Annotated in this window: 55 protein-coding genes and 1 tRNA gene (1 of these 56 running past the window's edge); 30 read left to right on the forward strand and 26 right to left on the reverse strand. The window is 69.2% G+C overall.

The annotated features are described in order from the left end of the window. Window positions 1-467 precede the first annotated feature (467 nt). Window positions 468-917, forward strand: coding sequence for a hypothetical protein (locus tag KIK05_RS24475; RefSeq protein ID WP_214413164.1), 450 nt, complete (start codon window positions 468-470; stop codon window positions 915-917). A 242-nt stretch (window positions 918-1,159) separates the two neighbouring features. Here the strand turns inward: KIK05_RS24475 and KIK05_RS24480 are convergent, their stop codons facing one another. The 3 genes from KIK05_RS24480 to KIK05_RS24490 form a co-directional block, all read right to left on the reverse strand. Then, on the reverse strand, window positions 1,160-1,753 hold the full coding sequence (locus tag KIK05_RS24480) for a TetR/AcrR family transcriptional regulator (RefSeq protein WP_250563374.1): 594 nt from the start codon (window positions 1,751-1,753) through the stop codon (window positions 1,160-1,162). After that, window positions 1,750-3,054: a phenylacetate--CoA ligase family protein gene (locus KIK05_RS24485; RefSeq protein WP_214413165.1), complete on the reverse strand. Its 1,305-nt coding sequence runs from the start codon at window positions 3,052-3,054 to the stop codon at window positions 1,750-1,752. The genes KIK05_RS24480 and KIK05_RS24485 overlap by 4 nt, the downstream gene beginning before the upstream one ends. Window positions 3,055-3,213: 159 nt before the next feature. Continuing rightward, complete coding sequence (locus KIK05_RS24490) at window positions 3,214-3,438, reverse strand: hypothetical protein (RefSeq protein ID WP_214413166.1); 225 nt, start codon at window positions 3,436-3,438, stop codon at window positions 3,214-3,216. 392 nt (window positions 3,439-3,830) lie between these two features. On the opposite strand from KIK05_RS24490, the gene KIK05_RS24495 reads away from it, so the two are divergent. From KIK05_RS24495 to KIK05_RS24510, 4 genes are read left to right on the forward strand one after another with little or no spacing between them, the layout of a single operon-like run. Then, window positions 3,831-4,268 (forward strand): TIGR03668 family PPOX class F420-dependent oxidoreductase, encoded by a 438-nt coding sequence (locus KIK05_RS24495; protein WP_308250091.1) that lies wholly within the window; start codon window positions 3,831-3,833, stop codon window positions 4,266-4,268. A gap of 19 nt (window positions 4,269-4,287) precedes the next feature. Continuing rightward, window positions 4,288-4,815 (forward strand): SigE family RNA polymerase sigma factor, encoded by a 528-nt coding sequence (locus KIK05_RS24500; protein WP_308250092.1) that lies wholly within the window; start codon window positions 4,288-4,290, stop codon window positions 4,813-4,815. Next, the gene (locus KIK05_RS24505) at window positions 4,812-6,140 is read left to right on the forward strand and encodes a TolB-like translocation protein (RefSeq protein ID WP_214413167.1); all 1,329 of its coding nucleotides are present in this window, start codon (window positions 4,812-4,814) and stop codon (window positions 6,138-6,140) included. The genes KIK05_RS24500 and KIK05_RS24505 overlap by 4 nt, the downstream gene beginning before the upstream one ends. 10 nt (window positions 6,141-6,150) lie before the next feature. Then, a complete protein-coding gene (locus KIK05_RS24510; protein WP_214413168.1) occupies window positions 6,151-6,606 on the forward strand; it encodes a MaoC family dehydratase in 456 nt (151 codons plus the stop codon). Here KIK05_RS24510 and KIK05_RS24515 read toward each other — a convergent pair. Next, window positions 6,603-7,229, reverse strand: coding sequence for a response regulator (locus tag KIK05_RS24515; RefSeq protein ID WP_214413169.1), 627 nt, complete (start codon window positions 7,227-7,229; stop codon window positions 6,603-6,605). The two genes, KIK05_RS24510 and KIK05_RS24515, sit on opposite strands and share 4 nt — an antisense overlap. After that, complete coding sequence (locus tag KIK05_RS24520) at window positions 7,226-8,545, reverse strand: sensor histidine kinase (RefSeq protein WP_250563375.1); 1,320 nt, start codon at window positions 8,543-8,545, stop codon at window positions 7,226-7,228. Before KIK05_RS24520 ends, KIK05_RS24515 begins: the two co-directional genes overlap by 4 nt. A 97-nt stretch (window positions 8,546-8,642) precedes the next feature. Between KIK05_RS24520 and KIK05_RS24525 the strand changes: the two genes are divergently transcribed. Continuing rightward, window positions 8,643-9,245 (forward strand): hypothetical protein, encoded by a 603-nt coding sequence (locus tag KIK05_RS24525; RefSeq protein ID WP_308250093.1) that lies wholly within the window; start codon window positions 8,643-8,645, stop codon window positions 9,243-9,245. Between the two features lie 36 nt (window positions 9,246-9,281). Here KIK05_RS24525 and KIK05_RS24530 read toward each other — a convergent pair whose 3' ends face one another. After that, on the reverse strand, window positions 9,282-9,872 hold the full coding sequence (locus KIK05_RS24530; protein ID WP_214413171.1) for a sensor histidine kinase: 591 nt from the start codon (window positions 9,870-9,872) through the stop codon (window positions 9,282-9,284). A 208-nt stretch (window positions 9,873-10,080) separates the two neighbouring features. Here KIK05_RS24530 and KIK05_RS24535 point away from each other — a divergent pair, with 208 nt between their 5' ends. Continuing rightward, window positions 10,081-10,317 carry an RNA-binding S4 domain-containing protein gene (locus KIK05_RS24535; protein ID WP_308250094.1) on the forward strand — a complete coding sequence of 79 codons (237 nt, stop codon included), beginning with the start codon at window positions 10,081-10,083 and terminating at the stop codon, window positions 10,315-10,317. Between the two features lie 156 nt (window positions 10,318-10,473). Beyond that, a tRNA-Arg gene (locus KIK05_RS24540) sits at window positions 10,474-10,546 on the forward strand. A gap of 305 nt (window positions 10,547-10,851) precedes the next feature. On the opposite strand, the gene KIK05_RS24545 is transcribed toward KIK05_RS24540, so the two are convergent. Beyond that, window positions 10,852-11,805 (reverse strand): ArsR/SmtB family transcription factor, encoded by a 954-nt coding sequence (locus tag KIK05_RS24545; RefSeq protein ID WP_214413172.1) that lies wholly within the window; start codon window positions 11,803-11,805, stop codon window positions 10,852-10,854. 71 nt (window positions 11,806-11,876) lie between these two features. Here KIK05_RS24545 and KIK05_RS24550 point away from each other — a divergent pair, with 71 nt between their 5' ends. Beyond that, entirely contained in the window at window positions 11,877-13,139 is a 1,263-nt protein-coding gene (locus tag KIK05_RS24550; protein ID WP_214413173.1) for an MFS transporter, read from the forward strand. Between the two features lie 341 nt (window positions 13,140-13,480). On the opposite strand, the gene KIK05_RS24555 is transcribed toward KIK05_RS24550, so the two are convergent. Beyond that, a complete protein-coding gene (locus KIK05_RS24555; RefSeq protein WP_214413174.1) occupies window positions 13,481-14,305 on the reverse strand; it encodes an MBL fold metallo-hydrolase in 825 nt (274 codons plus the stop codon). 44 nt (window positions 14,306-14,349) lie between these two features. On the opposite strand from KIK05_RS24555, the gene KIK05_RS24560 reads away from it, so the two are divergent. Beyond that, complete coding sequence (locus tag KIK05_RS24560) at window positions 14,350-14,784, forward strand: MerR family transcriptional regulator (protein WP_214413175.1); 435 nt, start codon at window positions 14,350-14,352, stop codon at window positions 14,782-14,784. A gap of 168 nt (window positions 14,785-14,952) precedes the next feature. Here KIK05_RS24560 and KIK05_RS24565 read toward each other — a convergent pair whose 3' ends face one another. Beyond that, on the reverse strand, window positions 14,953-15,969 hold the full coding sequence (locus tag KIK05_RS24565; RefSeq protein WP_214413176.1) for an AraC family transcriptional regulator: 1,017 nt from the start codon (window positions 15,967-15,969) through the stop codon (window positions 14,953-14,955). Window positions 15,970-16,177: 208 nt separating this feature from the next. On the opposite strand from KIK05_RS24565, the gene KIK05_RS24570 reads away from it, so the two are divergent. From KIK05_RS24570 to KIK05_RS24585, 4 genes are all read left to right on the forward strand, one after another. Beyond that, window positions 16,178-16,498 carry an EthD family reductase gene (locus KIK05_RS24570; RefSeq protein ID WP_214413177.1) on the forward strand — a complete coding sequence of 107 codons (321 nt, stop codon included), beginning with the start codon at window positions 16,178-16,180 and terminating at the stop codon, window positions 16,496-16,498. 540 nt (window positions 16,499-17,038) lie between these two features. Further along, window positions 17,039-17,884 (forward strand): peptidoglycan-binding domain-containing protein, encoded by an 846-nt coding sequence (locus KIK05_RS24575; RefSeq protein WP_214413178.1) that lies wholly within the window; start codon window positions 17,039-17,041, stop codon window positions 17,882-17,884. Window positions 17,885-17,925: 41 nt separating this feature from the next. After that, a complete protein-coding gene (locus KIK05_RS24580; RefSeq protein WP_214413179.1) occupies window positions 17,926-18,825 on the forward strand; it encodes a peptidase inhibitor family I36 protein in 900 nt (299 codons plus the stop codon). A 34-nt stretch (window positions 18,826-18,859) separates the two neighbouring features. Then, window positions 18,860-19,810, forward strand: a complete 951-nt coding sequence (locus KIK05_RS24585; protein WP_214413180.1) for a peptidase inhibitor family I36 protein — start codon at window positions 18,860-18,862, stop codon at window positions 19,808-19,810. Between the two features lie 59 nt (window positions 19,811-19,869). On the opposite strand, the gene KIK05_RS24590 is transcribed toward KIK05_RS24585, so the two are convergent. Further along, the gene (locus tag KIK05_RS24590) at window positions 19,870-20,916 is read right to left on the reverse strand and encodes an NBR1-Ig-like domain-containing protein (RefSeq protein ID WP_250563394.1); all 1,047 of its coding nucleotides are present in this window, start codon (window positions 20,914-20,916) and stop codon (window positions 19,870-19,872) included. 397 nt (window positions 20,917-21,313) lie between these two features. On the opposite strand from KIK05_RS24590, the gene KIK05_RS24595 reads away from it, so the two are divergent. After that, window positions 21,314-22,006, forward strand: coding sequence for a hypothetical protein (locus KIK05_RS24595; RefSeq protein WP_214413182.1), 693 nt, complete (start codon window positions 21,314-21,316; stop codon window positions 22,004-22,006). A gap of 285 nt (window positions 22,007-22,291) precedes the next feature. Here KIK05_RS24595 and KIK05_RS24600 read toward each other — a convergent pair whose 3' ends face one another. After that, window positions 22,292-22,897: a TetR/AcrR family transcriptional regulator gene (locus KIK05_RS24600; protein ID WP_214413183.1), complete on the reverse strand. Its 606-nt coding sequence runs from the start codon at window positions 22,895-22,897 to the stop codon at window positions 22,292-22,294. A 57-nt stretch (window positions 22,898-22,954) separates the two neighbouring features. Here KIK05_RS24600 and KIK05_RS24605 point away from each other — a divergent pair, with 57 nt between their 5' ends. Beyond that, window positions 22,955-24,100 carry an FAD-dependent monooxygenase gene (locus KIK05_RS24605; protein WP_214413184.1) on the forward strand — a complete coding sequence of 382 codons (1,146 nt, stop codon included), beginning with the start codon at window positions 22,955-22,957 and terminating at the stop codon, window positions 24,098-24,100. 69 nt (window positions 24,101-24,169) lie between these two features. Here the strand turns inward: KIK05_RS24605 and KIK05_RS24610 are convergent, their stop codons facing one another. From KIK05_RS24610 to KIK05_RS24620, 3 genes are read right to left on the reverse strand one after another with little or no spacing between them, the layout of a single operon-like run. Further along, window positions 24,170-24,790, reverse strand: coding sequence for a response regulator (locus KIK05_RS24610; RefSeq protein WP_214413365.1), 621 nt, complete (start codon window positions 24,788-24,790; stop codon window positions 24,170-24,172). Between the two features lie 14 nt (window positions 24,791-24,804). Continuing rightward, a complete protein-coding gene (locus tag KIK05_RS24615) occupies window positions 24,805-26,019 on the reverse strand; it encodes a sensor histidine kinase (RefSeq protein WP_214413185.1) in 1,215 nt (404 codons plus the stop codon). A 53-nt stretch (window positions 26,020-26,072) separates the two neighbouring features. Continuing rightward, entirely contained in the window at window positions 26,073-27,608 is a 1,536-nt protein-coding gene (locus KIK05_RS24620) for a nitrilase-related carbon-nitrogen hydrolase (protein WP_214413186.1), read from the reverse strand. Between the two features lie 685 nt (window positions 27,609-28,293). Here KIK05_RS24620 and KIK05_RS24625 point away from each other — a divergent pair. The 3 genes from KIK05_RS24625 (at window position 28,294) to KIK05_RS24635 (ending at window position 31,322) form a co-directional block, all read left to right on the forward strand. Continuing rightward, window positions 28,294-29,775, forward strand: coding sequence for an MDR family MFS transporter (locus KIK05_RS24625; protein WP_308250095.1), 1,482 nt, complete (start codon window positions 28,294-28,296; stop codon window positions 29,773-29,775). An 80-nt stretch (window positions 29,776-29,855) separates the two neighbouring features. Further along, complete coding sequence (locus KIK05_RS24630; protein ID WP_214413187.1) at window positions 29,856-30,524, forward strand: hypothetical protein; 669 nt, start codon at window positions 29,856-29,858, stop codon at window positions 30,522-30,524. 108 nt (window positions 30,525-30,632) lie between these two features. Continuing rightward, window positions 30,633-31,322 carry a hypothetical protein gene (locus tag KIK05_RS24635; protein ID WP_214413188.1) on the forward strand — a complete coding sequence of 230 codons (690 nt, stop codon included), beginning with the start codon at window positions 30,633-30,635 and terminating at the stop codon, window positions 31,320-31,322. A 69-nt stretch (window positions 31,323-31,391) separates the two neighbouring features. Here KIK05_RS24635 and KIK05_RS24640 read toward each other — a convergent pair whose 3' ends face one another. Continuing rightward, complete coding sequence (locus KIK05_RS24640; protein WP_214413189.1) at window positions 31,392-32,234, reverse strand: helix-turn-helix transcriptional regulator; 843 nt, start codon at window positions 32,232-32,234, stop codon at window positions 31,392-31,394. Window positions 32,235-32,345: 111 nt separating this feature from the next. Here KIK05_RS24640 and KIK05_RS24645 point away from each other — a divergent pair, with 111 nt between their 5' ends. Continuing rightward, window positions 32,346-33,110, forward strand: coding sequence for an SDR family oxidoreductase (locus KIK05_RS24645; RefSeq protein ID WP_214413190.1), 765 nt, complete (start codon window positions 32,346-32,348; stop codon window positions 33,108-33,110). 124 nt (window positions 33,111-33,234) lie between these two features. Here the strand turns inward: KIK05_RS24645 and KIK05_RS24650 are convergent, their stop codons facing one another. Beyond that, window positions 33,235-33,705 (reverse strand): hypothetical protein, encoded by a 471-nt coding sequence (locus tag KIK05_RS24650; RefSeq protein ID WP_214413191.1) that lies wholly within the window; start codon window positions 33,703-33,705, stop codon window positions 33,235-33,237. Window positions 33,706-33,978: 273 nt separating this feature from the next. Between KIK05_RS24650 and KIK05_RS24655 the strand changes: the two genes are divergently transcribed. Beyond that, the gene (locus KIK05_RS24655) at window positions 33,979-34,893 is read left to right on the forward strand and encodes a polysaccharide deacetylase family protein (protein ID WP_250563376.1); all 915 of its coding nucleotides are present in this window, start codon (window positions 33,979-33,981) and stop codon (window positions 34,891-34,893) included. A 59-nt stretch (window positions 34,894-34,952) separates the two neighbouring features. Here KIK05_RS24655 and KIK05_RS24660 read toward each other — a convergent pair whose 3' ends face one another. The 5 genes from KIK05_RS24660 to KIK05_RS24680 form a co-directional block, all read right to left on the reverse strand. After that, entirely contained in the window at window positions 34,953-35,489 is a 537-nt protein-coding gene (locus tag KIK05_RS24660) for a hypothetical protein (protein ID WP_214413192.1), read from the reverse strand. A gap of 393 nt (window positions 35,490-35,882) precedes the next feature. Then, on the reverse strand, window positions 35,883-36,725 hold the full coding sequence (locus KIK05_RS24665; protein WP_214413193.1) for a sugar phosphate isomerase/epimerase family protein: 843 nt from the start codon (window positions 36,723-36,725) through the stop codon (window positions 35,883-35,885). Window positions 36,726-36,756: 31 nt separating this feature from the next. Next, a complete protein-coding gene (locus KIK05_RS24670; RefSeq protein WP_308250096.1) occupies window positions 36,757-37,566 on the reverse strand; it encodes a carbohydrate ABC transporter permease in 810 nt (269 codons plus the stop codon). A 20-nt stretch (window positions 37,567-37,586) separates the two neighbouring features. Continuing rightward, complete coding sequence (locus KIK05_RS24675; RefSeq protein WP_308250097.1) at window positions 37,587-38,474, reverse strand: carbohydrate ABC transporter permease; 888 nt, start codon at window positions 38,472-38,474, stop codon at window positions 37,587-37,589. A 24-nt stretch (window positions 38,475-38,498) separates the two neighbouring features. After that, a complete protein-coding gene (locus KIK05_RS24680; RefSeq protein WP_214413196.1) occupies window positions 38,499-39,824 on the reverse strand; it encodes an ABC transporter substrate-binding protein in 1,326 nt (441 codons plus the stop codon). Between the two features lie 336 nt (window positions 39,825-40,160). On the opposite strand from KIK05_RS24680, the gene KIK05_RS24685 reads away from it, so the two are divergent. The 3 genes from KIK05_RS24685 to KIK05_RS24695 all read left to right on the forward strand — a co-directional run bounded on the left by KIK05_RS24685 (window position 40,161) and on the right by KIK05_RS24695 (window position 43,358). Beyond that, window positions 40,161-41,162: an SIS domain-containing protein gene (locus KIK05_RS24685; RefSeq protein WP_214413197.1), complete on the forward strand. Its 1,002-nt coding sequence runs from the start codon at window positions 40,161-40,163 to the stop codon at window positions 41,160-41,162. A 180-nt stretch (window positions 41,163-41,342) separates the two neighbouring features. Then, the gene (locus KIK05_RS24690; RefSeq protein WP_214413198.1) at window positions 41,343-42,254 is read left to right on the forward strand and encodes a PfkB family carbohydrate kinase; all 912 of its coding nucleotides are present in this window, start codon (window positions 41,343-41,345) and stop codon (window positions 42,252-42,254) included. A 12-nt stretch (window positions 42,255-42,266) separates the two neighbouring features. Further along, the gene (locus KIK05_RS24695) at window positions 42,267-43,358 is read left to right on the forward strand and encodes a LacI family DNA-binding transcriptional regulator (protein WP_214413199.1); all 1,092 of its coding nucleotides are present in this window, start codon (window positions 42,267-42,269) and stop codon (window positions 43,356-43,358) included. Here KIK05_RS24695 and KIK05_RS24700 read toward each other — a convergent pair. Genes KIK05_RS24700 through KIK05_RS24710 form a run of 3 tightly spaced genes read right to left on the reverse strand, consistent with a single transcriptional unit; the run spans window position 43,321 to window position 46,273 of the window. After that, window positions 43,321-43,866, reverse strand: a complete 546-nt coding sequence (locus KIK05_RS24700) for a peroxiredoxin family protein (RefSeq protein ID WP_214413200.1) — start codon at window positions 43,864-43,866, stop codon at window positions 43,321-43,323. The genes KIK05_RS24695 and KIK05_RS24700 overlap by 38 nt on opposite strands. Next, window positions 43,863-44,372, reverse strand: coding sequence for a MauE/DoxX family redox-associated membrane protein (locus KIK05_RS24705; protein WP_214413201.1), 510 nt, complete (start codon window positions 44,370-44,372; stop codon window positions 43,863-43,865). The genes KIK05_RS24700 and KIK05_RS24705 overlap by 4 nt, the downstream gene beginning before the upstream one ends. Then, a complete protein-coding gene (locus tag KIK05_RS24710; RefSeq protein ID WP_214413202.1) occupies window positions 44,369-46,273 on the reverse strand; it encodes an ABC transporter ATP-binding protein in 1,905 nt (634 codons plus the stop codon). Before KIK05_RS24710 ends, KIK05_RS24705 begins: the two co-directional genes overlap by 4 nt. A gap of 305 nt (window positions 46,274-46,578) precedes the next feature. Between KIK05_RS24710 and KIK05_RS24715 the strand changes: the two genes are divergently transcribed. The 4 genes from KIK05_RS24715 to KIK05_RS24730 all read left to right on the forward strand — a co-directional run bounded on the left by KIK05_RS24715 (window position 46,579) and on the right by KIK05_RS24730 (window position 51,244). Further along, the gene (locus KIK05_RS24715) at window positions 46,579-46,749 is read left to right on the forward strand and encodes an SflA family class IV lanthipeptide (protein ID WP_214413203.1); all 171 of its coding nucleotides are present in this window, start codon (window positions 46,579-46,581) and stop codon (window positions 46,747-46,749) included. A gap of 161 nt (window positions 46,750-46,910) precedes the next feature. After that, window positions 46,911-49,496 (forward strand): class IV lanthionine synthetase LanL, encoded by a 2,586-nt coding sequence (gene lanL / locus KIK05_RS24720; RefSeq protein ID WP_214413204.1) that lies wholly within the window; start codon window positions 46,911-46,913, stop codon window positions 49,494-49,496. An 84-nt stretch (window positions 49,497-49,580) separates the two neighbouring features. Beyond that, window positions 49,581-50,567 (forward strand): sensor histidine kinase, encoded by a 987-nt coding sequence (locus tag KIK05_RS24725; protein ID WP_214413205.1) that lies wholly within the window; start codon window positions 49,581-49,583, stop codon window positions 50,565-50,567. Next, window positions 50,564-51,244 carry a response regulator gene (locus tag KIK05_RS24730; protein ID WP_308250098.1) on the forward strand — a complete coding sequence of 227 codons (681 nt, stop codon included), beginning with the start codon at window positions 50,564-50,566 and terminating at the stop codon, window positions 51,242-51,244. The genes KIK05_RS24725 and KIK05_RS24730 overlap by 4 nt, the downstream gene beginning before the upstream one ends. On the opposite strand, the gene secY is transcribed toward KIK05_RS24730, so the two are convergent. Beyond that, entirely contained in the window at window positions 51,219-52,532 is a 1,314-nt protein-coding gene (gene secY, locus KIK05_RS24735) for a preprotein translocase subunit SecY (RefSeq protein ID WP_214413369.1), read from the reverse strand. The genes KIK05_RS24730 and secY overlap by 26 nt on opposite strands. Window positions 52,533-52,614: 82 nt before the next feature. Then, on the reverse strand, window positions 52,615-53,187 hold the full coding sequence (locus KIK05_RS24740; RefSeq protein WP_214413206.1) for a helix-turn-helix domain-containing protein: 573 nt from the start codon (window positions 53,185-53,187) through the stop codon (window positions 52,615-52,617). Window positions 53,188-53,251: 64 nt separating this feature from the next. Between KIK05_RS24740 and KIK05_RS24745 the strand changes: the two genes are divergently transcribed. Together KIK05_RS24745 and KIK05_RS24750 are read left to right on the forward strand one after the other, a co-directional pair. Continuing rightward, window positions 53,252-54,508, forward strand: a complete 1,257-nt coding sequence (locus KIK05_RS24745; RefSeq protein ID WP_214413207.1) for an MFS transporter — start codon at window positions 53,252-53,254, stop codon at window positions 54,506-54,508. Window positions 54,509-54,592: 84 nt separating this feature from the next. Continuing rightward, on the forward strand, window positions 54,593-55,229 hold the 5' portion of the coding sequence (locus KIK05_RS24750; protein WP_214413208.1) for an NmrA family NAD(P)-binding protein. It continues 194 nt past the right edge of the window; 637 of the gene's 831 nt are visible here — the first part of the coding sequence; the start codon lies at window positions 54,593-54,595; the stop codon falls past the right edge of the window.

Here is a 55,229-nt window from a genome sequence, read left to right on the forward strand (position 1 = left end):
GCCGCCCGCTCCGCCCGGCCGGGCGTGCGGCGTGGACGCCGGTCCCGGCCGGCGGCGGGAACGCGGGCCGCCCGCCGCACCCAGCACCCGCCGCACCAACCCGCACCCGCCGACCAGAAGACGCGCCGCCGCCCAACCAGCCTCACATCATCGGCATGCGCCGTCTCCCTTCGGTCGGCTTCCCGCCGTGGTGGCTGAGCCATGAGTCGGCCATCACACCCACTCAGGTTGCGATCGCGCTGTGGCTGGACATCGTTTCGGGGTTGAGGGCGATCGAAGGACTGGGACTTCGTTCCTCAGCCCCAGTCCAGCGGGCAGCGACAGTCACCGTTGCGAGTCGGGCCCAGGGGTAATGGTCGAGGCAGACGGGACAGCGAGGCTTGGGAGCCGTGCCCAGGTGCTGAACCCTGCTCTAGCCTTCTCACCCGCAAGCCGCCAGACTGGTCGGAGACCTTCGAGGGAGTCAAATGACCGAGATGCTTGCATCAGAGTCGAGGCGGAAGCAGCTACTGCGTAAGCCACTACTCTTGGCGCTGGCCTTCGCCATCGTGCTCGTTACCGGGTTCGTGCTTCTCAACCGCGACGACTACGAACAGGCCGACCTCCGGTTCGTCACCAGCCAGATTCAGAAACACAAGGTCCAGAGCGCCACCATCAGGGACGAGCAGCGCATCGAAATCACAACCATCGATGGCCGACGCTTCCATGCGGAATTGGAGACACCCAGCCAAGCAGCAGAGTTGGCTAATGCCCTACAAAAAGCTCAGCCAGCCGAAGGATACAGCGTCTCCACGTCGACGACCCTCTTCCCGGTCCTGTTCGGTCCCCTTGTCCTGGGGATCTTCATGGTAGGGGCGCTAGTTGCAGTTCTAGTTGCAGTCCCCCGGCGTGCCAAGCGGTTCCAGAGGGACCATTAAGCGCTGTAGGTCCATATTGCACAGATATGGACGGCCAAGATCCGAGCTGCTAATGCGGTTTGGGTCTACAGCCCATCCGGGGTTCAAATCCCCGAGCCTCCGCTCTTTAGAGGCCCTCTCTCGGATCCCGAGGGAGGGCCTTTTTGATCTCCATGCGCTCGCTCCTGTCTCTTATCGAGGAGCCCGTGGGCATGGCCGTGTTACGCCGGCCACCTCAAGGACCGAAGGCTGTCGTGACGGCTCTAGTTCACAGAGCTCTCGAGATGGGCGAGCGCGCTGTCCAACAGCGCCGGGGCGTCCATCTCCGGGTCCTTGGCCCAGTCCAGCCAGACTGACAGCAGGACGCCGAACACCGCACCTGCGACGGCCCGCACTCGGTCGTCGTGTTGCGGACGGCCGAGCCTGGCTGCGACCAGTTCGGTGAGCGTCTGCTTGGTCCTGGTGATGTTGGCGAGGCTGGCCGCCCACAGCGAGGGGACGCTGAGCACCAGCGCCTGGCGCTCCTGCTTCGCGGTGACCTCTGCGTCGGCCAGGTCGGTGAACACGGCCCGGAAGGCGTTGCGTAGCGCCGACACCGGACCGAGTTCCGGCGGCTGGGCTACGCACGCCTCGGCGATGAGGGTGTCGTAGTCGTCGAGGGTGACCAACGCTTCCTTGGTCGGGAAGTAGCGGAACACCGTCCGGTGCGAGACGTCGGCCGCTTGGGCGATCTGCTCGACGCTGGTGGCGTCGTAACCCTGCTCACGGAACAGGCGCAGCGCATGCCGCTGGATGGCGGCGCGAGTGCCGGCCTTCTTGCGCTCCCGCAGTCCGGACGGCTCGGAATCTGACATCATGCGAAATCCTTCAGCGGGATGACCGTCCGATACTTTCCGCCGGGGGATTGCTGCGGCGGCTCCTCAGCGCGTTCCAGGATGACATGGTCCAGCTTGTGGTCGGCGAGCAGGCCGCCGATCCCGTCACGCACCGTCCTCCACACCGTTTCCGGATCCGCCCCGGGCAAGGGCAGCAGCCGTATGCGCAGGCTCGCCGGGCTGGTTTGGACGATCTGGTAGAGCTGCACTCCTGGCGTGCGGTCCACCAGGGTGTTGAGCATCAGCGGCGCGATGACGACCTCACCCCGTCCGGTGGTGAACGTGAGTAGGTTGGCCACGCGTCCCTGTACCCGTATGGCCGGCAGGGGGTTGCCGCACGGACACGGGTCAGGCCGTTGTAAGACGCTGTCGCCGAGGTCGTAGCGCAGGATCGGCTGTACTCGGTTGGCCAGATTGGTCACCAAGACGGTGTGGGATGGCCTGCCCGGCGGGGTCGGGGAGTAGTCGGCTTCGACCGGTTCGACCAGGGCCCAGTCGCTGTTGACGTGATACCAACCGTGCGCGCAGCCCTCGGTGAGGAAGGGACACTCGCTGGCGCCGTAGGTGTCGCGTACCTTGGCTTCGAAGGCGCGGGCCATCCGCGCGTAGTCACCGCTGGTCAGCGTCTCGCCGGCGGGTTCAACCACTACCGGCGCGATGCGCAGCCGTCTCGACTCCTGCTCGGCGGCGAGCATGCTGAGGACACTGCCGTATCCGAGCAGGAGGGCGGGGCGGAACTGGTTGAGCGCCTCGACCAGTGCACCGAGAGGGGTGTGCACGGAGAAGAGGCGGATGGCCTTGCGCTGTAGCCGATGTGCGTGCATGCGGGCGGCGCCGGCCGAGACCAGGAAATGGCCGTTCGTCGCGGCCACGATGGCCATCCGTCCGCCGCCTGCCACGATCCGGGCGATATCGGCGAGGTCGAGCCAGGACCCCATCATCCGCATGCTGAGGGCGTAGTTGACGGCGATGTCGCGATCGTCCTTGATGAAGATCGCGGGATTTCCTGTCGTGCCTGAGGTGGTGACCAGCAGGTATCGGTCGAGGAACCGTTCACCTACCAATTGCGGATCTGCGGCGAAGGTGCGCGCCCGTGCCAGCGTTACCTCACGGTCGGTGGCCCAATCGTCGTAGTGCGCCATCAGCGCCTTCTTGTCGGTGACGGGCAGCGATGCGGAGTCGTCGATACCGGGAGCCAGGCCGCTGTAGAGATCGCGGTAGTAGGGCGAGCTGGTGCGGGCGTGCTCGACGATCTCGGCGAGCCGCCGTCGCTGGACCGCCATCCACTCATGGCGCCTTCTTGCGCGGTGTGCGTCTCGCAGTAGCCGTGGAACGCTGTCCTTCATACCGAACATTATGTCACTTGAATGTCAAATGTCATTTGAATGACAGATTTGACGGCCCAGGAAGTCGCAGGAGACCGCCCCACCCACCTCAGAGGCTCACGAGAGGGGGGCGGTCTCCTGGTCGGGAGGGGAGGCCTCGGCGGGGGTACGGTGGGCGAGTTCGGCGAGGGCCGTCAGTAGGAGGTCCGCCGTGGGCCAGTGGCGGCGGCCGTTCTGTCCCAGTTCGACGGCGAGCTCGGTGACGTCGGCGGCGGTGTGGCCGAGGGCGGTGGCGATCTGCTTGGCGGCGATGAGGAGCTCGTGGTCACGCGGAGAGGGCACGGGGTCCATGGTGGAAAGCCTCTCGAAACGTTCGGACCATCGCCAGAGCCGCACGTGACGGCCAGGTTCCCGGGGCCGGAAAATTCCCGCCTCCGCAGAAGGAATATCGATCCGGGGCATGGGATCATGGTTTGTCACGGTCCAGGCATCCCCCCATCCTGGAAGAACAGGCAGCAGCCCATGGATACCTCCCCCGAGTCGCCGCCGCTTCCGCGGCGTGACGAAGCCGATCGCTGCGATGAGACGGATGCGGACCGCCGCTGCGTCCTTCCGCCCGGTCATCCGGGCGAGCACGTCTATCCCCGTTCGCCCGAGGGCTGACCGGGCTCCCGGACGGACGGTGTCCGGCGTCGATCACGGACGGCGGGGGTTCGACGTGCTTTGATGCGTGAGTGGACCAGGTCAGAGGCGGCACCGATGATGGCGCGCGGCTGATGTTGGCGGACGCCCGTGTGGCGCGGCTGGCCACCGTGGACGAGGCCGGGCTGCCGCACCTCGTCCCGGTGACCTTCGCCCTCGACGGCGATCGCGTCGTGACCGCGATCGACCACAAGCCCAAGACGACGACCCGGCTGCGGCGTCTGCACAACATCAGGGCCAACCCGAACGTCTGCCTGCTGGTGGACCACTACGAGGAGGACTGGTCGCGGCTGTGGTGGGTGCGGGCCGACGGGTTCGCCACGATCTTGGAGGACGACGAGGAGCGCCGGCCCGCCCTCGCTCCCCTTCTCGCCAAATACCCCCAGTACGCCGGCCACGTCCCCGAAGGCCCGGTCATCGCGATCCAGATCACCCGGTACGCGAGCTGGTCCTCTTCGGATTCGTCCTGACGGATGCAACAGAACCGGCGTGCCGCACGTCCCTGGAGTCGTGGAGCTGGCCACCGATTTCGATGAGTTCGTACGGGCACGCGGCGGCGCGTTGTACCGATACGGCTTCGTGCTGACCGGAAACGCCGAGGACGCGGGCGATCTCGTCCAGGAGGCGCTGATGCGCCTGGGCGACGCCTGGCCGAGGGTCCGGAACAAGGACGACCCCGAGGGGTACGTCCGGACGGTCATGGCGCGACTGCACATCAGCTGGTGGCGCCGCAGGCGCAGAGAGCAGTTGGTGCCCGTCGTGCCGGAGACGAGGTACACCGACCAGGAGATCGAACGGCTGGGCGGGGACTCGGGCATGTGGGCGGCGTTGCGGGGGCTGCCGCGCAAGCAGCGGGCGGTGCTCGTGCTGCGTTACTTCGAGGACCTCGCCGACCAGGAGATCGCGGACATCCTCGGCATCTCGCGGGGAACCGTACGCAGCCAGGCGGCCCGGGCTCTCGGCAAGCTCCGCGTGCAAGAGGGCGAGATCGAAGTCGAGGCGGGGAAGTCGAGATGACGCAGAGATCAGAACAGGACCTGGCCCGAACCCTCCGGGCCGCCGCCGGTCTGGCGCCGGAGCCGGTGGCCGACCTCACCGTCGCCGTGGCGGCGCGCAGGCGCAGCAGGAGGCGGGCCCGCGTGCGTACGACGCTGGTGGTGGCGGGTGTGGCCGTCGCGGTGGGCTGCGGCACGGTCGTCGCGGCAGGCTCCTTCCCCTTCAGGGGCGGGGAAGGGGGCACCGTCGGCGTGGCGGTGGCCACGCCGACGCCGAGTGAGATCCCGTCCACGACGCCGGAGGGAGCGTCCATGAAAGTGAAGCCGGCCGCGGAGGTGTGGCCGGAAGCGGTGTTCAAGATGCCGGCCAAGGCCGCCGACGGCTGGCGGTACCGTCCGGTGACGGCGTTGAGCCCCACCGAGGTGCTGCTGTTCGCCGAGTCGTCCTTCGAGAAGGCCGGCCGGCTCGAGGTTTACGACCAGACGACCAAGCGGTTCTCCGTCCTGGCCGAGACGCCGCCCACGGAGGGGCTGAAGAAGTACTTCATCCAGGAAGCCGAGGTCGACAGCCGGAACATCGCCTATTACGCCACCGCCCAGAAGCCCGACGGGACGCCGGTGGCCGAGTTCTGGGTCGTCCCGCGCAGCGGCGGAAAGCCCACTCTGGTCACCACGATCGACGGTGAGCAGGCGGCAGACGTGGTCTCCGTCGCCCTCGCCGGTGATCACCTGGCCTGGTCGCTGAGAAAGGGCGGGGTCTACCGGGTGCCGCTGGCCGGCGGTGATGCCGAGAAGGTGCCAGGATCGGACGGACTTCAGGTGCTGTCCTGGCCCTGGGCGGCCGACGCGCGCGCCATCGGTGACGAGCCCGGCCCGGGCAACCAGAGCCGGCTGCTCAACCTGGAGACCGGAGAACGCAGGTCGATCGAGAACGCCGACGGTCTGAAGCTCCTGCGCTGCGGTCCGGCCCTGTGTTACGGCAACCGCGACGGCGGCCGGACGCCTGCGGGCGTGGTGCAGGGCGTCGACGGGGCGGACCGCCGTGAGCTGCCGGGACTCGACGGCGACGGCTCGCCGCCGATCGCCGACAGGTTCGTGCTCTTCGGCGGGATCAACGCCGTGGAAGGCGGTCAGGACGACCCTGCCTCGGCGCCGGTGGCCGTAATCTACGACCGGGTCACCGGGACGCTGGGGGGCATCGGCTTCAGGACGAAGGACGGTTCGGGCGGATACGGCAGAGGGACGTCCTCATCGCCCAGCCTGATCTTCTACTGGGGGGTCGACCGTCTGGACAAGCCGGCGGAGTACTGGGTGCTCAACCTGGCCGCCGTCCATTCGGCAGAATAATATTCCGCCTATGCGGATCTTCTCCAACCTGAGCGAATTGAAGGCGGCCAAGGGCGAGCACCTCGGGTACACCGAGTGGCGCGAGGTCACCCAAGAGCAGGTCAACCTGTTCGCCGACGCGACCGACGACCACCAGTGGATCCACGTCGACGTCGAGAAGGCCAAGGAAGGGCCGTTCGGCGGCCCGATCGCCCACGGGTACCTCAGTCTCGCCCTGCTGCCGTCGTTCATGCAGCAGCTGTTCCGGGTCGAGGGACTGAAGATGGGCATCAACTACGGGCTCAACAAGGTGCGCTTCCCCGCCCCCGTCCCGGTGGGCGCCAAGATCCGCGCGGGGGCCGAGGTGGTCGACGTGAAGGGCACTCCCTCAGGCACTCTGTCGAACCTGCGCATCACCATCGAGGTGGAGGGGCAGCCCCGGCCCGCCTGCATCGCCGAGTCGCTCTCGCTGTACATCGTCGACTAGAAGGCGTCCAAGCCGGGGTACAGGATGGCGGCCTGGACGCGGCTGCGGACCCCCAGCTTCCCCAGCACCCGGCTCACATGGGTCTTCGCCGTGGCCTCGGTCATGTCGAGCTCCCGCGCGATCTCGGCGTTCGACAGCCCGCGCGCCACGCAGGCCAGCACCTCGCGCTCCCGCGGGGTGAGGACGCCGAGGTCGTACGGCTTGGGCTCGCTCGTCCGCGCGAACGCCGCGATGAGGCGGCGGGTGACCGAAGGGGAGATGAGCCCGTCGCCGCGCGCCACCAGCCGTACGGCCTGGACGAGTGCGTCGGCGTCGGTGTTCTTGAGGAGGAACCCCGAGGCGCCCGCGCGGAGCGCTCCGAAGACGTACTCGTCCAGATCGAACGTCGTCAGGACCAGCACGTCCGCGATGCCGCTCAGCTCGCGGGTGGCCGAGATGCCGTCGAGCCGGGGCATGCGGATGTCCATCAGTACGACGTCGGGGCGCAGGTCGCGTGCCATGCGGACGGCGGCCTCCCCGTCGGCCGCCTCGCCGACCACCTCCATGTCGGCCTGCCCTTCGAGGATCAGGACGACACCCGCGCGTACGGCCGCGTGGTCGTCGGCCACGAGCACCCTGATCATCGCCCGCCCCCGCCGGGCGAGTACAGGGCCGGTGAGGGGGACTCGGCGGCGGGCAGCCTGGCGGTGACCCGCCAGCCGTGACGCGCCGCACCGTCGTCCGAGCCGGACGAGAAAGCGCCGCCATCCGAGCCGGCCGACAACGAGCCGTCGCCCTGATCGGCGAGGCGCGAGCCGTCGTCCCGGCCGTAGGAGAACGAGCCGTCGTACGCTCCGCGGGAGAACGAGCCGTCGTACGCTCCGCGGGAGAACGAGCCGTCGTACGCTCCGGCGGAGAACGAGCCGCCGACGAGGGCCGCTCGTTCCGCCATGCCGATCAGCCCGGTGCCCGAGCCGGGCAGGGCGGCCGGTGCGGCGGCGGGAGGGTTCTCCACGGTGAGGACCACCTCGTCCCGTCCGTAGTCGATGGTCACGTTCGCCGGACCGGTGCCGTGTTTGAGGGCGTTCGTCAGAGCCTCCTGGAGGATGCGGTAGCCCGCCAGCTCGATGGGAAGGGCGAGATCGCGGGGCGTCCCGGAGACCGTCAGGTCGATCGACATCCCGGCGTGGCGGGAACGTTCGACCAGGTCGGCCGCGTCCCTCAGGCGATTCCCCACCGGCTCGACGTCGTCGCCCTCCGCGCGCAGCAGTCCGATCATCGTGCGCATCTCGGCCATGCCGCGCACGCTGTTCTCCCGGATCGACTCCAGCACCCTGCGCACCGCCTCCCCGTCGAGATCCTTCCGCGCGATGACCGCGGCCGACTGGATCGCGACGGCGCTGAAATGGTTGGCGATCATGTCGTGCAGCTCGCGGGCCATGCGGGTACGTTCGCTCGTCACCGCGGCCTGGCGGTCGAGCTCGGCCAGGCGCGCCACCTGCTCGGCCCGCGCCCGCTCGGCGATGGCCTGGTCCCGGTGCTGCCTGATGGCGAGTGCGGTCAGGGTCGGGGTGGTGAGGACCAGGGCGGCCTGGATCCCGTACACCGCCAGAGCCATCCAGTCACGGGTGAGGAACCCGGCGATCGCCCCGATCACGACGGACAGCACCGAGGTGACGCCGAGCAGCCAGTCGGCGAGCCGCCGGGGACCGTACAGGGCCGCCGCGTAGAGATTGTCGGTGAAGATCAGGACCGTTGCCAGGGACGGGCCGATCGCGATGTCGCCGCTGATCGCGGCCACGCCGAGGACGAGCGCCGCCATCGGCGACCGTCGCCGTACCAGTACGCCGAGGCAGGTGACCGCCAGCGGGATCACCAGCAGGGGCACCGAGTAGGTCGGGTGAACGTACGCGCCACCGGCGATCAGGACGAGACCGCCGGCGAAAGCCCCCGCAGCCATCAAGGCGTCCTGCCGACCCGCGTCCATGTCCCTCATCCCACCACGCGGGCTCATCCCGCGTGACCGCCTCGGGGACGGCCGGCGCCTACATCTTTGTGTGTACGCCCGGATCCTCACCGCCGACGACGCGGGCGACGGCGGCCTGGCCGAGGCTGAGAACGTGATTCTGGCTGTCATCGTGGGATGCGAGATCGGGTTCTGGGTGCTGCTGCTCCTCGGCCTGCTGGCACGGTACGCGCTGCGCCTGCGCCGTCTGGGCGGCGCGCTGCTGCTCTGCGTGCCCCTCGTCGACGTCGTGCTGCTCGTCGCCGTGGTCATCGACCTGCGGGCGGGAGGGACGGCGTCCTGGAGCCACGGGCTGGCGGCGGCCTACATCGCCTACTCGGTGGTGTTCGGGCACCGTACGCTCCGCTGGGCCGACCAGGTGGCCGCCCACCGCCTCTCCGGCGGCCCACCGCCGTGGAAACCGCCGGCCGGGGGGATGGCGAGGGCACGGTACGAGTGGGGGATCTGGCTGCGGGTAGTGCTCGCGTACGGCATCGCGTGCGGACTCCTGTGGATCACGATCGAGGTCATCGGCGACCCGGCGCGTACGGGGGAGCTGTCGGCGTTCATGCTCGGCCTGGGCAAGGTGCCGGCGATCGCCGTCCTCTGGCCGCTCAGCTACACGCTGTTCCCGAAGAAGGTCGGCACACGGTGACGGTCCGCCGGCTTCCAGGGGCCGGAGTGGTGGCTCTCAGAACGGAGCCGGATCCGTCCGGAAGGGCGGCTCCGCGTGGACGTCCGCCCGGAAGGGCAGCTCCGCGTGGACGCGCCAACCGCCCTGGTACGGCCCGGCCGTCAGCGAGCCGCCGAGCTTGCCGGCGCGGCGGCGCATGGCCTCCACGCCCTCCTGACGCCCCTTGACCGGCGGTCTTCTTCCGCTCATCGAGCTGTCCACGGTGACGAGGAGCCGGTCGGGACGGTACTCCAGCATGACGGTGGCGCTGGCCGTACCGTGCTTGAGCACGTTCGTGAGCGCCTCATGGATGATCCGCATGCCGGCCAGGTCGACCGGGTCGGGGAGGATCCGGGGCGGTCCGGCCACATGTAGACGGATCGAGAGTCCCTCCTGGCGGGAAGCCTGCACGAGGTCGGCCAGCGAGGGCCGGGGATAGTCGTACTGCGTGCGGAGCAGCAGGCGATGGAGATGCCTGACACGCTCGGCGTGCGCCCGGACGGCCGCTGTCCGCTTGCGTCGCTTCAGGAGCAGCGCCGTCACGATCAGCACGGCGCCCAGGCAGGTCAGCGCGACCGCTACGACGACTTGCGTAGGGAGATCGCCCATGCCGTGCAACTTCCTGCCCTCAATCCGCAGTACTGGCCCGAGGGCCACCCCGTGACCCGAGAGGTTCATTGCCGTCGACCTCCGCCGCCACGCCCGGGAGCGCGAAAGTTTACGGATGTATTGTCCGGTTCGGACGGGGTTGGGGCGCCTTCCGGTGTTGTCCGCTGCTGCGGTGAGGCGTGGGGGCCGTCCTGCCTATGCTGAGGGCGTGGACGAGAACTTCATAGAGGAGACCTTTCAGCTGCGCACGGACTACATCCCTCTGTGCGACCTGCTGAAGTTCTGCTCGATCACCGAGAGCGGCGGCGAGGCCAAGCACTTCATCGCCGAGGGCAACGTCATGGTCGACGGCGAGGTCGAGCTCCGCAAGACCTGCAAGATCAGAGCCGGGCAGATCGTGAGCGGCCTCGACTTCGAGATCCGCGTCATCGCCCCCTCCTCCTGAACCAGCCCGCCCGCCCCTCCTGGACCAGCCCCGCCCGCCGGCCGGACGCCTGATCCGCACAGCCCCCTCACCCCTGCTCCGACGCCCCATCCACCCCGCTTCCGTTATCTGGTTCGGCGCACTCCCCAAAACCCGCTATGCTTATCCACGTCGCAAGCGGCCGTAGCTCAATGGATAGAGCATCTGACTACGGATCAGAAGGTTAGGGGTTCGAGTCCTCTCGGCCGCGCAGCAGGTGAAAGGCCCTTCGGGATGATCCCGGAGGGCCTTTTGCATGGCCATACGGCAGCGTTGTACAGCAACGAGGCCACACGCGGACGATCGTGCGTGGACATCACGCGTCGAGGTTGGCAGCTTTCCGCGGGAGCTCGATGACGCCCGCTCAGGCTTGGGAGGCCGACGGCTCGCTCAGGCGCCGGCGGCCATGACACAGGTCAGGTCGAAGCAGAGGGCTACCGAATTCGGTCGACGAGTTGTGGTGCCAATACCGTAAGCGCTGCTCCACCTCGTCCACTGTCGGCAACACCGGCCTAGCTAACGGCCATCAGTGGTGAGTTGCTCGCCCAGGCCGCTGCGCGCGTACAGAACGGTCCGGCCAGCTCGCACCCGTGTCACCAGGCCGGTCGCCAACAGCACGGCGAGATGTTGGGACACGGCGCTCGGTGTGACACCCAGGAGCCGGGCCAGCGATGCGGTGGACTCTGGAGTGTCCAGGGCAGCGAGTACGGTGGCCTTTGGTCGCCCGATCAAAGCAGCGAGAGAATCGGGCGCAGGCGCGGCGACCGTCTCCCACAAGGTGGCGACCCCGCGGGCCGGATAGTCGACCCGCGGCACCTCACCGATAGGCGCCGTTGCCTTGCGGCCGAACAGCGTAGGGCACAGGGTGAGGCCGCTCCCTGAGGGTACGCGGCTGTTGGTGCCCATCGGGTGCAGCCGGAGAATCCCGGAATCCCACGCCACGTTGGGGTGAAGACTCGCGAACAGCGCCGTCGCGCCGCCCTCGGCAAGCAGTTGCGCCCGGTAGAGGACGTCTGCCTCCAGCACCCCGCGCATCCTCGGCCAGTGCGGTTCCAGGGCTGAGTGCCAATATGCCTCGAGTGCGTCGGCGATGCGGTCACGCACTACGGCCGGATCACCGAGGAGTACCGTCGGCACGTCCTGACCCTGGTAGGCCGCCTCGATGTCCCGGCGCACTGTGGCCGGCTCGGTGGCACGGACGGTTTCCATCTCCTCCGCCAGGCTTGGCATACGCGACAGGGGACGCGGTGTGATGAAATCCGGCAGCCACCGGTGTTCACTGACCAGGGCGAGCAGCCTCTCAGCGTCAAGGTCGGCGAGATGTGTCCGGACCAGCCGCAACCACCGCAGGTGCAGCGGGAAGTCGCCGGGGTCGCGCAGCGCCCAGAGGCTGTGACAGGTCTCCTGTAGCGGAGAGATGGCGAACCGGACGCTCACCAGGTCATCCACGCCGAGGACGATTTCGATCATCGCTCCCCCCATGATTTAGGTGCAGTCTAAATTCCTACCGGGCGAAGCGGGGCAGCCATTTCAGTAGTGCCATGATCTTCAGGAAAACCATGGTCCTGCCGCCACGCGGGCCTCTGCGCGTATATGCCACCCTGACTTTCTTCGACGCCCTCGTACCGGGAATCATGCTTGCCGGCGACGTTCTCTTCTTCACCAAAGTCGCTGGGCTGGAGGCCGTGCAAGTTGGCATCGGCCTGTCGGTCGCCGCCCTTGTGGGACTCGCTGCGGCTGTGCCGACGGGCCGCCTCGGCGACAGCATCGGTCACCGGAAACTGCTGATCGGCATCAACCTGCTACGGGCCGTGATCCTTGGTGCGTACCAGCTCGTAGGCTCATTCCCCGCGTTTCTGGTGGTAGCCGCCCTTGCCGGACTCGCTGAAAGCGGCGTCGCCCCAGTACGCCAGGCATATCTCGGCACCATAACCACACAGGAGAACCGGGTGGCAACGCTCGCGTTCAATCGCGTCGTACGCAACATCGGCGCGACCCTGAGCACCCCGGCGCTCGGCGTCGCCCTCGCTGTCGACAGCGCAATCGCCTTCCGACTGCTGATCGGTGCAGGCGCGGTCAGTGTGCTCATCGTCGCGCTCATCGCGGTAAAGCTGCCAGAAACCCGAACTGCCGCGCCCGTTGTGGCGGACCACCCCGCCCCGAAGGCGATGGGGGTCATGCGCGATCGGCCCTACATCGGCCTCTCCCTTTTGAACGGATTCCTCATCCTGCACATGGAGCTCCTCGAAATCGGCGTGCCGCTGTGGGTCACCGGACACACCGACGCACCTGCGTGGGCCACGTCAGTGCTGCTCTTCGTCAATGTTCTGGTGGCGATCGGATTCCAAATGCAAGTAGGAAGGACGGTCACTGACGTGAAGTCGGCAGCCGGGGCCATGAGGCGCGGCGGCTATTCTCTCCTGTTCGCGTCCGTCATGTTCGCCCTCACCGGCTCACTCCCCTCGCTGGCCTGCGCAGTCGTACTGGCCGGCGCCGTCGTGCTCCTGACGCTCACCGAGCTGCTGCAGTCGGCCGGCTCCTGGGGACTTTCCTACGATCTTGCCGACACGCGCCGGCTCGGCGCGTACCAGGGCGCCTGGAGCGTGGGAACACAACTCGTCCGGTCCGGCGGGCCGTTCCTCATCACTCTCACCCTGTCCTCGAGGGAAGAAACCGGCTGGCTCGTCATCGGCATCGCATACGCGGCGGTGTCCACCCTGGCCGCTCCTTTGGCGCACCGTGCGGCGCGCGGCACGACACTGCAGGAGATCAGGACCGAACGGGTCGTGACCCATAGCACCTGATGGGCTACTGCTGTACAGCAGCTCGTACAGCGACACAGCCTTACGTGACCACATACCGGCGCACTCGATCCACCACCTGACCAGCCCTCGAGGCCGTCAAGGAGGCGCCTGCCCTTCCCTACGGATCAGAAGGTTAGGGGTTCGAGTCCTCTCGGCCGCGCCGCAGGTGAAAGGCCCTCCGGGATCATCCCGGGGGGCCTTTTGCGTGGCCGTACAGCGGCGTTGTATGCGCCGCAGTCTGGATGTCCAGTGGCAGGGATCAGGCCGCGCGATTACGCGTTGCTCTGGTGATGGCGCTTCGTCTCGCGCAACAGATCCGGCTGCCGCGTGGACCTGAGAATTTACTGCAGCACCATGGGTTGCCCGGGATGACGGTAGTGATGGAGTTCCCAGGGGTCGTGGGCGCTGAAGATCGACACCTGGTCGCCGTGGTGGCGGAGGAGTTCGCGTAGCCGAGCCTGAGTGCCGAGTCTGAGATCGTGGTGAACTTCTGAGCTGGTTTGCACCAGGTCCAGGAGCGGGTGAGGCTGGGGGTCGTCACCGAGTTCCCGATGGTAGTAGTAGGCGTCACCGCAGTGTAGGAGCCAGCGGTCGCCGTCCTGGACCGCCACTCCGGTGTGGCCGGCCGTGTGGCCGCCGAGCGGGACCAGGCGGATCTGCGGCGGAAGGCCCTGGGGCTGCAGGGACGTGAAGCCGAACCAGTCCTCGCCGGAGCCGGTGGGGTAGGTCACCCAGTTCGGATGGTGTGCCCAATGGGCCGGGCGATAGCGGAAGCTGGGCGCCTGGCTGAGCGCGGCTTCGAGCTCGGCCGCCAGGACGTGGACCTGGGCGGCAGGGAAGTCGGGCAGGCCACCGCAGTGGTCCACATCGAGGTGCGTCACGATGATGTGGCGTACGTCGCCAGGGTCGTACCCGAGCCGGGCGATCTGGCGTATGGCGGTTTCCTGCTCGTCCAGCACGGGCTGGGCCATCTCGACCCAGTCGGTACCGAGGGTATGGCTGGGGCTGCGTACATCGTCCAGGCCGAGACCGGTTTCGATGAGGACCAGTCCTTCGGAGTCGGTCTCGACCAACAGGCAGTGGTTGACGGCGTGCGCGGGGGCCGGGCCCGGGTAGGTGGCTTCGATCTGCCGTACGGACCCGCAGTTGAGGTGATGGATCTGCATGTTGGCTAGCCTGCTAGTTGAAGCGTGGTTCAAGTCAAGGAGGCATGGTGGGCGAGCAACTGCTGGACATCGCAGAGGTAGCCGAGCGTTCCGGACTGGCGGCGTCGGCGCTGCGGTTCTATGAGAAGCGGGGCCTCGTCGCCTCGGCGGGCCGCAACGGGTTGCGCCGGACCTACCACCCCGGGGTCCTCGATCATCTCGCCTTCATCACCTGCGCACGCGGCGCCGGGTTCACCATTGCCGAGATCGCCAGATTCCTGCGGGCGACCCCCGGCGACCTGGAGCTACGTACCCGCATGACGCGCAAGGCCGAGGAACTGGAGGAGGACATCGCCCGCTTGATCCGCATGCGCGACGGCCTCCGCCACGCCTCGACCTGCACGCACGAGCCGCTCGTGGAGTGCCCCGACTTCAAGCAGACCTTCCAACCCGGCGGCCCTCCCGCCCCCCTGAGACCAGTCCCTGTAGATCAGGCGTGATCCCGATGCACCGTGTTCGTGCAGTGAAGACGCCCTGCCAAACGGGCGGTTTGAGTCCTCTCGGCCGCGCGTACGGGAAAGGCCCGTCATCAGGGGAAGCCTGGGCGGGCCTTTCGCTTTGTCCGGGCGCCGCCTACCGTGCATCGGTCCCGACGGTGTCGTGGGTCATCAGCGACCTTGTATGTCCCGTCGCCAGCGAGCTGGTGGTGTGCCGTAGCGGTTCTTGAACGCGCGGCTGAATGCCGCCTCGGACGTGTAGCCGACTCTCTGCGCGATGGTCGTGATCGGAAGAGAGGTGTCGCGCAGCAGGTCGGTAGCGGCGTCCAGGCGTACGTGCGCGAGATAGGCGGCCGGCGGCATCCCGACGCGGCCGACGAACCGCGCGGCGAACGCCGACCGGGAAAGGTTGCACGCTCGGGCCAGCTCCTCGACCGTCCAGTCGTGGCCGGGATCTCGGTGGATGACACTCAAGGCCCGACCGATCTGCGGGTCGAACGCACCGGGCAGCCAGCTCGGTTCGGCGTCCCTGCCGGCGGCCCAGGCACGCAGAATCTGGATGAAGATCAGATCGAGGATGCGGGCGACCATCACCGCCGACCCTTGAGAGGGCGATTGCATCTCCAATAAGAGCATCCTGCGGGCGACTTCGAGCCCTTCGAGTGCTGGACCGTGGGCGCCGCGCAGGATGATCATGGCCGGGAGGCTCCCGAGCAGGTGGCTCGCCCGCGGGTCGCCGATCGTGAACGTTCCGCAGAGCCAGCGCGCCGGCGCCGGTGCGTCGTTCTCGGCCGCGCCGGCACTCACGGTCGCTTGCGCGCGCTTGCCCGTGTCGCTGATCTGGTGCGGGTCGCCGCGCGGCAGCAGGACGACATCGCCGCGGCTCACGTGCTCGACGTGCGGCTCTCCGTCGACCCGAAGCATGAGTTCGCCCTCTTCGATGATGTGCAGGCTGCCGACATCGGCGAAGCCGATCGAGAAGGTCCGCGGCGGAGCGTACGCGACGATCCGTTCTCCGCTCAGACGGACCCTGCGGAGCAGCTCCGAGAGCAAATCGTGCGACTGACTATCTGCGTCGAGGCCGAGCGCGGCATCTTCAAGCGCCGGCGGATCGGCAACCTCTTGCGGTCCCAGCAAATCGGCTGACGTCGCTGGACGATCAGCAAAATTTCCTGGCGGAGCGGTCATGGTCGCTGCCCATTCCTCTAACTACGATCGACGAACAGTGAGTGGGGCTAACAAACGGAACGAATTAGGACCGCGCTGAGCGCTCTGTGATGTGCCGACTTCTTCTATCGGAGAAGCGGCCGCGCTAGCGAAAGTTCGCCCGACATCATCACCCAATTCTGGGTCTGCTCGCTTGTATCAACCAAGTTTGACAAACAGGAGATCATCCATGACGCAGCAAGACAAGCCGACCAAGATCAGCTTCATCTATTCCAACCCCACCGACCCGGATGCGTTCGAGGCAGCTTACTCCGATCAGCTCGCGCTGGCGCGCAAGCTCCCCGGCCTGACTCGGCTGCAGGCGTCGAAGGTCTGGCCCAAGGAGGACGGCAGCCCGACTCCGGCGTACCGACTGCTGGACCTGTACTTCGCCGACTACGCGGCGGCCAGCGCCGCCGCCGCAGAGGCGGGTCCCCTCGTCGCCGCTACCCGGGAGCACGCCACCGGAGGCGTTCTGATCGCGTTCGCAGAAGTCCTCGAGGACGCCTAGGCCGAACGAGACGGATTCATTCCGTCGCTGCGGCGGCCAACGGTGACCGTCAACGGCGTGATCGTGCTAACGCGGATGCGAACGACGGCTCCGGACGAGCATGGACATGCAGGGACCACACGTCGAGCCGAACCCATCTCGAGCAGGCCCTGATATCTGCTGTGGACGGCCGTGGACGATGTTCGTTTGACTACGGATCGTTCGAGGCTTCTCAGCCGCGCGTACGAGAAAGGCCCGTCACCAGGGTGAACCTGGGACGGGCCTTTCTGCTTTCCATGTTCATGCGATGCCCTCCACCTGTGTGAATCTTCCCAGCGCCTCACCGCGCCAAGGCCGACGTGGCCGCGTCCACCGCCCACCGCCCTACGCCAGGTTGTGCGTCTCGCTCGTCGTCGGAGCACCTGTCACCCAGCGCGTACGCCTGTACGGAGAGCCTGTCGGACAGGCTGACAACACGATTTTCTTGTGGACAGCGTGAGCGACCCGAAACTGTGGGCTCCGTCACAGGAATCCTCCCAGCGCCTGTACCCAGGAGAAACGATGAAGCTGCCCGCATACGCTGCTGTCCCTGTGGCGGCCGCCCTGCTCGCTTCCTTGACGGGGTCGTCCGGGATGTCGGCGGCATACGCGGCCGACGCCAGGGCCCTTCCGAGCGTGAACATGGAAGCCACCGTCAAGGCAGCCCAGATCGACCCGCGGCGGCCCGACGACACGCTGACCCCGGGCGCCAAGGCCGGCGTGCTCCTCGTCGAGCAGGCGCTGTGCGACCGGGGCCTGCTCGACGCGAAGTGGGTGGACGGCTATTTCGGCACCACTACGGTCGCCGCCTTCGCGAAATTCCAGGAGTCGCTCGGCCTCACCGGTCTCGCCGCCAACGGACTGCCGGGCGAGGCATCACTCACCAAGCTCGGCACCGGCCGCTTCAAGGTCACCAACGTTATCGGCCCCGGTGCCCGGGTGTCCGCCGGCGGCGTCGTCATCGACGCCCGCACGCAGAGCATGCTGGCCGAGGCGAAGCGGCTGCTCGGCCGCAACCTCGTGCTGTTGCAGGGTTCGTACAACCCCGGTGGCGACCCCACGTCCGCAGGTACCCACGACGGCGGGGGCGTCGTCGACATCTCGGTCAAGGGGATGAACTCCGCCACCCGCATCGACGTCGTCCGTGCGTTGCGACGCGTCGGCTTCGCGGCATGGGTGCGTAGCCCCGACCAGGCCGGCTGGCCGTGGCACATCCACGCCGCCGCCATCAGCGACACCGACCTCTCCAGCCAGGCCCAGCACCAGATCGGTGACTACTACCTCGGTCTGAACGGGCTCGCCGGCCGTGGCCCGGACGACGGCCCGAAGGTCACCATCCGCACCTGGGAGGAGTACCGGCGCCGCTGACCATCCGAAACCCAGGCTGTACAAACACGAAGGAGAACACCATGGGAACGCTCAACAAGATCCTCACCACGGCGACCGCCGCGATGGCGCTGGGTGGGGCGGTGCTCGCCGCCGCCTCGCCCGCCTCGGCGGCGACCCGTAACGGCGTGTGCGAGACCGGCGAGTTCTGTTACTACTTCAACAGCGACAACCAGGGATCGCTCTCCGACTTCTCCGGATCCGTCGGCGACTACGGCACCGAGCAGCCCTCCTGTTTCGACTTCAAGGGACCCGGTACCGGCAAGGGCAAGTGCGTGAAGAACTCCGCCGCGTCCGTCTGGAACCGCAGCGGCCAGACCGTCCGCGTCTACTACAACAGCAATTACGGCGGCAGTACCTTCCAGGACTTCAAACCCGGCGCCAAGGGCAACCTCAACGCCGGCCTCAAGAACCAGAACGCCTCCCACCAGTTCATAAGCCCGTCGTCACCGGCACACGTCGACATGTCGTACGCGCTGTACCAGACCGGCGGCGGCCACATCAGCTGCCCCTTCGACGGTTACGTCCACACGCGCGGCCGACACGAGGGCATCGACATCGCCCGCAGCATAGGTTCGGATGTCCACGCCCTGGTCAGCGGACAGATCATCAACGTCGTGCGCGGGGCCAACGGCGGCTCGGGGCTCTCCACGATCGCCATCTACAACGCCTCGTTGAACAAGACGATCATCTACCTGCACTCCGCTCCGTTGTCCTCCCTGCGCGTGGGCCAGCAGATCTCGCGCGGCCAGGTCATCGCGGACGAGGCGTGGCACGGGGTGTCGTCCAGTGGGGCGGCGCACACCCACGTCGAGATGCGCCCTGGACGGCAGACGCTCGCCGCCAAGAGCGTCGGCGACCCGGTTCTGAGCAACCCGAACCCGAACTCGTTCTGGGTCTCCCAGGGCTACAACGTCCGCTAGCGGACTGCGGCCTCTGATGAAGAGGAAGGCACCTGTGTCTCCACGAACTGCACGGCTGATCTCGCGGCTCGCCGCGGCGACCGCCGCGATGGTGCTAGGCGGGGGGCTGCTCGCCAGCGCCTCGCCCGCCTCGGCGGCGACCCGTAACGGCGTGTGCGAGACCGGCGAGTTCTGTTACTACTTCAACAGCGACAACCAGGGATCGCTCTCCGACTTCTCCGGATCCGTCGGCGACTACGGCACCGAGCAGCCCTCCTGCTTCGACTTCAAGGGACCCGGTACCGGCAAGGGCAAGTGCGTCAAGAACGCCGCCGCGTCCGTCTGGAACCGCAGCAGCCAGACCGTCCGCGTCTACTACAACAGCAATTACGGCGGCAGTACCTTCCAGGACTTCAAACCCGGCGCCAAGGGCAACCTCAACGCCGGCCTCAAGAACCAGAACGCCTCCCACCAGTTCCTGAGCTCCGCACCACCGACCGGATGCAAGACCGACGGCACGCACAGCAAGCTGCCCACGACGATCCTCGTCTACCGGGAATCCCTCAATCGGGTGGACCGGGTGGAGTTCAAGACCTACATCAAGAACGTCCTGCCCAACGAGTGGCCGTCGTACTGGCCAAGCGAGTCCCTCAGGGCCGGGGCGATCGCCGTCAAGCACTTCGGCTGGTACTGGGCGCTGAGGTCGGCGAGCAAGACGCCGAGCGGCCAGTGCTACGACGTCTCCGACCACACGACCAGCCAGGTGTACAAGCCCGGCTCCGCTACGGCGGCGACGGACGCCGCGGTGGACGCGACGTGGGGCACCCGGATGACGCGCGATGGCAAGATCTTCAAGGCCCAGTACTGCTCTACGACGACGGCGTGCCGCCATTGGGTCACCGGCGACTGGATGTCGCAGACCGGCTCCCGAGACAAGGCCAAGGCGGGCTGGAGCCACTCCAGGATCCTCCAGTACTACTACACGGGGATCGTTCTCAACCCCTGAACCCCGGAGACCGTCCGCCCCTGGTTCCCCGCCGTGTCATGCACGGCGGGGAACAGGCGTCAGCCGACGATGACCTGGAAGTTGAGCGGCCGGCCTCCGGGGAACGCGACCCGTCCCGAACCATCCATCACCTTGAATCGCACGTAGCACAAGCCCGGCTTCCTGGGCATGGTGATGTCCGTCCGGATGTCGACCATCTCTCCGGGCCGCGTGTCGTTGATCGGCACGTCGGAGGCGGTCTGACATTGATCAGGTTGCTGCGGGAGGTCGAGGCGATGCAGCGAATATCCCTCCCACGGTACGGTCCCAGCGTTCTTGAGCCGCCATACCTTGGTCACGGTCTGACCGAGGCCGACACGCGTGCAGTCGGGTAGCGTGATGTCCCCGATGAACTTCGCCGAATCACCCTCGTGCGCAGGTGGGACCCACGGTGGGCTGGTCGGGTGCACCGGGCAGTCGGCTGCCGACAGTGCTGTCTTCGATGGGCTGCCAGACGGGGTCGGGCCGCGCCCGTCGGTTCCGGAGCCGCGGCCGACGACGGTCGCGATGAGGACCGCCGTCCCTATACCGACGGCCGCTGTCGCGAGTACGGCCGCGGCCGGGCGGGTCGGTCGGAATCGCCCGCGGCCCCCCGGCGCAGGGCGGACCGGCTGAACGTCGCCCGCGTTCTCGTCGGGCGGTGGCGGCCGCGTAGGCGCGGTTCCCGAGGGCTCATCAGCCAACTGTGGCGCTTGTGCGTCGATGGCGGTGTGCACGGTACGACCTTCCGTGGCGCCTGCGGCAGAGGCTGGGAGTCCATCAGGCGGACGGGCCCCTACGGTGCCCGCGCGGATCGAAGGATCTCCTGCGCTCGCCGATCTGACCGCCAGGTTCGCCTTCTCCCAGCGTTCGCGGTATGCGGCCGGGTCTGCGCCGCACGCCTTGACGAACTCGACGGTGGTCTCCCAACTCGGCAGCCGGTTCCCCTTCGTGGCTTCGTGCAACGTCGTGTGTGAGATCGCCCCCGACCGGCCAGACATTTCCCGGAAAGGTGGGTTGCCGACCGATTTGCGAAGTTCACGCAGTACCGCCGCGAAGTCCTCGATCGCCTCTGCCCGTGCAGGCATGTCGTCCACCGGGCGAAGCTAACAGCGCCCACGCTAGTCGCTCAAGCAAATGGAGCATCTCGAATACGTCCCCCTACGCCTCGCCGACCACAGCAGGCTCGGGAGCGGCCTGCGCTCAGAACGCCTCCGCCGACTCAGGTCACGTCCAGGAAGTGATGTACAGCAGGTGGTACGGCAACGCGGACGAGCGACCGCGAAGTCGTTCTCACCGCCGAGGTGGTGGTCGTGGATACCAGCGGTGCTGGGCTCCTTGAAGTACCGCTCTAGCTGCTGCGGAGTTGACGGCCTCATCCATACCGAGCTCGGCATGGGATCGTCCGTCACCGAGCCGGAAGAGCGCGAGACCGAGTAGCCTCGACGGGGCAGAAGGACAACACCCGAGCCACTGACGAGGCCTGTGATTCCGCACATTCTTGACGACCCTTCAGCGCTGTCGTCCCGAGCACAGCGGTTCCTGCGGGAGAAAGGCCGGCGCGAGAAGGTGTCGTCCGCCGAGAAGCTTCGCGAGCACTGGCGAAGCATGGGGAGCACCGGGCCCCTGGTCGACCGAATGGTGGATTACCACGCGCGATGGGGCGGCCTCGCCCTCCCCGAATTGGCCCTCCCGCTGTACGACGGCGGCGTGGCCGTCATGTACGGAGACGACCCGGACGACATCGAAGGCGTTGGTCCGTGCTTCACCGCCGGCACGGACCACTACTCGGTCGCCCACTGCTTCTGTATCAACCTTCAAGGTCGATTCGGCGTCCTCTACGAGAACTGGGTACCGCTCCACTCCTCCGTATCCGGATGGATCGAGGCAGCCGCTCTCGCCGACATGGCCCAGACGATGCACGAGATCAGAGTCTGGAGAGGCGATGAAGCCCGCCAGGCGCAGAACCTCGTTCAGACCCTGCCAGATCTGATCCCCGTCCCCCAGGTCAAAGGACTCGCCGACAACTGGTGGCAGGGCAACGGCACACTCCTCGCCATCTACGACGGAGAGGCCCAGTTGTTCCGAAACGGGAGAGAGGCTTTCACCGCCCTCTACGCCGAGTCAGAGGACCAGGCCGACGAACTCCGTGCCCGACTTGACGGCATTGCAATCTGACGCGGCAGGCCTGCGGGAGGACCGGCTCTCCCGCTTCCCCTCGTTCACCGCGGCCGCCGACGGCGGGCGGTCCGTCCTCGTCACGGGCCAGGGCTCCGGGGCGCCGATCCAGCTTCGGGACCCTGTCAGTGGTGCGGTCCTGGATCCCCGGGAGCTCCGGGCGGGAACGCCCGCCGGCCTGTCGACCCGGACCAGGCCACGGCCGACGACTAAGCGATCCCGGTCGCAGGACACCTCCGGGTGGCGGGACTCCTGCACGCTGAGCGCCGTCCGACAGTGATCGCGCTACCGGTGCTCCCCGAGGGCGGGATCCTCCTCGTGTACGCCACAGCCGTGCACGATGACCTGGACCATGTCCTGGACGGTGTCCCTGCTGACGCTCCCTGTCGGGGAGGTGACCAGGGTGTACAGCGCGCCCGCGTAGAACGTGATCAGGGCGCGGATCGTCGTGTGGGGGGTGGTGCGGCCGAGTTTGTCGTGCTGCCCGGCGGTGATCTGCAGCGCGGTGCTGTCCAGTTTCGCGAGCGCCGAGGCGAGCGCCGGCCGGCGGGTGGCCTCCAGCTGTAGTTCGAAGATCGCCAGGTAGCGGTCGCGCAGGGTGGTCGCCGCTGTGAACAGGGATTCCGTCAGCAGGTCGACCAGGGTCGTGGGCTCCTCGGTGGCTTGCCGGGTGGCACGGTCGGTGTCGGCGAGGTGCAGCTCGACGATGCGCTCCGCGGCGGCCACCAGCAGCGCTTCCCGGCTGCGGAAGTAGTTCGAGGCCGTTCCCGACGGAAGGCCCGCCTCCTTCTCCACCGCGCGGTGGGTGACTCCATGCACGCCCGAGGACGCCAGCAACTCGATGGCGGTATCGGCCAGGGCTTGGCGACGGGCCGGATTGGTAGGCGGCATAGGGCCATGCTACCAATAACCGTATTAGTACGATCGTAGTAGTTAGGGGGAGGTCTCATGAAGATCGTGGTGGTCGGCGCCGGGCTCGGAGGAGTGGCGGCCGCGGTGGGACTGCATCGCACAGGCCACGAGGTGACACTCTTCGAACGGGCCGCCGAACTGCGGGAAGCGGGCACCGGGATCGTGGTCATGCCCAACGGGCTTCGCGCGCTGGACGCGCTGGGACTGGCTGATGACGTCCGCGGGCACGATATGCGGGACGGCCAATGGGGGCTGCGGGACCGGCTCGGACGACCGCTGCTGGTCACCGGCCTGTCCCAAGCTCAGCAGGTGGTCGGGACGCCCGCCATGATCGTCCGAGCGGAGCTGCACCGGGCGCTGCGCGCCCCGCTGCCCCCCGGTCTGGTGCGAACCGGGATTCCGGTCGAGCGCCTGGAAGCCGACCTCACCGGGGTGACCGTGGTCAGCGACGGTGAGCCCGTCGCGAGAGCGGACGCCGTGATCGCGGCCGACGGCAACGGCAGCAAGCTTCGCGCGCAACTCTTCCCTGGTCACCCCGGACTGCGGCGCACCGGCCGGATGGACCTGCGCGGCATGCTGTCCCGCCCTCCGGGCATGGCATCGGACCTGCTCGTCGGCCAGTTGGTCGACCGCCGCACCGGCGCGATGTTCGGCCTGTTCCCCGTCGGCGAGGACCGCCTGTACTGGTTCACCGACTCCGTCCTGGACGGCCCGCCGCCCGAGGCGGACGAGGCACGCCGGCAGATGCTGTCCCTGATGGCCGACTGGCACCCCCTCGTCCCCGCGCTGATCGAGGCCACCCCGCCCGCCGACATCTACGTCGACCCGATCGCCCGCCTGGCCGAACCCCTGCCCTCGTTCGCCGTCGGCAGGATCGCGCTCCTCGGCGACGCCGCGCACGCCATGTCACCCGACCTCGGTCAGGGCTCCAGCCAGGCCTTCGAAGACGCCGCCGCGCTGACCCGCCACCTGACGGGCGGGGGACCGGCCGACGTCGTCCAGCGGCTCCTGGCCTACGACGCCGAGCGCAGGCCCAGCGCCAACCGCATGATGCGCGGGGCGGCCCGGCAGTCGCGGCTGACCTCCCAGACCGGTGTCACCGCGTGGCTGCGCGACACGCTGCTCCGCGCCGTACCGTCCCGGCTGGCCGCCCGGCAACTCGCCGCCCTCTGGCACGCCTGATACGTCTCATGCCGTGCTGTGGCAGAGGGAACGGTGGCGGCGTCGCCCGGACATCGCGACTCCGGCCGGTCAGCGGTGGAGATAGGCGAGCACCGCCAGGACGCGGCGGTTGTCATCCTCGGATTCCGGCAGGTGGAGCTTGCCGAAGATGCTCGCGATGTGTTTGGTGACCGCGCTGGCGGAGATCGCCAGCTGATGGGCTATGGCGACGTTGGAGCGCCCGGCGGCGATCAGGCTCAACACCTCGCGTTCGCGGGGGCTCAGCTCGGCCGTACGGCCGCGCGCGTCCCCTCGGGCGAGCAGTTTGGCGACGACCTGCGGATCCATGGCCGTGCCGCCGCCGGCCACCGATGCGACCGCGTTGATGAACTGTTCGGTGTTGGAGACCCTGTCCTTCAGGAGGTAGCCGACCGCCCCGGCGCCGTCGGCGAGCAGTTCACGGGCGTAGAGCTGCTCAACGTACTGTGACAGCACCAGCACGGGAAAGCCGGGCCGCCGGCGGCGCATCTGGATCGCGGCCTGCAAGCCTTCGTCGGTGAACGACGGAGGTAGCCGCACGTCGACGACCGCCAGGTCGGGCTGCTCCTCGGTCAACGCCCTGAGCAGTGACGGGCCGTTGTCGACGGCGGCCACGACCGTGAACCCGTGTTCGGTGAGCATGCGGACCAGCACGTCTCTGATGAGGAACATGTCCTCGGCGACGACTACTCGGACCTGATCGCGCACGGCACCTCCAGGTGGACGCGAGTAGGGCCACCGGGCGGGCTGTGGACGGCGATCTTCCCGTCGAAGACGGCCAGCCTGCTTTGGACGCCACGGAGCCCGGTGCCGTTGAACGGATCGGCGCCACCGGCGCCGTCATCGATGACGTCGCAGCTCAGCACGCCGTTCCGGTAGTGGAGTGTGACGCTGACGGTCGCCGTGCCCGCGTGTTTGCTCGTGTTGGCGAGCAGTTCGTTGACGGCGAAGTAGACGGCCGATTCGACCGGCGGGGTCGGCCGTCCGGGCAGATCGGACGACACTTCGACATCGAGCAGGGCGTCCAGCGCCAAGGCGCGGATCGCGTCGGCGAGGCCCCGGTCGGCGAGGACCGGCGGATGCACGCCCCGTACCAGGTCGCGCAGCTCGTCCAATGCCTTCGACGACGCCTGCCGCGCCGCGATCACCAGTTCGCGGGCCGCCTCCGGATCCTCGTCGAACAGCCGCTCGGCGTTGCCGAGCCCCAAGCCGAGGGCGACCAGTCGTGCCTGGGCCCCGTCATGCAGGTCACGTTCGATGCGGCGCAGTTCCGCGGCCTGTGCGTCGACGCTGTCCGCGCGCGTCCGCACCAGCGTGTCGACCCGGTGTTCCAATTCGGTCGTCCGGGACGGCCCGAGCAGCGCGCGTGTCCAACCGGCGCGCAACCGCAGCACCTTCGGCCCGATGTACAGGCCGAGCGCGATCAACGCGAGCCCGGCCGGGACGGCGGCCAGCGCGCCGGCCGTCGAGGTCACATGGATGACGCCGTAGGAGTTGCTGCCGCCGGCCCGTGCGTTGGCCTGCCACACGAGCGGCTGCGCCAGGCCGTACAACCCGTAGATCGGCATGCCGAGCGCCAACGCTGCCGCCCACGTGCCGATGATCGGGTCGAGGACGGCCCAGAGCACGTCCCGCCAGGTCGCCGGCGCCTTCAGCAGCGCGACCGCGCCCGTTTGCGGACCGTAGGGACGTTCGATGTCCACGCCCAGCTGACCGGCCAGCCGCCGGGCCGCGTCCGCGACCTTCCGCAGCAGCGAGACCGCCGGCGGCAACACGTACCGCCCGACGCCGACCACCATCAGTGCCGCGCTGATCACGACCAGGGCGGCCGCGCCGAGACCGGCGACCGACAGGCAGATCATGGCCAGCGCGCGAACCGGCGTCGCGAGTCTCGCCTTCATCCATGTCTCCCCGTTCCGTACCGGGGGCATCATCGCATTCTCGTCCGGACGTCTCATGACCAGCCCCGATGCCCTGTCCGCCGGAACAGCGGCAATATCGTCAGGCCGACGACGCTCGCGACGCAGAGCCAGGCGAACAAATCGCCGACCACGCCGTAGACCGTCCAGGTGCCCCGCGTCGGTACGGACACGACCATGCTCTGTTGTGGGGTGCTGAAGTAGTTCGTCCTGGCGAGGTCCACACCGTAGGCGTCGACGGTGATCGCGATGCCGTTGCTGGTCTGCCGGACGAGGCTGTAGCCGTTCTCGACGGCACGGAACACCGCGTTCGCCGAGTGCATGTGCTCGATGCCCTTCCAGTCGTTGGCGGGGACGAACATGATGTCGGCCCGGGTGCGCAGCGTGCTGGGGAAATCGGCGTCGAAGCAGATGACGTTGGACAGCCTCCCGAACGGCGTCCTGGACACCGGCGCGACACCATCACCTGGTCGCAGACTCTCCATGCCGGGCACCGGATGCGCCTTGTCGAAGGTCGAGAGCACCTGGCCGTCCGGAGCCACGAGTACGGCGATGTCGCGTGAGCGCGGCTGCCCGTCGAGGATGACGGCTATCCCCATGTCGAGATAGATCCGCTTCTCTTTGGCCAGGTCTTGGGCCTTCCGCAGGAAATCGGGGAAGTCCTCGTCGAGCACGACGGCGGCGGCCTCCGGCCACGCGACGATCTTCGCACCACCGTCGGCCTCGATCCGGCTGTGGGCGAACAGATCGTCGTTGAGCACCGCGAACGCCTTACGCAGCACCGGCTTCTGCTCGGGCAGGACCTGCGGTGTGTGGAAGTTGTCGATCTCTCGCATGCGCTTCTCGGCGGTGAGTGACGCGCTGATGCCGGCGACGCGTACCAGGCTCGGCGCCGTCGGCGCCATGGCGATCCGCAGGCCACCGCCGATGAGGACGAGAACGAGCACCGAGACGTAGGCCGGCGTGACGGCCCGGATCGACGGCCGGCTCGGCCTGCGTTCCAGTGCGAGGTTGACGACCGGCGCGGCCCAGGCCATCAGAAAGCTGATCCCGTAAATGCCGGTGACGGACACCAGTTGCAACAACGGCAGGTTCGCCGACTGCGTCGCGGCCAATGGCCCGAAAATCGTCCCGAGCGGGCTGATCGCCGCGACCAGGAATTCGACCGCCGCCCGAGCCGCTGGAAAGACCAGCGTGCCGAGGAACGGGTTCAGTCGCTGGAACAGCAGTCGGTCGACCAGCAGTGGAACACTGAGGATCAGGTTCAGCATCAGGCAGCCGAGCAGGATCGGCAGGACCCCGAGCCGGCCTGCGGCCGCGACGTAAACAACCGTCACCGCCGTCGCCGACAGGCCGACGTACCCGAAGCCGGCGAGTACGCCGGAGCTTCGGGTGAACCGCATGAGGCCAATGGAGAACAGCCAGCTCGCGATCGGAACCGACCAATCGCTGTTCGCGCTGAACAATCCGAGCGCTATACCTGCCGCCAACCAGGCGTATTTTCGCCAACCGGTGGCGAAAGACGTGTTTGCCATGCACCAAAGGCTGTCCGATCGCCCGGCCGCTGCCATTGCGGTTGACTCCCCGCGCTTCCTGTAGTTATCTCCACCCCCAGCCCGGATGCTTCTGCCGACTGGCCTTGTCCGGCGCTGCAAGGAGGCCACGGAGACCCAGTACAGGCGAGACGGTCGATCCCACAGCACAGGGGGCGGTGAGCCTCGGTGCCAGGTGCCGGCGCCAGGGTGCAAGATCCGACGGCGGGTTGAAGGCTGATCGGGCGGGCTATGCTGAGATGTCCGCCGATGTCCTCTTCGCCGCTCGGCGGGTGGGGATCATCCGGCGGGGCCGTGCGGCGGCCTTCCACGGGCTCGGGCGATCGCCTGCGAGATGTGGCGCGGGGAGGCCGACTCGAGCTGGTGCTGGTCTCCGGCACCCCTTCACCCCGGCCTGAGGTAGCGCGCGCCGTCCCGGTGGGGCGCAGCCCGATCTTTCAGAGCGGCCGGCTCTTCAGTGTGTGGTGTGGGGGTGTTCATCCAGCTCATGGGTGATGCGGGTGGTGTCCCGCGCGGCCGGGAGATTGTCCGCTGCCGGTGAAAATCGGGTGACATTTCGTACCATTTGCCGAGATGCTGGGCTGGGGACGACGAGTTTTGTCGGTGGTGCCGGACAGACTTTGCATGACCACAACTTCTTGCGAGACCCACGGCTGGAACGCCAGCCACGAACGTCATGTCCGACAACCCTGATCGAGGTGCCGTGCCCATCCCACAGCTCGACTCACCCGCCAAACCCGCGGCCGCCGTCTCGCGTCGCACTCCGGCCGTGATCCGGTTGCTGGTGCTCGCCACGTTCGTGGTCATCCTCAACGAGACGATCATGATCAATGCGATCCCGCGGCTGATGGGCGCGCTGCACATCACCGAGCAGACCGCGCAGTGGCTCTCGACCGCCTTCATGCTGACCATGGCCGCCGTCATCCCGATCACCGGATGGTTCCTGCAGCGGGTGTCCACCCGCCGCGCGTACACCACCGCGATGGGTCTGTTCCTGCTCGGCACGGCGCTGGCCGCCGTCGCGCCGTCGTTCGAGGTGCTGCTGGGCGCCCGCATCGTCCAGGCGTCCGGGACGGCGGTGATGATGCCGCTGCTGATGACCACCCTGATGCAGGTGGTGCCCGAGGCGGAGCGGGGCCGCGTGATGGGCAACGTCAGCCTGGCCATCTCGGTCGCGCCCGCGATGGGCCCGACGGTCTCGGGGTTGATCCTCCAACTCGGGTCCTGGCGGCTGCTGTTCGCCGTGGTGCTCCCCATCGCCGCCCTGATCACGTGGGGCGGGCTGAGGCAGCTCAAGAACGTCGGAGAGCCCCAGGCCAGCACCATCGACTGGTTGAGCGTGGTGACCGCGGCCGCGGGCTTCGGCGGCCTGGTCTACGGGCTCAGCCGGTTCGAGGGCGGTGACGTCCGCGTCGCCGGCGCGATCGTGGTGGCCGGCCTGGTCGCCATCGCCGTCTTCGTCGTCCGCCAGCTGTCCTTGCAGAAGCGGGGCACGCCGTTGTTGGACCTGCGCACCCTGCGCCACCGCACCTACACGGTCTCGCTGATCCTGATGTCGGTGGCCTTCATGGCGATGCTCGGCTCGATGATCCTGCTGCCGCTGTACCTGCAGAACGTCCGCGCGCTCAGCCCCCTGGAGACCGGACTCCTCGTGATGCCGGGCGGCCTCGCGATGGGGTTGCTCGGTCCGACCGTCGGCCGCCTGTTCGACCGCTTCGGCGGCCGGGTTCTGGTCATCCCCGGCGCGATCGGGATCATGCTCGCGCTCGCCGGCTTCACACAGGTCACCATGACGATGCCGGTCTGGCAGCTCCTCGGCCTGCACGCGCTGCTGATGGTGAGCCTGGCCGCGACCTTCACGCCGGTGTTCACCCTCGGGCTCGGAGCGGTTCCCCCGCACCTCTACTCCCACGGCAGCTCGATCCTGAGCACGCTGCAGCAGGTCGCCGCGGCCTTCGGCACCGCGCTCGTGATCACCGTGATGAGCGCGCGAGCCGAGGCCCTGAGATCCGCGGGAGTCGCGGAGAAGCTCGCCAACCTCGACGGCATGCGGCTGGCCTTCATCATCGGCGCGGTGCTGTCCTTGGCCGTGGTCGTCACCGCCCTGCTCCTACCTGCCCGAGCGAGCAGCGCCGGCGAGATCGAGGAACCGGCTGACGAGCCCAGCGTGGCGGCGAGCCACTGATCCACGGAGCGCCTGGGGAATCCCGTTGCCCCCCTCGCCCATCCCGGCGAGGGGGCTCCGCGTCCGATGGAAAAGAGATCATGAACGCCCACGACGTCGCCCGGATGCTGCCTGATGTCCCGGTGCTTCGCGACCTGTGCAGGTCCATGGCGGTGCTGGAGGCGGTCCTGAGTCCGGACTGGGAGAGTCGTTACCACTCCTTCGACGCCGACTGGGGGCCGGCGGAGGAGATGGCCTCGATGCGGAACGGCTCGGGAGACGAATACTCGATCGTTTTCTCGGACGGAGGCGCGTTCGTTCGCGGCTTCGATCACGAGGCGGTGATGAGTCCGTACGGGAACGACGGGCCGTGGCCGGGGGTGCTCGACTCGGTCCCCGATGTCTTCCGCCAGTACCTGGAAGAGCCCGCGTTCCGCGACGAGGCGGGCATGCCGGTCGTGACGGCCTGCCTGTGGCGTGAGGGCGGCGATGGGCGGTGGCGGGTCGGTGAGATCGAGTATCCGGACGGCGAGAGCGACCCCGATGGAGCGGCGCGCCTGTTCGCGTTGCTCGTCGATCCGTCGCCGCAGGCGTTCCAGCGGTTCGCCGAGGACTACTACGAGGTCCCGGTGGACCTTGACGCGGTCCGGCATGTCTATGCGCTGCGCCCGCTGACACAGGCGGTGGTCGCCACGCTGAACGCCGACCTGTCCCTGGAGGATCTTGTCGAAGACCTCTCGGCCTCTCGGTATCCGTTCACCGTCGGCTGAGAAGCAGGGCGATCGGCGCGCACGCGCTCCGGAGCGGACCAGTGCCCGAACGGGAAGCCACCTGCTTCCGGTGCCGGCGGCCAGGGTGCCGATGTGCTGCGGGGAGGGGTGGTCGGGTCCACCGCGAACTTTGCCGACGGCGCATGCGTCGAACCTGTCATGATCGCCGTTAGCCTCGCGATGTCCGCGCTTCTCGCCGTCTCGCCCATTCCGAAGAACTTCCTGATCACCGAGCATGATGCCCGCACGCCGTCGAGCGGGGTGGAGCTCGGCGAAGAGTGGTGGAAGATCAGCGACAAGATCGACAAAAAGTTGGAGCTCAATCCCTGCGGACGCAGGGGCACGGGTTCGGACGGGCGGGTGGCGATGCGGACCATCACCTACCACGCCACGGCGCCGCTGAAGTCCAGCGAACAGCTTGTGATCTACAAGAGCCCGAAGGCCGCCGCCACGGCTCTGGCCCGGCTGCGGGCGGATGTCCGCAAGTGCGCCGAGCACAGGCGGGGGTCTCGCGCCGGCTGGGACCCGAACGGGAGCTACCGCTACGTGGGCCGAGCCGTGCGGTTGGCCGACGAGGCGCTCTGGGTCCGGGAGCAGGCTTACGAGGAGCATTCGGGGTGGAGCTCATACGACTGGTTCCTCGCCGCTCGCCGCGGCGCCGCTCTGATGATCTACAGCGCGGACGACGGCGCGGTGCTGGGTGACCGGAGCGGGTGGAAGCAGCTGTCGCGGAAGGCCCGGAAAATGTCGGTCAAGGTGTGCGAACTCCCGGGCGTCTGTGCGCACCGCGGAAGGTGAGCAGGCGAGTTCGGCTCCGAGCGCCCCTACGGCCTTGGCCTGGGGCACCCAAGGGCCGACGCGGCCTCGTCAGGGCGTGGCGAAGCGCTCCTGGCCCAGGACGGCGAGCAGTTGCAGCTTCTCGTGGCCCTCGGTGCGGGGAGGAGCGGTGAGCACGAGGAGGGCCTGGGACTGGTCCTCGGTGAACAGCACCTGGCAGTCCAGCTCGATCGGGCCGAGTTCGGGATGGATGAGAATCTTGTGGTCCTCGAAGCGTTTCGCGACCTCGTGCCGGTCCCACAGCTCCGCGAACTCCGTGCTCGCCTTCTGCAACGCCCGGACGAGCTCGCCGGCCCGGGAGCGCGGGCCCATCGAGCCGTAGGCGGCCCGCAGGTTCGCGACCTGGGCACGGCTTTGCCTGTCGCGGTCGTCCTCGGGGTAGCGCAGCCGCTCGGAGGGGTCGGTGAACCAGCGGTAGATCTCGCTGCGGGCGAGGCCGGTGTACCCGGACTTGTCGCCGAACAGGGCGTCGGCCATCCGGTTCTGCACCAGCGTCTCGCCCAGGTTGGACAGGATGAGAGCGGGGGTGTCGCTCAAACGGTCGAGCACCCGCAGCAGCGCGGGGGCGACGTGCGTCGCGGCCGCCACCGGCGCCGGGGGGTTGTGGCCGGCGATCTGGAACAGGTAGTCGCGTTCGTCGTTCGTCAGCCGGAGCGCACGGGCGAGTGACCCCAGCATCTGCTCGCTCGGCTGGGGGCCGCGTTGCTGCTCGAGCCGGGTGTAGTAGTCGGCCGACATCGCGGCGAGGGCCGCCACCTCTTCGCGCCGGAGGCCGGGGGCCCGGCGGCGCGCACCGGCGGGAAGCCCGACGTCCTTCGGCTGCAGCGCCTCGCGCCGGCGGCGCAGGAAGTCGGCGAGTGCTGTGCGGTCCATGCGTTCAGTATCCGCCGGGTGCCCCGGCGCTCGGGACCGCGAACCAGGGATCGCCGATCCCCCGATAAGCGCTCTCTGCACCCGCCGCGGCCACCGGCGCAAGCTGGACGCATGAACATCTCAGGGAACACCGTCTTCATCCCCGGCTCCACCAGCGGCATCGGCCTCGCCCTCGCGCTCGAACTGAAGGCCAAGGGGAACACCGTGATCGTCGGTGGACGGCGCGCCGAACTGCTGGAGCGGATCGCCGCCGAGCATCCCGGCATCGACACCGTGGAGATCGACACCAGCGACCCGGTGAGCATCGAATCCGCCGCGAAGGAGGTGCTGGCCAAGCACCCGGACCTCAACGTCCTCGTCACGATGGCCGGCATCATGAAGGTCGAGGACTGGCACAGGCCCGAGTCGTTCCTCGCCTCGGCCGAGTCGGTCATCACGACCAACGTGCTCGGCCCGATCCGCCTCATCGCCGCGTTCATCGAGCACCTGCGGAAGCAGCCGGACGCGACCATCGTCACCGTCTCGTCGGGGCTGGCGTTCGCGCCGCTCAAGGTCACGCCGAGTTACAACGCGTCCAAGGCCGCGATCCACATGCTCAGCGAGTCGATCCGGCTGCAACTCGCCGACACGAGCGTGAAGATCATGGAGCTCGAGCCGCCGGCCGTCCGCACCGCGCTGCTGCCCGGCCAGGAGGAGAGCGAGTTCGCGATGCCGCTCGACGAGTTCGTCGCGGAGGTCGTCGCACTGATCGAGGCGCGGCCCGACGTGAAGGAGATCCAGGTGGAGCGCGTGAAGTTCCTGCGCTACGGCGAGGCGCGCGGTGACTACGACCAGGTCGTCCAGACGCTCAACGCGTCCGACCCGCACGGCAAATAGCCGAGGGAAGCCGGAGGCGGTCCCTGTCGACCCTCCGCTTCCCTCGGGGGGCTCGGGCGGTCAAGTGGTCGCGGGATCGTGCGGCTTTCGGCGGCAATCGGCCGAGAGGTCCTGGGGAGGCCCCTCAACGGGCGGAGTGATCGCGGGAGTAGGTGATCTCGAAGTCGAGGGTCCAGTTCACGCCGTCCTCCGACATCTCCCAGCGCGCCTCCACGGTGTCGCCGTCCGGGCTCAGTGTGCCGGTGAAGCGCTGGTTGAAGCCGGGGGCCTCCCGCCACATCCGCCACTCGCCCTGGGCGAACGTCATGCGGTAGACCCGGTGGACGCCGCGGGAGTCGGCGTACAGCATCGTGAACTCCTCGCCGGTGTCGTCCAGGCCGATGAGGGCGATGGTCGGGAACGGCGCGTTCTCCCGCCATGCCTTGGGCGCCGTGTCCGGTATCGAGTCGATGTCGGACTCCTGCCGCAGGAACGCGCCGTCGTCCTGCCAGGTGAACTCCATCCACGCGCTTCCGAGGCCGGGAACCTTCGGCCGGACCGCCCAGCGGCCCACGAGCACGTCGAGCCGCTCAAACGCGGGGTGCCTGTCGCCCATCGCCATGTCCCTTCTCGCCGAGGTCCTCACAGACCGTCACGGGGAAGCGGCCGGACGACGACCGCATCCGTGCAGGAAACCTAACCGAGGGCGCGTCCGGCGGGAAGTCCGGCGCCCGGCTTCGCAAGCGATGTACACCGAATGCCCTATCTCGCGAACTAAGTCCCTGTGGTGGTTGTCCAACTGATGGGACCGGTTCTTCACCCGCCTCGCCGGCGGGTGGCGTCCGGGCGAGATCAGGTGCGCCGCGGGGGGCGGCGCGAGGGGGGTTCGATGAGAAGCGGTATGTGGGGGCGAGGGACGGCGACGCGGTCCCGTGTCGCGGGCGTGCTCGCCCTGGCGGCGGCCCTGCTGGCAGGCTGCGGCACGAGCGGCGCGAGCAGGACGAGCGGCACCGCGTACTCGCGGGCGTCGGCGGACGGCCCCGCCCAGGCCGCGCGGCCCCTGGTCGTGGACCGCGGCCTGCGGGCACACCCGAAGGTGCTGCGCCGCGACCCCCGGCCGGGGCCACCGCACCCCGTCCCGTCGGCATCCGCCGCCTCGCCCACGCCCACCGTTCCCGTCGCGGAGGAGGCGCCCGACTGCCACAAGGTCAAGTGCGTGGCGCTGACCTTCGACGACGGCCCCGGCCCGTACACCGACAAGCTGCTGCGCGAGCTCGCCGCGTACCGGGCGCCCGCCACCTTCTTCCTCGTGGGGAGGAACGTCGCCGGCAGACCGGACGTGGTGCGGCGGACCGTCGAGGCCGGACACGAGATCGGTGACCACACCTGGTCGCACCCGGACCTCACCAGGCTCTCGGCCGCCCGCATCCGCTCGCAGCTCGGCCGCACCGATCGGGCGATCGAGAAGGCGGCCGGTGTCGTGCCGGCGATCGTCCGGCCGCCGTACGGGGCCGTGAACCGCACCGTACGGCGGCAGGTGACGCGCCCGCTGGTGTTGTGGAACGTGGACACCGAGGACTGGCGGTACCGCAACAGCGCCCGGGTGGCGCGGGCGGCCCTCAAGGACGCCAGGCCCGGCAGCGTGATCCTGTTCCACGACATCCGCCCGACGACGGTGAAGGCGATCCCGCGGGTCCTCAAGACCCTCTCCAAGCGTGGCTACCGGTTCGTCACCATCAGCGAGATGTTCGGCGGGAAGCCTCCGAGGCTGGTCTACGGCGGTCCCGGCCCGAAGGCACGCTGACCCCGTACGGACGGAAGGCCCCCGGCCGCGAGAGGCCGGGGGCCTTCGTCGGCCAGGGGTCAGCTCACCTGGATGGAGGCGCCCACACCCGGCGCCGAGGCCGGACTGCAGGGGATCGTGAACGTGCCGAAGATCGTCACGGCCGTGGCGGTCACCGTGCCGGGCGTGAGGTTCACCTGGCCGGGGGAGGTCAGGGTGAGCGTGCCGGTCAGGGGCGGGAGCTGGGCCGGCTGCCCGGCGGGGAGCGGCTGGCTGTTCGGCCGGCTGGTGACCGTCGCGGTGCCGCTCTGCGCGCCGGACACGGCGAGGTCGCCGGCGGCCGTCACCGAACCGGCGTCCAGTGTGATCGGCGGGGTGACCGGGCTCGGGCTGGTGGTGACGTCGATCGTGACGGTGTCGCCGACGTTGGCGGTGGCCGGGACGTCGATGGTGACCTGGACGTCACCGGTCTGGGTGCCGAGGATCGGCGTCTGGCAGGAGTAGGTGACGGTGGTCGTGGCGGCGTGGGCGGTTCCGCCGGCGAACAGGGTGAGGCCGGTGGTGAGGGCGAGGACCGCCGAAGAGGCCGCCAGTCTACGGTGACGGAAATGGATCATCGGAACTCCTTCGGGGGGAAAAGAGCGCGACGGGCCGGGCGCGTAACAGAGGCGTGTGGCCACCCGATCCATTACCTGATTATCAACTCTGTCCGACAGTGACGGTCAATGCACTCGGACGCGCGTTTTCACCGTCGTTTTTCGTCCCTGGTGAGCGTGTTCCGGCGCTTGACGGCACTCCCGAGAAGTACTTCCGTCGACGATGACAATCGGACGGAGTTTCCTTGTCGACCGGTCACAGAAAGCGCGGACGGCCGGGCGTGATCGCGCTGTTCGTTTTTCGCCGACAAATGAAAGGCGAGAAATAGGGTGCGACGCACGAAGCCTTCATGGCTCTCCCCGATTTCGTCGCCGGTGAAGGCGCGACCGCCCGGCGGCCGGGGAGAAGGGGTACTACCGAGCCGCCGGTAGGGCCGACCGGACGGCCGTGAGGCAGCGTTCCACCACCGGGCGAGGGTCGAAGGCGTACGTGCCGTCGCCGAAGAGCTCGAAGGTCAGCTGACCCTGGTACCCCCGGCGGTCCAGCGCGGCGAGGTAGTCGGCCAGCGGCAGCTCCCCGTCGCCCCACGCCAGGTGCCCGGCCGGGCTGCCGTCGATCAGGTGCACGTGGCGGACGCGGTCGCCCAGGTTGTCGAAGTAGTCGTCGACGCTCTCGCCCGCGACGGCCATGCCCACGGTGTCGAGCACGGCGCCGAGGTTGGGCGCGCCCACCTCGTCGATCATCCGGGCGAGCGTCCGGGAGTCGTTGACGAGGTTCGACTCCACCCGCTGCAGCGCCTCCAGCACGCAGGTCACACCGAGGGAGGCGGCGTAGGCGGAGATCTCGCCGACCGCGTCCACCGAGCGCTGCCACGCGTCACGCACCGGCTCGCTCTCCAGGCCCCGGCCCGGGGTCAGGAGCAGCAGCTCGGCGCCCAGCTCCGCGGCCACCTCGGCGGCGCGGCGGAACATGGCGATGCTGGAGGCCCGCAGCCAGGTCGCCGGGGAGGCGATGTTGACGGGATACATCACCTGCTCGGGGGTGAGGCAGTGGACCTTCAGGCCGAGCGCGTCGGTGCGGCGCCGGACGGCGCGGGCCTCGGCGTCGCTCAGCTGCGGGATGTGGAGGTGCGGGGCGATCCCCCACAGCTCCAGCCGTTCCCGCCCGAGGGCGGCGGCGTCGTCCAGGAACCGTTCGAACGGCAGGTGCTGGTAGGCGAAGTTCGAACCGGTGATCTGCCCGGTGGAGAGGGTCATCGGGGCTCCTGTCCTGAATCGTCTGGTGCGGTCACTTGCCGACGCCGTCCGCGAGGCCCTTGACGATGTAGCGCTGGCCGAAGAAGAACAGCAGCACCATGGGGAAGGCCGCGATCGCCATGCCGGCGAAGACGACCGGGAAGTCGGTGCCGTGCTTGCTCATCAGGCTCGTCAGTCCTACGGGAAGGGTCTGCACCCCGCTGCCGCTGGTGAGAACCATCGCGAAGAGGTATTCGTTCCAGGCGAAGAGGATGTGCAGCAGGACGGTCGAGGTGATGATCGGCTTGCACATCGGCAGGATGATCCGCCAGAACGCCGTCCAGCGTCCGCAGCCGTCCATCTCGGCGGCCTCGTCGACCTCCCTCGGCAGGTCGAGCATGTAGGCGCGGATCAGGAAGGTGGTGAACGGCACCCGGAACGCCGTGTAGAGGATGAGCAGCGCCCAGAAGCTGTTGTACAGGCCCATCGCCTGGAACATCTTCACCAGCGGGACCAGTGCCACGGTGGGGGCGAGCATGAGCCCGCCGAGGATCGCCGCGGTGATGGTCTTGTTCAGCGGGATGTTCACCCGCGTCAGGCCGTAGGCGGCCCAGGCGCTGACGAACACGGTGGCGATCGTCGAGGTCAGCGTGACCAGCACGCTGGTGGTGAGGTAGTCGCTGACCCCCCGGTTCCACGCCTTCTGGTAGTTCTCGAAACTCCAGTCCACCGGGAGGGCGAACGGGTTGTCGAAGAGCTCGGCGTTGGTCTTGAACCCGTTGACCACCATCCACAGCAGCGGGTAGAGCACGACCACCGCGAGGCACAGCAGGAAGACCCACATGAAAACGCGGGCGATCACGCCGAGAAAGTTCAGGCGACTCACCATTCCACCCTCTTCCTGCGAGTGACCCACAGCTGTGCGACGGCGATGCCCATCGTGATCACGAACAGGACGGTGGCGATCGCGGCGGCGTAGCCGAAGTTGTTGCGCACGAATCCGCTGCGGTACAGCCAGGTTCCGAGCACCTGGGTCGAGTTGTTGGGGCCGCCGCTGGTCATCACCATGACCTCGTTGAAGACCTGGAACGCCCCCGAGATGGTGACCATCATCATCAGCCCGGTCATCTCGCGGACCAGGGGAACCGTCACGTGGACGAAGCGGCGGATCGGTCCGGTGCCGTCGAGGGCCGCCGCGTGGTAGATCTCCGACGGGATCCGCTGGATCGCGACGGCGAACAGCAGCGTGGAGTACCCGAAGCCCTGCCACTGGCTCATCGCGATGATCGCCGGCATCGCGGTGCTCTCCTGGCCGAGCCACGACTGGTCGAACCGCCCCAGGCCCACCGCGGTCAGCAGGTGGTTCAGCGGGCCCAGGTTGGGTTCGTAGATGAAGTAGAAGAGCAGGCCGGCGACGGTCATCGAGATCGCCGAGGGGATGAAGTAGATCGCCCGCAGGGCGCGCTGCCACCGGACGCTGCGGATGCTCTCGATCAGCGCGGCGAGCACCAGCGCGCCGAACACCTGGAAGACGATCGAGACCACCGCGTACAGCACGTTGTTCCAGATCGACGTCCAGAAGACGTCGTCGTCCAGGAGTTTGAGGTAGTTGGCGAGGCCGACGTACTCCTGGCTTCCGCTGTAGATGTCCCACTTCAGTGTGCTGAACCCGAAGTTCTGCACGAGCGGGAGGTAGACGAACACCCCCACCAGCACGAGGGCCGGGAGGACCCACGCGAACCCGAGTGCTCTTCGCAAGATGGTGCGCACCGGCATGCTCTCCTTACAAGCGGGCTACTTGGCCGAGTCGGAGGCCTGGCGCACGCTCTCGAGCACCTGCTCGGGGGTCTTGCCGCCGCTGATCAGCGCCTCCCCACCGGCCAGCCACGCGTCGGACACGTCGGGGACGGTGACGGTGTCGAGCCAGATCCCCAGCTTCGGCGCGCTGTTGATCACCTGGATGCCCTCGTACACGGCCTTGCTGGAGGTCTTCGGCGTCACGGCGCCGATGACCGTGCTGGGGTTGCCGTACGGCGGCGCGGACAGCGTCTGGGCGTTCTTGAGGTTCGTGACGAACTTCATGAAGTCGATGGCGAGCGGCACCCGCGGTGACTTGGAGTTGATGAAGTACCCCTCGGGGGCGCCCTCCAGGGCCTTGGCGTTGCCCGGCGCGCCGGCGGGGGCCGGCAGCTGGAAGATGCCGAAGTTGTCCGGCGAGAGCTTCTTGGCGGCGGTGGCGTTGTCGAACTCCAGGATCTCCTGGTAGTACATCGCCGCCTTGCCGCTGGCGAAGGCCTCCTGGGCGGAGGTGTAGAGCACGCCGTTGGTGCCGCTCCCGGTGTTGGTGCAGTCCGTGACCAGGGTCTTGAACTGCTTGAGCGCCGTCACGTAGCCGGCGTCGTTCAGCTTGGCGGTCTCAGGCTTCAGGTCGGCGTCGTAGGTCGCCTCGGGCACGTTGTAGGCGAAGAGCTGGCCGAGGTAGTGCAGGGCGGGCCAGCCGTCCTTGTTGCCGAAGGCGATGGGCTCGTATCCGGCCTTGCGCAGCGGGGCGCAGCTGGCGATGAGCTCCTCGAAGTTCGTGGGCACCTTGACGCCGGCCTTCTGGAAGGCCGCCTTGTTGTACCCCATGAACTTGGCGTCGTTGTAGAGCGGGATCCCGTAGTACTTGTCGCCGAACTTGAAGGCGGACAGCGACCCCTCGCCGAAGGTCTTCCCCCACTCGGTGCCGGGGCCGATCACCTTGCTGAGGTCGACGGCGCGGCCGCCGCGGACGAAGTTCTCCGCCCAGTTGCCGGTCCAGGTGAAGTAGATGTCGGGCAGGGCGTCGGAGGCGGTCAGAGTCTTGGTCTTGTCCTTGATGCTCTGGTCGGTCTCCTGGATGAGCTCGATCTTCACCCCGGGGTGCTGCTTCTGGTACTCGGCCGCGATGTTCTCGAAGTACGAGCTCAGCGGGTCGCCGGCGAACTTGGTGAGGATGCTCAGTGTGCCGGTGTAGTCGGGCTTGGCGTCGATGTCGGCCGCCGGGGCCTTCGCCGCGGTCGATCCGCCGCCGGCGCAACCGGTGAGGAGCACAGAGGTGCCGACGAGTGCCGCGAACGTCGTCAGTGCGCGAGGGCGCATGGGCTTCCTTTCTCTCGTGGGAGAGGGGACCCCCGGTGCTTTGGCACCTCAGATCCGCCGTGGGGTGTCCGCGGGAGGACACGACCCGTTTGGTGTGGGCTGACTGTACAGAGATTCTGATACCGGTACCAGACCTAAGCCCAAGATCTTATTTTTCGGCCGCGAATCGTTGCCGGACGGCAACCTGGAAACCTGCGTAGCGGCTGGTAGAGGGACATCGAGGACGTCCCGGTGTTGACGTCGCCCGTCAGCTGTGCCAGCGTGACCCTCTGCGTGATACCGGTATCAGGTCATGTGAGCGGCGCGGGCCGCAGGCAATCCCGAAAGGACGCTGAGATGCTCCGATTCAACGAGCCGGAATTCCTCTCGCAGATGGCGAGCGCCGTGGCGTTGCGCCCGCAGATCGAGGAGCTCGTCGATCGCCTGGTCGACGAGGGGTTCGACAACCTCTACCTGGTGGGCGCCGGAGGCACCTACGCCCAGATGTGGCCGTACGAGCACCTCGCCCGGCGCAGCTCCACCCTCCCCGTGCGCGCCGCCATCGCGGCGGAACTGATCGCGTCGGGAGACGCCAGCCTGGGCAGCCGCTCCGTGGCGATCTTCACGTCGGTCTCGGGTACGACGGACGACAGCATCCGCGCGATCGATTACTGCAAGTCGAAGGGCGTCTACACGATCGGCTTCACCGGGTACGCCGACTCGCCGATCGCCCAGAAGGTCGACGTCGCCCTGATCAGCGAGCCGAAGACCTGGCCGTTCGACATGCAGATGCTGCTGTTCATGGGCCGCCTGCTCTCGCGCCGCGGGGAATTCGACGGCTACGAGAAGTTCGCCGACGAGTTCGCCAACGCGCCGCAGGTCTTCCTGGAGGTGGCCAAGCAGGCCGAGCCGGTGGCGGAGGCCTTCGCCGAGGCCCACAAGGACACCGACTACCACTTCCTCGTCGGCGGCGGGAACCTGTGGGGATTCACCTACCTGTACTCCATGTGCATCCTCGAGGAGATGCAGTGGCTGCGCACCACCCGCGTGCACAGCGCCGAGTTCTTCCACGGCTCGCTGGAGCTCCTCGAAGAGGACACCAGCGTGATCATCTTCCAGGGTGAGGACGAGACGCGCGCCCTCACCGACCGCGTGGAGGCCTTCGCCAAGCGGATCTCCAAGGACGTCACCGTATTCGACACGCGCGACTACCCGCTCACGGGCATCAGCCCCGAGTTCCGCGGCCTCCTCGCGCCGATCGTGCTCGACACCGTGATGGGCCGCGTGAGCAAGCACCTGGAGCGGGTGCGCGACCACTCGCTCGACCTGCGCCGCTACTACCGGGTCATGGACTACTGATCCTTCGCAGTTCGAGATGACCCGCTCCCGCCCCGGCCAGCCGGGGCGGGAGCGGCCCGCCCGTCGCGTCGTCCGCACACCTCCACCCGTCCGCGTACGCCGGCGCCCACCGGACGCCGTACGCGCACCCCTCCCGGCCCCCGCTCCGTGGCGCACGGGGCCCGCGCACAGGAGAAACGCATGAGAGTCCTCGGTTTCGGCGACAACATCGTCGACCGATTCGTCGACCGCGGCATCGAGTACCCGGGCGGCAACAGCGTCAACGTCCCCGTCTACGCGCGCCGCCTCGGTCTCGAAGCCGCCTACCTGGGGGTCTTCGGCGACGACGACCTCGGCCGCTTCCTGGCCTCCTCGATCGCCGCGCAGGGGGTCGAGGTCGACCGCTGCGTCGTGCGCGGCGGCGAGAGCGGCGTGTCGTTCCTGCGGGTGGACGACGGTGACCGGGTCTTCCTCGGCTGGAACGGCGGCGGGGTCACCGTCGCCGAGCCGCTCACGCTCGACGACGAACTGCTGCGGTACGTGTCGTCCTTCGACCTGGTGCACTCCAGCGTCTACTCGGGCAGCGAGAGCGAACTGCCGAAGCTGGCCGCGCTCGGCACGCTGGTGAGCTTCGACCTGTCCAGCGAGGACGACTACCGCGCCCCCGCCTACCTCGACCGGATCTGCCCGCACGCCGACCTGGTGCTGCTGTCGTGCTCCCACCTCGACGAGATCGCCACGCACGCGCTCCTCACCGACGTCGTGGGCCGCGGCGCGCGGCTCGCGCTCGCCACGCGGGGCGTGGAGGGGGCGATGGCGTACGACGGGCGCGTCACCGCGGCGACCACGGCCAAGGCGGTGGAGGACCCGGACGGGTTCGTGGACACGATGGGCTGCGGCGATGCCTTCCTCGCCGGGTTCGCGGTCTCCCTGCTGCGCGGCGGCTGGTCGAAGGCGGCCCCGCTGGAGCTGGAGACGATCGAGCTCGCGCTGCGCGACGGCGCCGAGTCGGCCTACCGGCAGTGCTTCGTGGAGGGCGCGTTCGGCCACGGCCGCCCCGCGAGCGAATCGACCGTGGTAAGCATGTGGCGATCCTCCGAACCCGGGAAATGAGGGACACGATCCATGCCAGCTGATCGGGGCCAGGCGGGACCTCCGACGATCTCCGAGGTGGCCAGGGAGGCCGGTGTCGGGCGCGCGACGGCGGCCCGCACTCTCGGCGGGTATGGGTACGTCAGCCCCGAGCTGCGCGAGCGGGTGCTCGCGGCGGCCGAGAAGCTCGGGTACCGCGCGAACGCCCTCGCACGCAGCATGTCGACCGGTGTGAGCCACACTCTCGGGGTGATCGTCGCCGACATCGGCAACCCCTTCTTCGCCGGGGTGATGCGCGGCATCTCCGACACCTCCCGCGCCCGCGGCTTCGACACGCTCGTCCTGAGCACCTACGAGGACCTCGAGGAGGAGGTCGCCGCGACGAACGTCCTCATCGACAAGCGGGTCGACGGCGTGATCCTCTCCTCCGCCGCCGTCCACCGCAAGGAGGTCGCGCACATCAAGGCGGCGATCGACCGGGGGATCCCCGTGGTGCTCGTCGACCGGGCGGTGCCCTCGCTGGAGCTCGACACCGTCGTCATCAACAACCGGGACGCCGCGCGGGGCGCGGTCGAGATGCTCATCGAGGCCGGTCACCGCCGCATCGGGTTCGTCTGGGGTCCGCCGGCGACGGGCGTGCCCGCCACCCGGCGCGGGCTGCTGACGGAGGCCTCGCGCAATCTGTGGACCGACGGCGAGCGGCTACGCGGATACCTCGACGCGCTCGACGACGCCCGCATCCCGTTCGACCCCGAGCTGGTGATGGTCGGGCGCAAGATAGAGGAGCGGGCCACCGAGGAGGTCGCCCGCATGCTCGCCCTTCCCGACCGCCCCACCGCCCTGTTCTGCACCGAGACCGACGCCGTCACCGGATCCCTGCGCGCCCTGCGCGCCGCCGGGCTGTCCTATCCGCGGGACATCGCGCTGATCGGGTTCGACGACAGCGCGTGGGCGGCGGTCATGGAGCCACCCCTGACGATGATCGAGCAGCCCGTGCACGAGCTGGGGGCGAAGGCCGCGGAGGTGCTCCTCGACATCCTCGAAGGCGCCGAGCCGCGCCGCGAGATGCACGTGCTGACCTCGCGTCTCATCGTGCGGTCGTCGGTGGCGCCGCCGGGCCGCTGAAGGGCCGGGCAGGACGCAGGGCCTCCGCGCGGGCGAGGAGCTGCTCGACGTGCTCCGGCTCGGAGGCCCCGCCGGCGGCCAGCACCACGCCGGCGCCGTCGGTGACGACGGCGAACGGCGGCCAGGGGATGTCGTTGGCGTCGAACACCTGCGGGTCGATGACCAGAGGGAGCTCGACTGCGTGCCCGGCGAGGTACTCGCGTACGGCCTCCTCCTCGGCGGCGCTCACCAGGACGACGTCGGCGCGGGCGGTCGCCGCGGCGAAGGTGGGCAGCATGGTCGTGCAGACGCCGCACGTCGGTGAGATAAGGGCGAACAGCACGCGATCCGACGCGCTCGCCCTGACCGGGGCGTCCAGCGCGAAGCGGGTGCCGGGTACCGGGCCGTGGACGGGTGTGGCGGACGCGGCCGGCGCGGCCCCGCGCCGGCGGAGGAGGACCACGACGGCGGCCGAGTCGGCGACGCCGAGGAGGGTCAGCAGGACGATGGCCGCCCACTCCGCGCTCACCCGCCGGCTCCCGCGGGCTCGGCGAGCGCCTTGACCACCTCGGACGTCACCATGACGAGGCAGAGCAGCAGTGCCGACAGAACGAGGTGGACGGGGCTGAACGCGGACGTCCCCGCGACCGCCGCCGGGACGGCGAGGGCGAGCAGCAGTCCGGTCCGCGTCATCGTGCCGGGCCCGACCAGGTCGGAGCTGTCCGGGCCGCCGAAGCAGCCGCAGTCGATGCGCAACCCTCGCCGTACGGCCGTGGCCATCGCGACGAGGAAGGCCGCGAACAGCACCGCCGCCGTGGCGGCGCCCCAGCGGCGGGTGGCCGGGACGACGAGCAGGACCGCCGCGACCAGCTCGGCCGCGACCGTGACGGCCGCCGCGGGGATGGTCAGCCGGCGCGGCAGAATCCGGTAGTTCCCGATGGACCGGGCGAATCCCCGCACGTCGCGCACCTTGCCCACGGCCGCGAACAGCAGCACCCCGGCCAGGGCCGGGTATGCGGACAGGAAGACGATCATGACGCCTCGCCCTTGTAGGCCGACGCCTGCAGGGCGTACAGGTCGGCGTAGAGGCCGCCCCGCCGCATGAGCTCGGCGTGCGGGCCCTGCTCGACGACCTTGCCACGCTCGAGCACGTAGATGCGGTCCGCGTAGCGGACGCTGGCGAGGCGATGACTGATGAGGATGATGGTGCGGCCGTCGGCGTGCCGGCGGATCCGCTCGAAGAGGGCGTGCTCGGCGCGGGCGTCCAGGGCCGAGGTGGGCTCGTCGAAGATCACCAGGGCGGCGTCCCGGTAGAAGCCCCGTGCCACCGCGACACGCTGCCACTGCCCGCCCGACAGGTCGTGGCCGCCCCGGAAGCGGCGGTCGAGCAGCGAGTCGTACCCCTGGGAGAGGTCGGCGACCACCTTGTCCGCGCCGGCGGCGGCCGCCGCCTCCATCATCAGCTCGTCGTCGGGCTCGCTGCCCATCACGATGTTCTCCCGGACGGTCAGCGGCCACCGGGTGTGGTCCTGGGCGATCACCGAGATCAGCCGGCGCAGGGCGTCGCCGTCCATGTCGGCGATGTCGGTGTCGTCCCAGCGGATCGCGCCGGAATCCGGCAGGTAGAGCCCCGCCAGCAGTTTGGCCAGGGTGGTCTTGCCCGAACCGTTCTCGCCGACCAGCGCGACGACCTCGCCGCGCTTCACCGTGACGCTGACCTGCGACAGGGCGGGCCCGTCGGCGCCGGGATAGGTGAACGTCACCTTCTCGGCGGTCAGCGTCCGGAACGACGCGGGCGGCGCCGCGAGGCCCGGCGGCTGGACGCGGGCCTCGGCCATCCGGCAGAAGTCGAGGTAGTCGCCGAAGTAGAGCCCCGACTCGTACAGCCGGTTCATCGCCTGCACCAGACCGGTGAGGGACGCCTGACCGGTCCTCACGGCGAGGACCGCCGCGCCGGCCACCGCGAGCGGGATCACCCCGGTGGACAGCAGTACGGCGAGCGCGGCGTACACGGCGACGGTGGCGGCGCCGGTCAGCAGGTCGCCGCTCGCCTTGGCGGCCGCCTGGTCGCGGGCGACCTCCAGTTGCACCGACTGTTCGAGGTCGGCGACCTTGCCGTACTGGCCGAGCAGGAAGTCGCGCAGCGTGAACGCGCGCACCTCCGCTGCGGGCTGCCGCTCGGCCATCATGTCCGAGAGCATGTACTTGCGGCGCCGGGCGGCCGAGAGGCGGTAGAACGCCTGGTAGCGCAGCCTGGCCGAGCGCATCGCCGCCCACCCGGCGGGCACCGCCGTGACCAGCAGCAGCGGCATGAGCACGGGATGCATCAACGCCAGCGCCGCGGCCGGGGCCAGCACCCCCACCATGCCGGTGATGACGGTGACCGTCGTCTCCACGACCGTGGCGGTGTCGGGCACGCCGGTGTCGCGGGCGCGGCGTACGGCGTTGTGGAACTCGGGGTCGTCGAAGGCGGTGAGTTCGACCCGGGTGGTCAGCTCCAGCAGGCGGGTCTCCACCAGCCGTTCGACCTGCGGCTTCAGGCGGGCCTGCGCCCAGCCCGACGCGGTCAGCAGCGCTCCGCGCAGCCCGGTGGCCACCGCGACCAGCAGCAGCGAGGGCAGCGCGGCTCGTACCCGGTCGGGTGTGGGGCCCATGGCGAACAGGGACGTGAGCACGCTGGAGGTCGCCACCAGGCCGAACGCCGTGAAGACGCCGGCGGCGAGGTTGCCGCCGACGGCGACGGCGGTGTCGCGCCGGTTGGCCTGCCAGGCGAGGCGCAGAGCCGCCGCCACCAGCGCCGGCAGGCGGCGGGCGATCGCGCCGAGGCCGGCGGTCAGGAGCTCCTCGCCGTGGGTCTCCCAGTAGTCGATCGCCAGGCCCGATCTGTCGGAGGCGACGGGCTGCGCGGGCCGGCGCCGTCTCAGCCGGATCCTCATCGGCGGAGGTCCCCCGTCCATGACCGAAACCGCTGAAGACGCCAAATCACGCAGGCCAATCTAAGCGATCACTGACCGTGTGTAAACGTTTTCGTGGGATGTTCTGTGGGTGGCCGTCACGTCACCGATCGCGCCTGGACATTCTTCATCCCATCTGTTCATAATGCGTCCGGTGATCAGGACGGGGGTCGTGAATAACGGCCGGCTGGTCACTAACGGTAAAGGGAAAAGACGTTTACCAGACGTCGTCCCGAGGCTCAAGTCCCAACCCCGGCCGCCCAAAGGTGGCCAAGGAAGGAGCCCTCATGTCCGCTCTGCTGCTGGAGCCCCGCGACGCCGGTGTGCTCGACATCGAAGACCTCGCCGTCGACTTCGAAGGGGAGCTGGCCGCCCTGCTCCACGGCCCGCAGGCCTGCGCGAACACCTGCAAGCGCACGGTCTGCAGCTCGTTCCCCTGCTGCCCCTCCATCGTCTGATCAGGCGATGACGCGCACGTAGCCCTCAGGCCACGGAGGGCGGCGCACGTGCGCACGGAAAGGCCATCAGAGCTTCTGGTGGCCTTTCCCGCAGGTACTCGTCCGCAGGGTGAGCGAGGGGTGACGCATTGAGCGCAGTCGTTTCCGGTACCTCGGAGGTAATGCTTGACAGCATTACTCGAATTGCCGAGTCAAATGGTAGGGAAATTTACCCGGACGAAACGTGGATCAGTGTTCACGACCCTCGATTCGACATTCCTGTTCAGGGCTGGAAAATCCACGTCTCGGCACGTCCAGGCACGTTGACCGAAACCCTTGACCGGGTGTTGCCCATACTGCTCTCCGCTCCCTGCGACTTCAAGGTCGCCAGGTCGGCCGAGGTCCTGCGCGAGCTCAACCACGGCGACCGCGATCCCGGAGTGGTGGGCAAGGCCCTCACCGTGTACCCCGCCCAGGACGCGATCGTCGAACTGGGACACGCACTCGCGGACGCGCTGACCGGCATGACGGGCCCCCGGATCGTCAGCGACCGCCGGATCCGCCGCGACGCGCCGGTGTACTACCGCTACGCCCCCTTCGCCCCCCAGTACCGGGTCGACGAGAACGGCGACTTCGAGCTCGTGGTGGTCGGCCCCGACGGCGAACGCCTTCCCGGCGCCGCCCGGCCCGAGTACTTCTGCCCGCCGTGGGCCACCGACCCCTTCCGCCCCGCTCCCGCGTCCCCCACCCCGGATGAGGCTCCTTCCGCCGCCTCGGGTGAGGCTCCTTCCGGGGCCGAAGGTGCGCGCATCATCGGCGGACGGTACCGCGTGACGTCCGGAGTGGTGCGCGGGCCACGAGGGAACGTGTACCGCGCCACCGACGCCGACGGCCGCCGCATCGTGGTCAAGGAGGCGCGCGCCTACGTCGGGGAGGGCGCCGACGGCATCGACATGCGCATGTACCTGCGCAACGACCGGCGGATCCTCCAGGCCCTCGCCGGCGTCGACGGGGTGCCGGAGCTCATCGACCACTTCCGGCACGGCGAGGACGAGTTCCTCGTCATGACCGACGCGGGAAGCCGCGACCTGCACCGCTACGTCGGCGAGAACGGCCTGTTCTTCGACGATCCCGCCGACACCGGGAGGGACCTCGGCGTCCTCGCGTCCCGGCTTCTCGAAGTGCTGGACGCCGTGCACGCCCGCGGCGTCGTCATCAGGGACCTCTCCCCCAAGAACATCGTGCTCGGCGAGGACGGCCGCTGCACGCTGATCGACTTCGGCAACAGCCGGTACGAGGGCCTGCAACTGCCGGGCTGGAGCCGCGGCTACAGCACGCCCGACCAGCACACCGGACGGCCGTCCGAGCCCGCCGACGACTACTTCTCGCTTGGCGCCACCCTGTTCTACGCGGCCACCGGGATGAACCCGATCATCATCGACCCGGACCCGCTCCGCGGCCTCGAACGCACCCTCATGTGCCTGGACCGGCTCTTCCCCGGCGTGACCACCGGCGTCCGCGGGCTGCTGCCGCGCCTGCTCAGCCTGGACCCGGCCGAGCGGACCGAGGCCGCCGCCGAGATCCGTGCCGGCCGGCACGGCCGCACCGCGCCGACCTCCCGGCGGCCCTGCCCGCCCGCCCCGAAGCTCACCGGTGACCTGCTGGCGTCGATGCTCGACCACACGCGCCGGGAGTGCGTCCGCTTCGCCGAGCACCTGATGGAGGGCCCCGAGGACGTCCGCAGGTCGAGCCCCCCGGTGACCAACGTCTACGGCGGCTCGGCGGGCATCGGCATGGAACTGCTGCAGCACGGCGAGTCCAGGCAGGTCGGCGCCGACCTCGCGCGCTGGACGGCGCGGGTCATGCCGCCCACGACGCTGCCGCCGGCGCTCTACTTCGGACGCACCGGAACGGCGCTGTTCCTCACCGCCGCGCGGCTCACGGCCGCTCCCGACCTCGGCACGCCGGAGCCGGTCACGTTCACGGGGACACAGCGCGGCGACCAGGCCCACGGCGTGGCCGGCATCGGGGCCGGGCACCTGTCCCTGGCGGCCCTCGATCCGGACCCGCGGCATCTCGAGCTCGCCGCGCGATGCGCCAAGCTGCTCGTCGCCGGCGACTTCAGCGCCGCCGAGGACGCGGTCGCGCCCGCGCAGCCCGGGTCCGCCGTCGCCGTCGAGAAGGCGTTCGCGCACGGTACGGCGGGCCAGGTCGACTTCCTGATCTCCTACGCCGAGGCCACCGGGGATCCGGAGATCGAGGCGGCGGCCAGGGAGCAGGTCGCCGCGCTGGCTGTCGAGACCGAGGCCCTGGTCACCGAGCTGGCGGCGCGCGCCGCCCGTCCGATGGGCGCCTCCTGGTGCCAGGGGATGTCGGGCATCGTCAGCGTGATGGCGCACGCCGCTCGCGCGTACGACGAGGACGGCTATCTGACGCTGGCCGCGCGGGGCGCCCGCGCGTGCCTCGCCATCGCCCCCCAGGCGTGGGTGGTCTCGCAGTGCTGCGGGCTGGCCGGCATCGGCGAGGCCCTGATCGACATGGCGCTGACCACGGGCGACGACGAGTACTGGCGGGGCGCGGAGCGGATCGCCGAGTTGATGGTCACGCGCAGCGGGGGAGAGCCGGGGCGGCCGATCTTCGCCGGCAACGACCTCGACACCGCGAGCTTCACCTGGAGCACCGGCGCGTCGGGCGTGCTGTCCTTCCTGCGCCGTCTCGACCGCCGCGCCGGGGCCCGCCTGTGGACCGCCGGCTGGCGCCTGCCCTGACACCGGTCCGGAGGGGCCGATCGCCACGGCGGGCGACCGGCGCTCGCTAAGATCGGGTCATCGGAGCCTTCTGTTGGGAGGACGGTGACCGAGCACATCCAGTCCGACGGCCGCGCGCGTGGTTCCATCGCCGCGGCCGCGGTGTCGCTCTCCCGCCTGGGACGGCTGCGCGACCTGCCGGTCGTCCTCATGCTGGCGTGGGTGGGCTGGCTCGCCATCCCCTGGCCGTCCGCGAGCACCGGCGAGAGCGGCGCGACCGACCAGGCCGCCGCCGTGACCGGCCGGACGTCGATCCCCGCCGCCCCGCCGCGCGACCCGTCCGAGTGGACGCTGAGCGCGCCCGCCGCCGTCCGGCCCGTGCTCGTGAAGCCGCCCGCGCCGGACGCGGCCGAGAGCGCCGCGTCGCCGGCACCCCCCGGAAGCGGTGAGCCCGCCGCGCCGACGGCGTCCCCCGGCAGCGGTGAGCCGGCGGCGTCGGAGCGGGCCCGTATCGCGGGGGCCGTGCACGACGCCGCCGGGCACGGCCTGGCCACCATCGCCATGCAGGCCGGGGTCGCGCTGCTCATGCTCGACGAGCGACCGGACCAGGTGCGCGCCTCCCTGGAGGCCATCCGGGCCACCAGCACGCGGGCCCTCGGCGAGCTGCGTGCCGCACTCGACCTCATCGACCCCGCGACGGCCCCCGATCCTGACGTCTCCCAGCTGCTCGACGGGGTACGGGCGGCGGGGCTGCCCGTCGAGCTCGAACCGGCCGGCCCCGACGTCCCCGCGCACCTTCAGGAGGCGGTCTACCGGCTCGTGCGGGAGTCGCTGACCAACGTCCTGCGCCACGCCGGTCCCGCCACCGCCCGCGTCCGGGTGGAGCGCGAGGGCGACGGGCTGGTCGTGGAGGTGTCCGACACCGGCCGCGGCGGCACGTCCGCCCCGGAGGGGCGAGGGCTCGGCGGGATGCGGGCGTTGGCCACCGAGGCCGGAGGCACGTTCCGGGCCGGTCCCGGCGACGGCGGCGGCTTCCGGGTGACCGCGCGGCTTCCCCTGTCCGAGGGCGGCTCCCGGCTGGACCCCGTGTGAGCACCTCTCCCACCGGTGTCGTCCGGGTGGCGCTCGCCGACGACGAGGCGGTGGTGCGCATGGGGCTTCGCGCGCTCATCGAACGGGAGCCCGACCTGGAGTTCGCCGGCGAGGCGGCCGACGGGGCCTCGGCCCTGCGGTTGCTCGCCCGGGTCCGGCCCGACGTCCTGCTGCTCGACGTCCGCATGCCGGGCATGGACGGCATCGAGACCCTGCGGTCCATCGCCGCCGATCCCGACCTGAGCGGCACCCGGGTGGTGGTCGTCACCACGTTCGAGGTCGACGAGTACGTCTTCGCCGCCCTGCAGGCCGGCGCGAGCGGCTTCGTCCTCAAGGACAGCGCCCCGGAGGAACTGGCCCAGGCGATCAGGGTCGTGGCCTCGGGCGAGGCGCTGCTGTCGCCGTCCGTCACCAAGAAGGTGATCGGCCTGTTCGGCGGGCGCGACTCCCGTCCCGTCGAGGGCCTGGACACCCTCACTCCCCGCGAGCGCGAGATGGTGGCGTGGGTCGCGACCGGCAGGTCCAACGAAGAGATCGCCGGCGAGCTGGTGATCAGCCCCGACACCGTCCGCACGCACGTCAGCCGGGCCATGGTGAAGCTGCGCGCCCGCGACCGCGCCCAACTGGTCGTCTTCGCGGTCAGGTCCGGCCTCACACCTCCGAGAGGCTCCGCTTGAGGAAGCCCTTGTAGGTGCGCTGCTCCAGTTGCGCCTCGATCTGCTTCACCGTGTCCAGGCCGACTCCGACCATGATCAGGATCGTCGTGCCGCCGAACGGGAAGTTCTGCTGCGTCGAGGGGTCACGCAGGAGCACGAACGCGATGATCGGGATCAGCGACAGCGTGGCGAGGTACGCCGCACCGGGCGCGGTCAGCCGTGAGAGGACGAACGCGAGGTACTCCGCCGTGGGCCGCCCGGGCCGGATGCCGGGGACGAAGCCGCCGTACCGCCGCATGTCATCGGCGATCTCGGCGGGGTCGAAGGTGATCGACACGTAGAAGTACGTGAAAGCGGCGATCAGCGCGAGGTACGCGGTGAGGTACACCGGGTGCTCGCCGGAGACAAGGTTGCGGGCGATCCACTCCGCCACCGGCCCGGTGCCGCCCATGAACTGCGCCGCGAGCTGCGGCAGGGAGAGCATCGACGTGGTGAAGATGACGGGCACGATGCCGGCCTGGTTGACCTTCAGCGGGAGGAACGTCGAGGTCCCGCCGTACATCCTGCGGCCGACCACACGCCTGGCGTACTGCACCGGGATCCGCCGCTGCGCCTGCTCCATGAACACCACGGCGGCCACCAGGAAGACCCCCGCGCCGAGCATCGCCGCCAGGCCGAGCGGGCTGAGGGTGAAGATGTTCGCCACGTAGGAGGGGAACACGGCGACCACCTGCGTGAAGACGAGGATCGACATGCCGTTCCCGATCCCGCGATCGGTGACCAGTTCGCCGAGCCACATCACCACGGACGTCCCGGCGACCATGGTCACGACGATGACGACGGCGGTCAGCGGGCCCCGGTCGTACAGCACCTGGCGATCGCAGGTGGGGAAGATCCGGCCGGAGCCGGCCAGCGATACCACCGTGGTGGCGGGGATGACCGCCATCCCGACCGTGAGGTACCTCGTGTGCTGCGTGATCTTCGCCTGCCCGTGCCTGCCTTCCTTCTTCAGAGCGGCCAGGCGCGGGATCATCACGGTGAGGAGCTGGAGCACGATGCCCGCGGTGATGTACGGCACGATCCCGAGGGCGAACACCGACAGCTTCAGCAACGCCCCGCCGCTGAACAGCTGCAACATGTCGGCGAACCCGCCGCGGGTCGTGGCCAGGCACTCCCGCACGGCGGCCACGTTCACGCCCGGCGCGGGCAGGACCTGCCCGAACCTGAACACGACGATCATCGCCAGCGTGAAGAGCAGCTTCCTGCGTAGATCGGGCACGCGGAAGGCACGGATGAGCACGTTGACCATGCCGGGAGTCTCGTCGGCGGGGGCCGCCTCGGGCATCCGCCCCGGAGCGGCACCCTCGTACGCAGATTCACGTACGGCCGCTTCAGAACTCCGGCGGGGTCAGGGCCCAGAGCAGGGTGACGGGGACCGAATCGGAGGGGTTGCGCCAGGAGTAGTCGTCGACTGCGGCGAAGGCCAGCGATTCGCCGCCGGACAGGGTGTGGTCGTGGCCCTGCACCGTCAGCTCGAAGGTGCCGCTGAGGACGTGCACGAAATGGGCGCTCTCCGGCACGGCCTGTCCTGATCGCTCGCTGTGGCCTCCGGGCGCGACCGTGGCGTGGATCACCTGGAAGCCGGGGAAGCCCGGCGGGGTGAGCAGCCTGTCGACCGCTCCGGTGCCGCCGAAGGAGATTTCCTGCGCCTGCGCCACCGCGATCGGCCGTCGCGGCCGGTCGTCCAGGACGGAGCCGACCGGCACGCCGAGCACGCCGCAGATGCGGCGGAGCGACGCGACGGACGCCTTGCTGAGGCCGCGTTCGAGCTGGGAAAGGAACCCCTTGGTCAGGCCGGACGCCCGCGCGACCTGGTCGAGCGTCATGCCCTGGGCCTGCCGGGCCTCGCGCAGGCGACCTCCGATGGTGGGCTCGGAGGGGCCGGGTGGCTGCTGGCTGCTCACGTGATCAGTTTATCGCCGGGATTACCTATACTAAACACCGTCGGTTTACCTATACTAAACCGTCATGTCGCTCCTCCTGAAAACGCCTCCCCTCCTCCGGCAGCGGGACTTCCGCCGGTTCTGGACCGCTCAGACCGTCTCCTACCTGGGCGATCAGGTCACCGTCGTCGCCCTCCCGCTCGTCGCCGTCCTCGCCCTGCACGCCTCCGCGGCCGAGCTCGGCTACCTGACGGCGGCGGCGTCCCTGCCGAACCTGCTGCTGGGCCTGCACGCCGGCGCCCTGGCGGACCGCGGCGGCAGCCGCCGCGCGATGATGGTCGCCACCGACCTGGCCCGCATGGTGCTCCTGCTGAGCGTCCCGGTGGCCTTCACACTCGGGTGGCTCACGTCGGCGCAGCTGTACGCCGTCGCCTTCCTCACCGGGGCCCTGGCGCTGCTGTTCAACGTCAGCTCCGCGAGCCTGTTCCCCGCGTTGGTGCCGCGCGACCGGTTCGTCCAGGGGAACTCCCTGCTGCGCGGAAGCTTCTCGTTCTCGTGGGTGGCCGGGCCGAGCGCCGCCGGGCTGATCGTGCAGGTGATCTCCGCGCCCGTGGCCCTCGTGCTGGACGCGGTGTCCTTCCTGGCCTCCGCCCTGCTGCTCGGCTCGATCGGCCGCGAGGAGCCGCGCCAGGACGAGAGCCGCCACGGGGGCGGGGTGCGGGCGGGGCTCCGGTACCTGCTCGCCTCGCCCGTCCTGCGGGCCAGGACGCTCTCCGGCGCCGTCCTGAACTTCTCCTACACCGCGTACTTCACCCTGCTGTTCCTCTTCGCCGCCCGCGAGCTCCACCTGTCACCCGGCATGATCGGGTTCGCGATCGGCGCCGGGGCCGTCGGCGCCCTGGTGGGAGCGGTGGTCGCGCCACGGCTGTCCGGGCGCATGGGCGTCGGACCGGCCCTGATCGCCGGCGCCGTCGCCTACCCCGGGGCCCTTCTGCTCGTTCCCCTGGCTCCCGGCGACGCGCCCTGGCTCGCCGTCGCCGTCATCGCCGCCGCCGAGTTCGTCTCCGGCGCGGGGCTGATGCTGGACGACATCGCGGGGGCGTCGATCCAGCAGGCCGTGACGCCGCAGGGGATGCTCGGGCGCGTGTCGGGCGCCCACATGACGCTGAGCTCCGGAGCCCGCCCGCTCGGCGCGCTCGCCGCCGGCGCCCTCGGCACCTGGATGGGCCTCGGCCCCACGATCGCGCTGGCGGCCGTCGTGGGCCTGCTGAGCGCGGGATTCCTCCTGGCGTCCCCGATCCCGCGCATGCGCGACCTCCCGGAGCAGTCGCCCGGCGATTGAGGACGGAAAGTGGCCGCTTTCGTGCCTACTGTCCTCTCAGAGCCCAACGAGAGCCTGCCAAAGCTCATGAGCGGAGGAGATCCCATGACGTTCCTCGTCACCGGAGCGACCGGAACCGTCGGCCGGCACGTGGTGGACGAACTGGTCAAGGCCGGTCACCCCGTGCGTGCCCTGACCCGCCGTCCCGAGCGGGCGAACCTGCCCGCCGAGGTGGAGGTCGTGGCCGGCGACCTGACCGTCGCCGACACCCTCGTCGCCGCGTTCGACGGCGTCACCGGGGCCCACCTGATGAACTTTGGAGGAGACGACTACAACCTCCTGCGGAACGGCCAGGAGATCGTCGACCTGGCGGTCAAGGCGGGCGTCCGCCGGGTCACCGTGCTCGGCGGATGGGACGAGGGGACGCTGGAGCCCGCGGTCAAGGCGAGCAGCCTGGGCTGGACCTTCCTCATGCCCACGGAGTTCATGTCGAACGCCCTGAAGTGGGCCGAGCCCGTCCGGGCCGAAGGCGTCGTCCGGGAGCCCTTCGGGGACGCCACCACGGCGATCGTCCACGAGGCCGACATCGCGGCCGTGGCGGCGGCCGCGCTGACGCAGGACGGTCACCGGGGCCGTACGTACGGGCTGACCGGGCCGGAAAGGCTGACCACCCGCGACAAGGTGCGCATCATCGGGGAGGCCGTCGGCCGGAAGGTCGAGTTCGTCGAGCTCACCGAGCAGC

The sequence above is a fragment of the Sphaerisporangium fuscum genome (assembly GCF_018531465.1).
Taxonomy (GTDB): domain Bacteria; phylum Actinomycetota; class Actinomycetes; order Streptosporangiales; family Streptosporangiaceae; genus Sphaerisporangium; species Sphaerisporangium fuscum.

Bases quoted from the DNA above. Each gene is read 5' to 3' on its own strand.
- KIK05_RS24615 (WP_214413185.1), bottom strand. From the start codon at position 26,019: ATGAAGGCGAGACTCGCGACGCCGGTTCGCGCGCTGGCCATGATCTGC.
- KIK05_RS24660 (WP_214413192.1), bottom strand. From the start codon at position 35,489: ATGATCCATTTCCGTCACCGTAGACTGGCGGCCTCTTCGGCGGTCCTC.
- KIK05_RS24620 (WP_214413186.1), bottom strand. From the start codon at position 27,608: ATGGCAGCGGCCGGGCGATCGGACAGCCTTTGGTGCATGGCAAACACG.
- KIK05_RS24480 (WP_250563374.1), bottom strand. From the start codon at position 1,753: ATGATGTCAGATTCCGAGCCGTCCGGACTGCGGGAGCGCAAGAAGGCC.
- KIK05_RS24485 (WP_214413165.1), bottom strand. From the start codon at position 3,054: ATGGCGGTCCAGCGACGGCGGCTCGCCGAGATCGTCGAGCACGCCCGC.
- KIK05_RS24555 (WP_214413174.1), bottom strand. From the start codon at position 14,305: ATGCAGATCCATCACCTCAACTGCGGGTCCGTACGGCAGATCGAAGCC.
- KIK05_RS24655 (WP_250563376.1), top strand. From the start codon at position 33,979: ATGAGAAGCGGTATGTGGGGGCGAGGGACGGCGACGCGGTCCCGTGTC.
- secY (WP_214413369.1), bottom strand. From the start codon at position 52,532: ATGGTCAACGTGCTCATCCGTGCCTTCCGCGTGCCCGATCTACGCAGG.
- KIK05_RS24575 (WP_214413178.1), top strand. From the start codon at position 17,039: ATGAAGCTGCCCGCATACGCTGCTGTCCCTGTGGCGGCCGCCCTGCTC.
- KIK05_RS24665 (WP_214413193.1), bottom strand. From the start codon at position 36,725: ATGACCCTCTCCACCGGGCAGATCACCGGTTCGAACTTCGCCTACCAG.
- KIK05_RS24685 (WP_214413197.1), top strand. From the start codon at position 40,161: ATGCTCCGATTCAACGAGCCGGAATTCCTCTCGCAGATGGCGAGCGCC.
- KIK05_RS24570 (WP_214413177.1), top strand. From the start codon at position 16,178: ATGACGCAGCAAGACAAGCCGACCAAGATCAGCTTCATCTATTCCAAC.
- KIK05_RS24475 (WP_214413164.1), top strand. From the start codon at position 468: ATGACCGAGATGCTTGCATCAGAGTCGAGGCGGAAGCAGCTACTGCGT.
- KIK05_RS24705 (WP_214413201.1), bottom strand. From the start codon at position 44,372: ATGATCGTCTTCCTGTCCGCATACCCGGCCCTGGCCGGGGTGCTGCTG.
- lanL (WP_214413204.1), top strand. From the start codon at position 46,911: ATGCTTGACAGCATTACTCGAATTGCCGAGTCAAATGGTAGGGAAATT.
- KIK05_RS24530 (WP_214413171.1), bottom strand. From the start codon at position 9,872: ATGGGCGATCTCCCTACGCAAGTCGTCGTAGCGGTCGCGCTGACCTGC.
- KIK05_RS24545 (WP_214413172.1), bottom strand. From the start codon at position 11,805: ATGATCGAAATCGTCCTCGGCGTGGATGACCTGGTGAGCGTCCGGTTC.
- KIK05_RS24640 (WP_214413189.1), bottom strand. From the start codon at position 32,234: ATGGACCGCACAGCACTCGCCGACTTCCTGCGCCGCCGGCGCGAGGCG.
- KIK05_RS24745 (WP_214413207.1), top strand. From the start codon at position 53,252: ATGTCGCTCCTCCTGAAAACGCCTCCCCTCCTCCGGCAGCGGGACTTC.
- KIK05_RS24715 (WP_214413203.1), top strand. From the start codon at position 46,579: ATGTCCGCTCTGCTGCTGGAGCCCCGCGACGCCGGTGTGCTCGACATC.
- KIK05_RS24510 (WP_214413168.1), top strand. From the start codon at position 6,151: ATGCGGATCTTCTCCAACCTGAGCGAATTGAAGGCGGCCAAGGGCGAG.
- KIK05_RS24550 (WP_214413173.1), top strand. From the start codon at position 11,877: ATGATCTTCAGGAAAACCATGGTCCTGCCGCCACGCGGGCCTCTGCGC.
- KIK05_RS24515 (WP_214413169.1), bottom strand. From the start codon at position 7,229: ATGATCAGGGTGCTCGTGGCCGACGACCACGCGGCCGTACGCGCGGGT.
- KIK05_RS24605 (WP_214413184.1), top strand. From the start codon at position 22,955: ATGAAGATCGTGGTGGTCGGCGCCGGGCTCGGAGGAGTGGCGGCCGCG.
- KIK05_RS24505 (WP_214413167.1), top strand. From the start codon at position 4,812: ATGACGCAGAGATCAGAACAGGACCTGGCCCGAACCCTCCGGGCCGCC.
- KIK05_RS24630 (WP_214413187.1), top strand. From the start codon at position 29,856: ATGAACGCCCACGACGTCGCCCGGATGCTGCCTGATGTCCCGGTGCTT.
- KIK05_RS24520 (WP_250563375.1), bottom strand. From the start codon at position 8,545: ATGGCTGCGGGGGCTTTCGCCGGCGGTCTCGTCCTGATCGCCGGTGGC.
- KIK05_RS24695 (WP_214413199.1), top strand. From the start codon at position 42,267: ATGCCAGCTGATCGGGGCCAGGCGGGACCTCCGACGATCTCCGAGGTG.
- KIK05_RS24645 (WP_214413190.1), top strand. From the start codon at position 32,346: ATGAACATCTCAGGGAACACCGTCTTCATCCCCGGCTCCACCAGCGGC.
- KIK05_RS24565 (WP_214413176.1), bottom strand. From the start codon at position 15,969: ATGACCGCTCCGCCAGGAAATTTTGCTGATCGTCCAGCGACGTCAGCC.
- KIK05_RS24680 (WP_214413196.1), bottom strand. From the start codon at position 39,824: ATGCGCCCTCGCGCACTGACGACGTTCGCGGCACTCGTCGGCACCTCT.
- KIK05_RS24610 (WP_214413365.1), bottom strand. From the start codon at position 24,790: ATGTTCCTCATCAGAGACGTGCTGGTCCGCATGCTCACCGAACACGGG.
- KIK05_RS24710 (WP_214413202.1), bottom strand. From the start codon at position 46,273: ATGAGGATCCGGCTGAGACGGCGCCGGCCCGCGCAGCCCGTCGCCTCC.
- KIK05_RS24690 (WP_214413198.1), top strand. From the start codon at position 41,343: ATGAGAGTCCTCGGTTTCGGCGACAACATCGTCGACCGATTCGTCGAC.
- KIK05_RS24580 (WP_214413179.1), top strand. From the start codon at position 17,926: ATGGGAACGCTCAACAAGATCCTCACCACGGCGACCGCCGCGATGGCG.
- KIK05_RS24650 (WP_214413191.1), bottom strand. From the start codon at position 33,705: ATGGGCGACAGGCACCCCGCGTTTGAGCGGCTCGACGTGCTCGTGGGC.
- KIK05_RS24560 (WP_214413175.1), top strand. From the start codon at position 14,350: ATGGTGGGCGAGCAACTGCTGGACATCGCAGAGGTAGCCGAGCGTTCC.
- KIK05_RS24590 (WP_250563394.1), bottom strand. From the start codon at position 20,916: ATGCCTGCACGGGCAGAGGCGATCGAGGACTTCGCGGCGGTACTGCGT.
- KIK05_RS24600 (WP_214413183.1), bottom strand. From the start codon at position 22,897: ATGCCGCCTACCAATCCGGCCCGTCGCCAAGCCCTGGCCGATACCGCC.